Here is a 57671-nt window from a genome sequence, read left to right as displayed (position 1 = left end):
ATTTGGAAATCGGGCTGCTGCTTAGCGAGAAAACCAATTATCAAGTTCAGGTCTTAGGAGGGATGATTCGCAACGGCTATCCCTATGTCTCAGGTAATTCAGTTGCATTGAATTTGAATAATTTTTCTGTGGATAAGGTCATTTTAGGGACCACTTCCTTTGATAAGGACTATGGGTATTCTACGCCCAACTACGAAACTGCTCAAATGAAAAGATGTTTAATGAGTATTGGGCGTGTGGAAATCGTGCTTTGTGAATCTTCTAAAATTGGTCAACGCAGCTTTTGCCAATTTGCGGGTCCTAGTGATTGCGACTATTTGATTACAGATGCAGGTCTTAGAAAAGATCAGGAACAGGAAATCCAGCAGTTGGATGTCATTCACATAAAAGCATAAAAATTGTCGCGCTTTTTGTAAATGTGGTTGCAAAATCCAGCTTTTTCTTAACTGAAGGAAAAATCTTTTTAGAACTTCTTGACCGTAAAATCGGAAAGCTTTACGATGAACGTGGATAGTTATTCGCTCGACTAGGCTAAACCTGTTGAGAAGCAAAACACTGTATAGTGTGCTTCCGGCAGGTTTTTTTATTGGAGATGGAGGATGGAAATGAAGAAACTTATTTTTTTAGATGTTGACGGGACATTGTGCAACGATGCCGGCGTTATACCTGAAAGTGCTAAAAACGCAATCGAAGCTGCGAGTCGTAAAGGACATCAGTTCTTTTTATGTACAGGACGTTCAAAGGCAGAGATTACCGAAGAAGTTCTGTCTTTGCCAATTCGGGGGATCATTGGGGCAGGCGGGGGATACTGCGAGGTAGATGGAAAAGTAATTTTGCATAAGGTGTTTGATCCAGAAGAGTTGAAGCAGCTGATCGCTTTTCTTGAAGAGAATCGGATTGACTATTATTTAGAATCAAATCAGGGCTTGTTTGCCAGCAAAAATTTGAAAAAGTGTCTTCATGAATTGACTCTTAAAGGACTGGAGGCAGATAGTCTAGAAGGACAAGTGCGTTTGGGGAGGATTCAATGGTTTTTGGATCTATTGATTGAAGACCCGAGTCGGATTGATTATAGTGATGTCAATAAGGTGTCGTTTATTAATCAAACCATTCCTTATGATCGAATTCATCAACGATACCATGGCGCGTTTCAAATGATGAGAAGTACGGTCCCGGCGTTTGGTCCCAACAGTGGTGAAATTGGGATGAAAGGTATCCATAAGAAGTCAGCGATCCAATTTTTACTTGATTACTTAGAGTGGGATCAAGCAGACACGATCGCTTTTGGTGATGGTCCCAATGATTTAGAGATGTTTGAAGCTGTTCAGATCGGAATTGCCATGGGAAATGCTTGTGAAGCTCTAAAAGCTGCAGCGAAGGAAGTCACGCTAAAGCATGATGAAGGTGGTATTGCAGCTTCGTTGGAAGAGCATGGATTGGCATAACGTTCAACGGAGGGGTGAGTGCTTTAGCTTTATTAATCAAAGTTGAAACGATTGATTTTCAAGACTTATGACGTTTAAAATAACGTTTTTTTAATCAGTAATTCTGCTTTGTCTTATCGTATGCCAAAGCAGAGTGTTCATTTTGAGATTCAACTAAAAAGGTGAAGAAAAGTAAAATGGTTACACGATCGAATGCTTTTTCAACTAGTGAAATTATGGTTAATCAAAAGAAGAAAGAAAATCACTTTCGATCACAATTATTTTATACAAAAAAATAAAATAATTTTTTTGAGTAATGAATGGTCAATTCCATCTCCTGAAACCTATATTTTAATAAGAATATAGTTATACATGTGTAAAGAAAGTATAATTATAAAGAGACTTTAACGATGAACATCACAATGTTTATCGTTATTTTTATTTCGTAAGAAGAAAAGTTGGGCTGAATCATTCTTTACGTTTCGACCAGATTAAAAATATAATGAGGGTGTAAAGAAGATGTTTTTCTAAATTCGGCGCTGAATCGTGAAAACCTTTACATCTATAGGAGGGATGGTTGTGAGTAATTCCCAGTTGTTGGCATTTGATCGAGAATTAGTCAAGCTTGATGAGTATTATCAAGATCAGGAGGAGTTGTTTAGTAAAATTTCAGCCTGGCTGCAAGAAAAAGAATTGGTCCATGAACATTATTATGAGGCGTTAAAAAAACGTGAAGTCGAATTTCCTACCGGGTTGCATACAAAGCTCTACGACGTAGCAATTCCTCATGCGGATCCGATTCATGTAAAAAAACCCTTCATTGCGTTTGTACGACCAGCAAATGAAATTATCTTCAAAGAAATGGCGACGAAGCAAGCGGAAGTGCGGCCCAAGATCATTTTATTTTTAGGGTTGATGAAAAGCGAGGAACAGTTATCTGTTTTGCAAAAATTAATGAAGCTGTTTTCTTCAGAGGCATTTATGAGCGGGTGTCTTCAATCGGATGAAGATGAAAAAGTATTTGAATTATTGGAAAGTGCATTTTAATCAAAAGGAGGAGTTTCAAAATGAGAACAATCAATGTGCTGTCTGTTTGCGGATCTGGATCAGTAACGAGCTCAATGATCGCAGGAAATGTCCGTGATATGTTGGATGATGAAGGCTATCAAGCACAAACAGTGGAGTGCAATCCAAACGGGGTGGATGAGTTGTTGACCAACCGTGAATTTGACATTATCGTGCATACCAGTCCGCTAAAAAGAGAATATGATTTGCCGACGATCAATGCGATCGGACTTTTGACCGGGACGGATGAAGAGGGCTTTGAAGAGGAACTAATGGAAGCTGTAAAAGGACTGGAGCTTTAAACGCCGTAGGAAGGAGATAACTAAATATGGATAACTTTTTAAATTTATTATCTGATATTATGAACGCTTTTGGGTCAGCTGTCGTGGTTCCGATCGTCCTTTTCGTTATCTGTCTCTTGATGAAGGTAAAGCCAAAGAAAGCTTTTCAATCCGCCTTGAACTGTGGGATTGGGCTGATTGGGTTTAACTTATTAATTGGTGCGTATACTCCGATTTTAGCACCAGTAATTGAACGTATGGTTGAAACGACTGGTATTAACATGAATATCATTGATACGGGCTGGCAGCCGACTGCGGGAATTATTTATTCGGCCAAAATTAGCTTGGTATTCTTGGCACTAGGCTTGGTGATGCAGACATTCCTGTTTGCTATTCGTTTTACCAACATCTTCCAGCCATCTGATCTGTGGAACAACTATTCTTACATGATCTGGGGCGCGATGCTTCAATTGGTCACAGGAAATACTTGGTTGGCCATTCTATTGATGGTGCTAACTAACTTGTATTGCTTAATGCTCTCAGAAATTACCGAAAAACGGTGGTCAAAATACTATGGTATTCCTGGAGCAACCTTGGCTATTGCTCATGATTCGGCACCTGTACCGTTAACCTTAGCGATGAACTGGCTATTGGATAAATTAGGTGCGAACAAGATTAAGTTAAATCCCCAAACTATTGAAAAACGTTTAGGTTTGTTTGGAGAAGCAACCACGCTTGGTTTGCTGTTGGGGCTGATTTTGGGAATCTTAGGTAACTTGACGCGTTTAAATACGTTGGAAGGGTGGGGCGAGGCAGTTCAACTGGCCGTTGCCACAGCAGCTATTATGGCGATCTTTCCTAAAATTGCGGCAATTTTCAGTTCAGCCTTTTCCAGTATTACTTCTGCTTCCAAGAAAAATGCGAAGAAATCAACTAAAGGCGGTCAAAGAGAATGGTACATTGCGATTAACGATGCAGCTGGTTATGGTGAACCGGCAACCTTGCTGTCAGGTATGATTTTGATCCCGATTATTTTGATCTTAGCGGTTGTCTTACCAGGAAATCAAGCCTTGCCAATGATCGATTTGATTGGAATTCCTTATTTGATTCAAGCAATCGTGGCTATGACCAACGGCAATATTTTCAAGACAGTGATTATCGGGGCGGTGTATTTGTGCGGCGGCCTGTATATGGTAACCGCAGTTGCGCCGATTTTTAATGACTTGGCAGTGAGTGTTGGCTATGAGATTCCTTCTGGAGCGATGATGATTTTTAGTATTATTCTCCTGGCGAATTGGGTCAATGGCTTGCTTTTCCTAATTTTCTTAAATGGAAGTCCGTTGCTGATTGGCCTTTCGATTATTGTCTATGTTGGCTGTTACTTATTTGTACGCACGAAGCGTGACAGCATTCATGAATATTTAGAAAAACAAGCATTAGGTGAAGACTATGTTCCAGAACCAGTTGCTGGGGAAGTATCAACGGAATAAATGGGAATGATTGGCTTGATAAATAGAAGAAAACTAAGGGAGTGATAGGAATGGATCGTCGAATTTTTGATCTTTTGAATGAAATTGTTTCTAATCAGGAGATTGATTTGTCGGAGCTGGCTAAAAAATACTCCCTGAACAAGACACAAATTGACTATTCTTTGAAAAAAGCCAATCAATACCTGTTAGAAAACCAAATTGAACCATTAAGAAAAGAAAATCACGTTTTAACTGGTCGGCTGACTATGGAGCAGTTAAATCTGATCATTGAAAAAGAAAATGATACTGGCTGGCTTTCTGATATGGAACGAAAAACCTTGATTGAGTTTATGCTGATGCTGCATGAGGACACTTCTTTAGCTCATTTTTCGATTGATTTGAAGGCCAGTAAAAATACCATTTTAAGTGACTTAAAAGAGGTCAAAAGGAATTTTGAAGAGCAGAGCATTCAACTGCATTATAACCGTAGAAAGGGCTACTATCTCGAAGGCAATGAAATTACGATTCGCCGCATGCTGCTAAAACGGATTCGTGAGACCGACCGTATCAAACAGATGGTGGAAACGAACGGCTTTTTAGAAATGCGGAGTTCTAAATTTTATCAGGATTTTTTCAAACAGATTGAAGAGGGCATGAGTATTCGCCTATCTGATGAAATGATTTACCGGTTGCCGTTTATTATTGAAGCATTACTGAAACGGGCAGAAAACCAGCATCAATTGGAAGAAGCCGATCTGATCGACTTGGCAGTGCTGAAGCAAGAGGACTCTTTTCAGATTTTACGAGAAATATTCGAGAGGAATCTGCCATTGGAAAAAGTCAATGAAGCGGATGTCAGTTTTCTGATCATTCAAATCCTAGGTGCCAGTTTGGTTCTCAGCCAAGTGAAGCCGGAAACCTATGAAAAAGATCCTTACTATCATCTAATCTGCAAGATGGTCTGGCGGTTTGAAAATAGTATGGCGATAAAATTTAACCAAAAAGAAGAAATTTATTTAAAGTTTTACCAGCATATCATCCCGGCGATCTATCGTATCAAATACGATATTCCATTGGCCAACGATCTCTCCACTCGGGTGAGGCAGGAATACAGCTACATTCATTCCATCGTGCGCAAGGTGATCGATCCGATTGAGCAAGAATTGCAAACCAGCTTCCCAGAAAATGAGCTGGCCTATTTAACCATGCTGTTTGTCGGATTGATTTTTTCACAAAACGCGCACATTGAAAACAAACCTAAAGCAGTGGTTTTATGCGAAAACGGGCTAACGGAATCATTACTTCTGACCAATGTGCTACGAGAAATTTTTCCCGAGTTTGTGTTTATCGGATACATGTCTAAACGGGATTTTGTCAAAAATGAAGTACCAGCAGACGTAATTTTTTCTACGGTTTACTTTGACACTGAGCAGTTTCTCTTTGTAGTTGATCCAGTGATTAACGATGAGAAAAAGCTTTGGCTGCGAAAAAATGTGCTGAAGAAAATTCGTTTTTATGGACCGAAACAAGAACTGATGAAAAAGGAACAAATCAATCAATTCATTGAAAGTATTGAACCCTTCGTTACAATCAAAGACAAAAAAGGGCTGGAAGCTTTTCTGGATATTACTTTACAGCCCTTTTCTCTTCAATTATCAACATTATCGTATTACAACAAACCATCCTTGGTACAACTGTTGCCGATTGAGCACATTCAGTTGAGCAATGATTCGCTTTCATTAGAAGAAGCGATTCTGCTGTGCAGTCAGCCGCTAATAAAAAATAAAATAGTGGAGCTTTCTTATGCAGAGCGAATCATTGCCAATTACCCAAAAGGAGAATCGTACTTCTCTATCGCTCCTAAGGTGGCGTTGCCGCACACAACCGGTATAGGAGATGTGCACAGTGTTGGGATGAGCTTGCTGAAGCTGGCTGAGCCGATCTATTTTCCAAATGAAAAACGCTGGGTTTCACTATTGATGGTGGTGGCACCGTTGAATAATGATATGCATATCAATGCAGTTACGCAATTTCATAAAATTGTTTTGGATGATCAGAATGTTGAGAGGCTGTTGAATTGTCGAAAGCCAAAAGAAATAAGTGAACTTATTCATCAAAAAGTAGCAGAACTTGAAAATGCGAGAAAATAATCTCAGAAATGGGGAGAAACAATGAAATTTGAAACATTGAAAATGTCAGAAGGCTTGAATAACGAGTTTGTCATCGCCACCTACTATATGAAATCTGAAAAGGAACCTGATCTTTATGATTGGGTGAAGCTAGTTGCAGCCGACCAAAGTGCTGGGACCTGGACACATGTGGAGGGAGAAACACCAGAGGTAATTGCACTGTATGGGGCAAAAGTAATTGGTGTTTATCCAATGTCTGATGGCATTTCATGTATTGCTCGAGTAGCTTTTCCAATTGCTAATTTCCCAGCTTACATGGCAATGGTGATCAGTACGGTTGCTGGAAATGTCTTGGCACAGGATGGTATTCGCTTAGTGGATATCGAGTTTCCAGAAGCGATGCTGGAACAATTTACCGGCCCATTGTTGGGAGTCAGCGGCATTCGGGAACTGTTGGGAATCCAAGAACGTCCGTTGGTTGGTGCCATTTTGAAGCCATGTATTGGTGTTCCGCCGGAAGCTAGTGCTGCCGGTGCGGCGAAAGCGGCTCTTGGCGGAGCAGATGTAATTAAGGATGACGAACTATTAAGTGATCCAGCCTACTCTCCAATGATTGACCGAGTGAAAACGGTGATGGCGCATTTGAAAGAAGTTGGCAAAGATAAATCTACTTTATACGCAGTCAATATTACTGGACAAAATGTAGTGGATCGTGCGAAAGCAGCCATTGATGCTGGCGCTAATTCCATTATGGTCAACTATAATGCACTAGGTTGGGCAGCAACCGAGGATTTGGTTCGCTTCTTGAAGCAAGAAAACATCAAGATTCCAATTTTTGGCCATTGTGCAGGCGCAGGTGCCTACTATCGTTCGGCTAACAACGGAATGTCGGCAGCCTTAAGCTGTGGGAAATTGCCACGTTTAATTGGAATGGATATGCCATTAGTTTACCCAGATACTGGACGCTTTGGAACCACTACGGATGAGTTAGTTGAAACTCATAGTGCCTTATCCACTCCAATGAAGTCAATTGAACCAGCCTTCACGACTGTAGCAGGCGGCGTTCATCCAGGAAGTATTGAATACTTGATGAATCTCTTAGGCAATGAAACCATTTTAATGGCTGGGGGCGGTATTTACGGGCATCCAGAAGGAGCAGTTTCCGGTGCGAAGGCTTTACTGCAAGCAATTGAAGCAGTAATGAATGAAATTCCGGTTGTTGAAGCGGCGAAAAATCATGAAGAATTGGATCAAGCATTGAAGTTCTGGTCCTAATTACTGGTTCAAAAAATTAGGCAGAACGGTCAACAGAACATCAGATTCATTTTTCATTAAGAAAAATGATTACCTTAACAGGAAGGCGGGAGGGATTTCATTGGAGAAGACTCTTTCAAAAGAAACTTTGTTAAAACTTTATCGAACAATGGTACGCATTCGTGCATTTGAAAATGAAGCGATTGAATTAGCCAAGGCGAATATTACTCGAGCGGCGGTTCATACGTATAACGGAGAAGAAGCGATCGCTGTAGGGGTTTGTGCCCACTTAAGCGACAAAGATTACATTACGTCGACTCACCGTGGACATGGTCACTGTATTGCTAAAGGTGCTGATTTGAGAAGAATGTTTGCTGAACTAATGGGTCGAGAAACTGGCTATTGTAAAGGCAAGGGCGGCTCGATGCACATTGCCGACTTAGCTACGGGTAATTTAGGAGCTAACGGCATTGTCGGTGGTGGCATTCCAATGGCAATGGGAGCAGCTTTAGGCTTGCAGGTGGCTCATGAACCGCATTTGTCTGTTGCCTTCTTTGGTGATGGGGCTTCAAATGAGGGTTCCTTCCATGAATCCTTGAACATGGCTTCAATTTGGAAGCTGCCGGTGGTATTTATCTGCGAAAACAATAAGTATGGGATTTCTACTTCGACAGAAAAATCCATGAATATTAAGCATATCTCGGATCGTGCTAAGGGTTATGGCATCAAAGGGCTTACCATTGATGGAAATGACCTAGTCAAAGTGTACGAAACCTTTGCAGAAGTTAAAGAATATGTTTTAACTGGCAACGGTCCCGTTTTATTGGAGATGGATACTTATCGTATGTCAGGTCACTACTTTGGGGATAATGAAAATTACCGTGAGCGCTCAGAGGTGGAAAAATGGCGGGAAAAGGATCCGATCTTCCGCTGTGAACAGCTGCTGATAAATCACTATGATGTAACGGAAGAAGAATTGAGGACAATTGAAAAAGAGGAAAACCAAAAAGTATTAGCTGCTTCGGAACAGGCCAAGCAAGATCCAGAGCCGTCAGTTGAAGATATGACGGATGATTTGTACGATCCAACCTTTGCAGATATTGAGTGGAACGTATTTTCTAAAGGATAGGAAGGGGAAAATTATGCGGAAACTTTCAATGCGTCAGGCAGTTAACGAAGCGCTGCATATTGCTTTTAACAGTGACGAAAATGTCTTTACCATCGGCGAAGATATCGCTGTCTATGGTGGTCAGCTACGCTGCAGTTATGACTTATTAGAGAATTTTGGCGGAGAACGGGTACGAGATACCCCGATTTCTGAAATTGCGATTGTTGGTGCGGGGATCGGATCAGCGATGATCGGGCGGCGTCCAATTGTTGAATTGTCTTATATGGATTTTATCGGAGTGTGTTTTGATCAAATCCTGAATCAGGCTGCGAAGATGCGCTACATGTATGGCGGTCGGGTGAGTATTCCTTTAGTCATTCGGACACAATGCGGCGCCGGACTAGGAAATGGTGCGCAGCACTCGCAATCTTTGGAAAATATTTTGTCTCATGTACCAGGAATTCGGGTAGTAATGCCCTCCAATGCTTACGATGCTAAAGGCTTGCTGCTGCGGGCGATTCGTGACAACAATCCGGTGGTATTTGTAGAGCATAAAGCTTTATACAAACGAAAATGTGAGGTGCCAGAAGAGCCCTACGAAGTCAGCTATGAGAGCGAAGTGAAGCAAGCCGGAGAAGACATCACGATTATCTCTTATTCAGCCATGGTAGATGTCGCGTTAAAAGCGGCTAAGGAATTAAAAGAAGAGGGGATCAGCGCCGAAGTGATCGATGTGAAGAGTATCGAACCGCTGGATATGGCACCGATTTTAACCTCGATTGAAAAGACCGGGCATGCTTTAATCGTTCACGAAGCCGTCAAAAAATCCGGCTTTGGCGGAGAAATTGCTGCTCAAATTCAAGAGTTTGCTTTCGATCATCTGAAAAAACCGGTTTTACGAGTAACCGCGCCAGATGTGCCAGTGCCGTTTGCTAGAAATTTGGAAATGGCTTATGTACCGGATGAAAATCAAGTCATCGCAGCAGTCAAAAAAACATTGAGCTAGGGAGAGGATTATCATAAAACTACTAATTACGACGTATATAGATGAAAAAAATATTGAACGCTTAAAAACCTTATTTTCAGAAATCAAGTTTGCCGGCATGACGGAATTAGGTCGGATTTTGACAGAAGATGAGTTAGCAAATGCAATAGAGGACTGCGATGCGATTATCATCGAATTTGATCCTTTAACGAAAAAGGTATTGGATCGGGCGAAGAAGTTGAAAGTCATTGCTTCGGTTCGTGGGGGCGCGCATGCCAATGTTGACGTGGATGCAGTAACCAAACGTGGTATTCCAATTTTCAATGTACCTGGGCGAAATCAAGATACGGTCGCTGATTTCACGATTGGGATGATGATTGCTGTCAGCCGTGGCATTGCAAAAGGGAATCTGTTAATCAAAAATCGGGTAATTACCGATGATAAAACGTATGTTGAAAATGGTTTTTGTGTCACTGATGTCAATTGGGTCGGCTCTACACCAGAAAAATTTGCGTACTTGCAATACAAAGGTCCTACTTTAGCGGGAAAAACAATCGGCTTAGTTGGTTTTGGAGCGATCGGTCGAGAAACTGCGAAACGGGCATTGGCCTTTGATATGAAGGTTTTGGCTTATGATCCCTTTGTTAAGCAGGAAGATATTTCAGTGGAGGTTCAATTGGTAGAGCTGGAGGAATTAATGGCTGCCTCCGATTTTGTTTCAATCCATTTGCCAGTGAACGATGGGACTCGTGGGATTGTTTCAGCAGACATGTTGAGCAAAATGAAAGTAACTGCGTATCTAATCAACACGGCACGAGCTGCTGTAATGGATTATGATAAATTGATTGATATGCTGCAAAAAGAGGAGCTTGCTGGAGCGGCGTTGGATGTGTATCCGGTAGAACCATTACCAAATAATCATCCACTATTAGAATTAGACAATGTGGTATTGACCCCCCATATCGGCGGCTGCAGCATGGACCCTTATGACCGCTCGTATGATAAATTATTCACAGAGTTGAAGCTATTTTTAGCTGGTGGTATGCCGGAAAAGGTATATAACCCAGAATTTGCCAATTATTAGTGAGGTGCAGAGGATGAGAAAAGAAGTAATTATGCCGAAAATCGGCTTGGACATGGACGAAGGAACCATTATTACCTGGTATAAAAAAGTAGGGGATGCGGTGAAGAAAGGCGAAGTTTTACTAGAAATCGAAACAGATAAAGCCACGACTGATGTGGAAGCAGCAGTGGATGGGGTATTAGCCGAAATTGTCGAAGAGGAAGATGCCACCGTTGATATCGGCGAAACCATCGCATGGATTGAAGTCGATGAGTAGTGAAGGAAAAAAGCTAGCCGGAATCAAAAAGGCAATGGCTAAACAAATGATCCGCAGCTGGACCGATGTGCCACAGTTTCAGCTAAGCACAACGGTTCGCTGTGACAATTTAATCGCTTATCGCAAAAGTTTGCCGGAAAAGGTTTCGTTCACTGCAATTATAGCCAAAGCAGTTGCGGTGACCTTGCAAGAATTTCCTGAGATGAACCAACGGTTTGTGGATGGTCTAGTAGAGTCGGTGGATGCGGTGAATCTAGGGATCGCCAGTGACACTAAGCGTGGTCTGCTAGTTCCGGTCATCCCTCAGGCAGAGGCGAAGTCCCTAGCCGAGATGCAGCAGGCCTTGAATGAAATCAAAGAAAAAAGTAGGCTAGGGAAGTTCTCAATGGAAGAACTGACGGGTGGAACCTTCACCATCAGTAACCTAGGCATGTTCAACGTTGAAACGTTTTCTTCTATTGTAAATACACCGGAATTAGGAATCCTGGCTGTCGGAAAAATCGTCAAGAAACCCTATGTGGACGAAAATGACCAAATTATCGCAGCTTCAATCCTTCAACCAGTGTTGACTCTGGATCATCGGGTTGCTGACGGTGCTAGCGGGGCAAAATTTTTAACACGTATGGCTGAGGTGTTGGAAAACCCTGAAGAACAGCTGCCTAAAAAATAGAGAAAATCATACGAAGGAGGAGGAATTCACTTGGAAACAACCATCGCAATTATTGGCGGCGGTCCTGGAGGATATGTTGCAGCGATACGTGCAGCGCAATTAGGCGGTAAAGTGGTATTGATTGAGAAAGAAATGTTGGGCGGTACGTGCTTGAATATCGGCTGCATTCCTACTAAAGCTTTACTCCAATCAGCAGAAGCACTAGAACAGGTACAACAAGCCAAAAAATTTGGTATTTCAGCTACTGTTGAAGGATTTGACTGGTCGACAGTAATGAAACGCAAAGATCGAGTCGTCAAGCAGTTAGTCAAAGGGGTCCAAAGTCTGATGAAAACTAATCAGATCGAAGTCTTGCAGGGAACTGCAGCATTTTTGGATGATCAAACGATTGAAGTGACTGGCGCAGACGACGAGAGGATCAATTTACAGCCGGATCGGGTGATTATTGCGACTGGTTCTAAGCCTTTCATTCCGCCAATTAAAGGGTTGAACAATTATACTGACTGGTTGGATTCCAGCAAAGCTCTCAGTTTAGAAAGTTTGCCAGCTTCCATGTTAATTATTGGTGGTGGAGTGATCGGCATTGAGTTTGCTTCGATCTTTAATCACTTTGGTGTCGCTGTGACGATCGTGGAAGAACAGCCGGAAATCTTGCCAGCAATGGATCAAGAACTGGCGGGATTATTACGGAAGAAGCTGACTAAGTCGGGAATTAAGTTCCGATTGGGTGTTCGAGTTGAAGCGGTCGCTTCTCATACAAAGGGAGTTGAACTTTCCTTGGGTAATGAAAAGCTTACCGGTGAAAAGCTGTTGATCGCCGTCGGGCGCAAAAGCTATATTGAAGGGTTAGGTCTAGAAAAAACTTCTATTAAAATGGAAGGACAGCAAGTGTTAATCAATGAACGTACACAAACTACCGTGGATCATATTTATGCAATTGGCGATTGTACCGGACAGGTTATGTTGGCGCATTACGCTTCAGCACAAGGTGAAATTGCTGCAGAGAATGCTTTAGGTGCCAAGGAAATCTTTAAAGGGGATGTTGTTCCTGGGTGTGTCTATTCTGATCCGGAATTTGCTGGTGTCGGTTTAACAGAACAAAAGGCAACAGAAAAAGGGATCGACTTTCGCTTAGGCAAGTTCCCTTTAAAGGCCAGCGGAAAAGCCCTGGCTATGGACAAAGCTTATGGCTTTGCGAAAGTTTTAGTGGAGGAGGAAACGGATAAAATTATCGGGGTCCATCTGCTTTGTGAACGCGCAACGGACTTAATTACAGAAGCGGCAGTAATCATGCAGCTAGGGGGAACTACCCGAGAAATCTTGTCGACCATTCATCCACACCCAACTTTAAGTGAAGTGATCTGCGAGGCTACAATGGCTGCGGATAAACGGGCGATTCATATCCCAAATGAAGGATAAGCTTTAAAAGAAGGAAGTAAATCCGCTGTGCGGATCTGCTTCCTTTTTGTATTCAAAATCTTACTTAGGATCGTCAACTTTTGTTTCATACTAAAGCCTGTCAAGCGTTTTTCACTGGAAATCATCTCGTCTACTTTATAATGAGAGACGAGGTGATTCCATGAAGAAAAAAATACCCTATTTGGTGATCGTATTTGCAGCGCTCCTTTTAGTGTTGCCCAATCTCATCACACGCCAAATGGTAATGGGATCGGATTCTGTCTTTCATTTTAATCGCTTTTATGATACAGCGATGCAGATTAAGACTGGAAATTTTCAATACTTTATCTCACTGTTCGGTTTTCAGCAGTCCGGTCGGATCGTGAATCCATTTTACGGACCATTATGGGCTTACTTGAATGGTGGGCTGGTTTTATTGGCTGGAACATGGTTTCGTTATCAAGTATTGTCGAATTTCCTGTTGTATGTGTTGTCGGGAACTTCTTTGTTTCTACTATTGAAAAAGGCGCACGTCAGTTTACCGATCCGTTTGCCGCTATCGTTGTTTTTTATGACGACGTTTTCGATTCAATATTGGATCGAACGGCAAGGATTTACGAGCTGGGGGACAGCGGTATTGCCATTGTGTTTGATTCCAGTAATCGATATGGTGGAGAAAAAGCAGATTCCAATTCTTAAATTGGCCTTATCCATGGCTTTGATGGCGCAGATTCATTTGTTTACTAGTTTGCTTTTGGCAGTGATCTATGCCGGCTATTTTGTCTACAGTTTTGTGAAATGCCATGAAAAGGGCCGAATGCTGAAGCATTTGTTTGCAGCAATTGGCTTGTTCATACTGTTGACTGCCAATCTGTGGACCGCCTTATTCTATTTGTATCGCGGCAATACTATTTTGAGTCCTTTTATCAATCGAGATATGTCTTCTTTTGCGGTGGATACAGGCAGTGATTATTGGCTATTTTATCCTTATCCTTTGTTGATTTTGATGGGGATCGCAGCAGTGATTTTTATCGTGCGGCGTAAAGAAATGTCGGTCTTGACAGGGATTACAGGCTTATTGGCACTGCTGTTTCTATTTTTATCTAGTGATCTGCTGCCGTGGAATACGATGGTTTCCGATGAACTGCCTTTTGTCAGCTTGATTCAATTTCCTTTTCGTTTTTTTGCCCCGTTTACCGTACTGTTTCTCTTTTTCAGCGGGAAAACGCTGCAGGCAGTTAAATGGGATACACGAAATTTTCTGCTGTTGTTTTCAGCATTTGCACTGCTCGGCATGGGACAGGTTTTGTTCACCACCACCGAGACGCTCGCCCGCTGGCAGACGGAGAATTATGCTGGCAACAGCCAGATCCATACGTATGTTGATTCAAATACAAAGGCGGTCAAAGACTCTTTTTTTAATTCTGACATGCAAAAGAGCTTAACGCTTGTTCAAAAAGGCACACCTGACTATTTGCCGATCTACCAAGCGACCTCCGCAAACAATTATCGGCTTTATCGAGACGAGATCGTTGAAAGGAACCCAAACTTTCAAAAAGAGGTTCGCAATGACCAGCTAACAGTAAAGTGGAAAGCACCTGTCAATGGTCCACTGGCTCTGCCGATCATTTTATATCAAGGATCACGCTTAGAAGCAAAAGGTCGACCGATCAGCTATACGTTGTCTGAAATTGGCACCCCCACGATTCAAGCGACGGAGGATATACAAGAAATTACTTTATCGTTTAAAGCACCTTTTTATGTAGACTTAGGAATCTGGGTAACATTATTGAGCTGGATTGGCAGTTTAAGCGTCTTGGTTTGGATAAGGACACATAAAAACAGTTAAAAAAGAGCTCGTACTTTTTCATGTACGAGCTCTTTTTGACTTTACAATCCTTGCTTTTCCTGCAAAAATCGGTCGACCTTCTCTTTTTCAGGGACCGCAGTTTGCCCACCCAGCTTCTCGACTGAAAGCGCGGCCGCAGCAGAAGCCGACACTATAATTTTTTCGATCGAATCGTCTTGGTGCAGCCCATAAGCGAAGGCCCCATGAAAGATATCTCCTGCTCCCGTTGTATCGACCGGTTTGGTCGGGAAGGCAGGAATGTGGACGATTTTGCCTGCTTGCTTATAGACACTGCCTTGTTCGCCCAACGTAATGACGATTTGCTTGGAATTAAGTTTTTCCAAGGCATCAAAAGTGGCTTCCAAGGTCGAAACCTCTTGCAGGTCAATTACGATCTGGGTGTATTGATAAGCAAAATCTTGCGAACAAACCAAGAAATCCACTTGCTGGAACAACTCAGTCAGCTCAGGTTTGAAGCTGCCGGCATCCATGATTGAGCAAGCTTTCGGAAATCGACGTAAAGCTTCTAACGAAATAGCTTGTTCGTGGCCATCGAGCAGGATCACCTTTGGAGACTCGGGCCAAACAGGATGAAAATCGGTTTCCTTCAAAGGCGCATTCAAAATCGTCCGATTTCCGTTTTTCTTGTTGACCATGATACAGCTGATGCTGGTCTTCTGCTGCTCTTCGTACCGGATTCCTGTTGTATCGACTCCTGCAGACTGCAGAGTTTGGACAATTTCCTTGCCGAATAGATCATCTCCGATTCGAGCAATCAATGAGGTGTGAATCCCCCAAAGACCGCACAGGTACGCGGCATTAGCGGCTGGCGCACCCATGCATTCATGGCGATCAAAAATACGGTATTTTTGATTTTCTACAATGGTGCTGTCTGTGGGAAAAGTCAGGTCGTACACCGCCTGTCCAATACATAAAATACTCATGATTTTCCTCCTAATTTTTATAAGCCGATATACTCGATAATTGTGCGGGTGATGATCAATAAGGGAACTCGTGAATAGACCTGCAGGCCGCTGGCACTCATGACCTTTTCCGTGTGGCCGATAATAGTCACATCTGAATACTTCTCTAAATCAGTTGGGGATTTACAACAGCAGGAAACGACCTTTGCACCAATCCGCTGTGCGCTTTTAGCGGATTCTGCCAGTTCAGGGGTCGAATTTCTTAAAGACAAAATAATGATCATGTCTTCTTTGGTTACAATCTCGTGCGTTTTATCCATCCACTTCACATCTTTCACTATGATCGCATTATAACCTAAGAGCTGCAGGTACATCTGGAACTCTTCGGCAATCAGCCCAGTAAATCCACGAGCATATATAAAAATTCGCTGTGCCCTTTTAATGTATTCGATGGTTTGAAAAATAGCAGTGGAACTAATGGCATCAATGGTTTGAGTGCATTCACGAAAGGATTTTGCCAGGATGTTGTTCACAACATAGGGGGCATCGTAAGTATCTCGCGATTGCTGTTGCTGAGAGATTTTGTAACGCAATTCGCCAATACCGGAGAATCCGCATTTTTGAATGGTACGTGAAATGGTGGCGGAGGAGGTAAAGGTCTTCTCTGCCATTTTTGTGATCGACAATTCGGGAATTTTTGCTTCGTTTTTATTGATGAAATCAATCACTTTGCGTTCAGAATCAGATAGCGCTTCGTAATTTTCTCTTTTCAATTGAATAATCATGGGAGCCCTCCTCATAAAGTATCTTGCAGAACAAATAGAATAGTGAAGTCGAACTCAAGTATATTTTCTCATAGTTTACCATGAATGGATTTTCAAAAAAAACTTGTTTCGGCTTTTTTTTTGGAAAGGTTTTCCTCATCACTATATAGTAATTGCTCTTTTTACAGGCTATCATAAAAGTACATCAAATATACGTATATTATGATATTTATTTTTTTGGCTGGGCCCGTCAAAGAAATTGGCAATCCGAGGAGGAAATTTTGATGTATGTAACTTTGAAAGAAGTACTGACAGAAGCAGACAGATTGAATATGGCGATTGGAGCTTTCAACACCCATAATTTAGAAATGCTGCCAGCAATCATTCAAGCGGCTGAACAGCAACACACGCCGGTAATTGTGCAAACCAGCTGCGGCACCGCAAATTATGTCGGACATAAAAATTTGGTTGCTGTTTGCCAATCGATGGCAAAGGAATATGGGGTAGAAGTGGTCTTGCACTTGGACCATGCCAAAGATTTTGGTGAGATTCGAAAAGCGATTCTGGCGGGCTATAGTTCGGTCATGTTTGATGGTTCTTCGCTGCCTTTTAAAGAAAATATTTTAGGAACCCAACAAGTGGTGAAATTCGCCAAAGAGTATGGTGTCAGTGTTGAAGCAGAGCTGGGAACTGTAGGTGGGACAGAAGATGGGATCGTGGTTTCTCAGGATCAAGTCTTTTATACCGATCCTGAAGATGCGGTACGATTTGTCGCGGAAACAGGAATCGATGCTTTAGCTGTGGCAATTGGAACCAATCACGGGCAGTACAAATCCAAAACGGATATCAGCTTTGATCAATTAGAAAAAATCCGAGCGGCTGTGTCTATTCCCTTGGTGATTCACGGAGGAACAGGTGTCAAAGATGATGATGTAAAACGAGTCATTGATTTAGGGATCCGTAAATTCAATGTTGGAACGGAATTGTTGGTAGGCTGGAATAAAAAAGCGAGAGAATGCTACGAAGCCTCTAAAGAAAATGTTTCGAATCGTGAGAACGTAGTCCCTTGTTTGGAAGTGATCCGGACGACGGTAGAAAGAAAAATTCATTTATTCAAAAATTTGGACGATTGAAGGAATAGACTATGAAAGCAGGATATTATGTTGGGGACTACACCTACGAGGTAAGAGAAGTTCCTGAACGCTCACCGGAAAAAGATGAAGTGAAGATTCGCGTCGCTTGGTGTGGGCTTTGTGGCACTGATGTCCATAAGTTCCAAGGTCAGAATGGCGCCAGTGTGGTAGTTCCGCCAATTATTTTAGGGCATGAGTGCTCAGGGATTGTTACGGAGGTTGGACCGGAATGTGAGTATTTTCGTCCAGGAGATCGTGTTGCTTGCGATCCAAGCTACGGCTGCGGAAAATGCAGCTGGTGTCAACAAGGGCTGCCGAATTTTTGCAAGGTGCGACACGGAGTAGCTAAGGGGTTCTCCGAATATGTCTATCCTCCTGAACAAAATGTTTATCCAATTGCGGATGGCTTGGATTTGAAAACAGCCGCCTTTACAGAGCCGTTGTCATGTGCCATTCATGGGTTGGACTTGATTCAGATCGAAAGCGGAAAAACAGTTGCCATGTATGGTATGGGTGCCATTGGTTCATTGATGCTGCAGCTAATTCGACTTTCCGGTGCAGGAAAAATCATCGTCGTAGAACGAGAAGCGGAAAAACGGCAGTTGGCTTTGGAATTAGGGGCAGATCTCGCAGTGACAGACCAAGAAATCGAAACGATCGGACAGCAGGAAAATCTTGATTATGTGGTGGAGTGTATTGGATTAACCAGTACTATGGAACAAGCAATTGCGATAGCTGGGAAAAATAGCAAAGTGCTGCTTTTCGGTCTAGGGGATCCGCAGCAGCCCATTCAGTTTAATCAGTTCGAAGCTTATACGAAGGAGTTAAGCATTTATACTTCCTATTTAAATCCCCATACTTCCGCTCGAGCAGTCAAACTGTTGGAAAGTGGTCAGATAAATACCGAAAAAATAATCAGTGCGGAATTAAGCTTGGAAGCGATCGGGGAAGAACTGCAACAGTTGACTTTTTCAAAAAAAGGCAAAGTGATGGTGTATCTGTCAGGCGAAAATTGATAAAAAAAGGATTATAAGTCCTAAGCATCAACCTCATTTTTCGAAGGAAAAATGAATACTTTAATACGAATTAGGATGTCAGTTCTGCTTTTCCCAGTGTCAAAAAAAGATTGCAGAAAAAGAAATGCAGAGAATTCAGAAGAGAAGAGTTTAGCAGAATGATATACGTGATGAGCATCAACCTCATTTTTCAAGGAAAAATGAATACTTTAATACGAATTAGGATGTCAGTTCTGCTTTTCCCAGTGTCAAAAAAAGATTGCAGAAAAAGAAATGCAGAGAATTCAGAAGAGAAGAGTTTAGCAGAATGATATACGTGATGAGCATCGACCTCATTTTTCCTTGGAAAAATGAGTACTTTAATACGAATTAGGAGGAAAAAATATGGTAGTCTCGGCAATATTAGTAGCATTATTAGCTACGATGGGGCAATGGTGGTTTTTTGGTCCGGTCACTAAATGTTTGGTCTATCCGTTAACAACCGGTTTTTTAGTCGGTATCTTTATGGGCGATCCCATGACAGGAATGCTGGCAGGAGCGAATATCCAATTGATTTATCTTGGTTGGATTTCGGCAGGAGGAACGATGCCGAGCAATACGATCGTAGCTGGTATTTTCGGGACAGCGATGACGATTTTATCTGATTCTGATCCTACCATGGCGGTGACCTTTGCGATTCCGTTCAGCATGTTGGGGCTGTTGCTGAATCAAGTGTATATGACCGTTAACGCTGCATGGATTCACCAAGCAGACAAGCTTTTAGAGAGCGGGAACATCCGCGGGGTGCGGTTAATGAATTTTGTTCCCTCCTTCTGTATGGCTTTCCTGCTTTATGGAATTCCCGCCTTCTTGCTGGTAAGCTCTGGCAGCAGCTGGGCACAACAATTAATCAATGCAGTTCCTGAAACTGTTATCAGTGCCTTAGAAGTCGTGGGTGGAATCATGCCTGCATTAGGAATTGCCATGCTGCTGAATTATTTGGGCAAACGTCACTTGATTCCTTGGTTTTTCGGCGGTTTCTTCCTGACTGTCTATTCTGGCTTAGGATTGACTGCGGTATCGATTTTCTCGGCAATTATTGCGTTAGTCATGTATTTGAATGATAACAAAAAGGAAAAATCGGAGAAGAAAAAAGTCAAACGTTTATCTGTCAACAAAGAAGTGCAAACAGTCGAAGTCAATAATCAATCTGCTCCTGCAGAACCTGTCGTGGACTATAAGAAAAAACTGTCCAAAAATACTTTGGTTAAAACATGGTTGTGGACCACAAGTACAGAGGCTTGCTACAATTACGAGCGTTTGCAGGCCTTAGGAGCAGCCAACTTGATGATCACGCCAATCCGGGAGCTTTATGATACGAATGAGGAGCGAGTAAGAGAGCTGAAGAAATATATGGTTTTCTACAACTCCGAAGTATTTACGATCGGCCCAATCATCAACGGGATCGCTTGTTCTATGGAAGAAGCGCGGGCGAATGGTGAGGATGTGCAGGACAAAGATATTAATGCTGTACGTACAGGACTAATGGGACCAGTAGCTGGAATTGGCGACACGGTCATGCAAGGGATTTTATTTCCGATCATTTTCGGAATCGGCTGTTCCATGGCGTTAGATGGCAGCTATTTAGGTCCAATATTGTCTTTCATCGTATTTGAAGCATTGATTTTTGGATGCGGTTACTTTATGTTTATGACAGGGTATAAACAAGGGAAAACTTCATTGCTGAAAATCTTGAAGAATGGAACGATTGATCGTATTATCAATTCTTTCAGTATCGTAGGTCTAATGGTTGTCGGGTCAATGGCTGCTAGTCGAGTCGCAGTTAATACGCCTTTGGCTGTGACTGTCGGTGAAGGAGTAACGAAAATCCAAGATGTCCTGGACTCATTGGCACCTGGCTTGATTCCGTTAGGGATTACTCTATTGGTGTGGTGGATGCTGAAGAAAAAAATCAATACCGTTTGGATCATTATTGCTATTTTCGTAGTGGGAATTCTAGGGTATTACTTAGGTATTTTAGGCTACGCAGCATAAGTTGAGGTGGAATAAATGAGCAATATCGTATTAATCAGTCATGGGGATTTTTGTGTTGGTTTATTAAGTAGTTTGAAAATGATCGCTGGAGATACATTTGGCATCAAAGCAGTGCCTCTGGTTCCCGGTGAATCACCAGAAAGTTACCGTGAAAAGCTGGCCGGAGTTTTAGCTGAAATGGATACAGCGCAGGGCTACGTCATTTTATCTGATATATCTGGAGGAACCCCTTTTCAAAGTGCCGCTTATTTGGCAAAAGATTTCCAAATCGGTCTGATCTCAGGGATGAACATGCCGATGCTGTTGACGTTGGCGTTAGGAAATACCGAAGAAAAAACACTAGAAGAACTGATTGAAAAAGCCACTCTGGAGAGTTCGTTAGGTGTAGAAGGCAAAGTAGTCAAACGAGGGGAGCGAAAGAAACGTGCAAAACTTAGTGTTAACAAGGATTGATGATCGCTTGATCCATGGACAGGTGATGACAGCGTGGATCAAAAACAAAGGTGCCGATCAAGTGGTGATCGTAGACGATGGTACTGCAAACGATGAATACATGATTGAGGTTTTAGAAATGGCGATTCCTGAAGAAATTGCAATTGGCATCTTTACGAAAGAAGAAGGGGTACAGTTCTTTAGCCAAGGCCTTGAAGCTCCAACGATCTTATTAGTGAAGGGTCCTGATGTCTTGAATTATTTGGTCGATCATGGGATTGAAATCACGGAAGTAGATGTTGGAGGTATGGGGACACGGAAGGACCGCAGTGTTTTGTATAAAAATATTTCCACCAGTGTCGATGAGAATCAACAGTTTAAGCAGTTGATTGCCAAAAATGTCAATGTCTTTATTCAAGTGATGCCGCAGGATAAACCTGCGGATGTTGCTAAATTTTTGGACTAGGAGCGCGGAAAAATGAAGGGTAAAGTAATCGTGATCACCGGTGGTGCCAGCGGTATGGGCGCGGCCATGGCAAAAGAATTCACTGCACTTGGGGCAAAAGTAGCTGTTTATGATCTTGATGACCAGAAAGGCAATGCGCTAGTCGAGGAAGTCGGATCGTCGAATCTCCGATATTACAAAGTTGATGTGACAAATAAACAGGCGATCGAAGAGGCAACTGAAAAAGTGGAGCAGCAATTTGGTGCGTTGACTTCGTGGGTTAATTCAGCCGGAGTTTCTGAAATGGCCCCCTTCTTGGAAAGCAGCGAAGCATTATGGGATCTAACAATGAATGTTAACTTGAAGGCGACCTTCTTGTGTTGCCAAACAGCAATTACGCGAATGTTGAAACATGGCGGCGGCCAAATCTTGAATATGTCTTCATTGTCAGGCAAAAAGGCTAGTTCATGGCAGACGGTCTATTGTGCTAGCAAATTTGGGGTACAAGGATTGACACAATCGATCGCTAAAGAATTTGCGGATCAACACATCCGAGTCAACTCCATCTGCCCAGGCATCGTCTACACAGAAATGTGGGAGAAGCTGAAGCACCAATATGCTAAAAAGCGTGATCTTGACCCTGAAGAAGTCATGGACTATTTCAAGAGCAATATACCCATGCATCGATTGGTGGATCTGCAAGACGTGATTCATGCGGCGGTCTTTTTACTAACGGACCAGTCTAGTTACTTGACTGGACAATCGATCAATTTAGTTGGTGGAGAATGGATGGACTAAGAGGATAGGAGGAGCAGCATGACAACGTTGGATTTCAACAGCAGGGAGCAATTGTACTACCAGCTATACGATCTGTTGTTTCAAGGAATCAGCAACGGGACCTATAAAGTGGGGGAGTTGATTCCATCAGAAAGTGAATTGATGAAACGCTATCAGGTAAGTCGTGCTACTGCCAGAAAAGCGATGGAAATGCTGGCGAATGACGGCTTTGTTAAAAAGAAACGAGGGTTAGGGACAGTCGTGGTTTCGACTCGTCCCAATCACTCGCCGCAACGGGTCGTCAATTACTCTCGTAAAAATGAACCCACCAGTGTGATTTCTCAAAAGAAGATCATCCACTTTAACACAATAAAAGCGCCAAAAGAAATTGCACAAGTTTTAAATCTTGAGCCTGAGACAGACCTGATTTGTCTCAAACGTGTACGTTATGGTGGAAAAGAACCCTTCTATTTGGAAATTAACTATTTTGAAAAGGACTATGTTCCTAAAATTCTTACACGTGACTTTTCGAAAGAATCTCTGCGCGTCTTTTTGAATAAAACCTATGATATTCAATGGGCTTATGCCAGGCAAGAAATCTATGCCATTACAGCAAATGAGGAGTTTAGCCAATTGCTGCAGGTGGAAACGGGAAGTCCGCTGCTGCATATCAAGCGGGTTTCTTATGATGTGAAGGATTGTCCGCGAGAATATGTTGATACGTATTATCTGGCAGATAAATACCATTTGGAAATCGAATTGACCATTTAAAGGAAGGATCCACATGAACAAGACCTTGATTTTACTAGCCGGGTACCCTGGAACTGGAAAAACCTATCTGGCCAATGGCATTATGGAACGTTTTCCTGAGTTTTGTCTACTTTCTCCAGATGAAATCAAAGAAAAAAATTGGGATTTGTATGGTTTTAACAGCTTGAAAGAAAAAGAACGCTTGATCCAACAAAGCTGGCAGGAATATTACGAGACGTTGGAAGATTGTTTTAAGCGGCAGATAGGAGTTATTTCAGATTATCCTTTCAGCGACAAGCAGAGGGCGACTCTCCATCGATTGTCTAAAATCTATTCTTACCAAGTCATCACTGTTCGACTGATTGCTGATTTGGATGTTTTATTCCAACGACAGCAGCAGCGTGATTTAGACGAGACACGTCATTTAGGACACATTGTGAAGTGTTATCAAAAGAATCAAGTACTTCGGCATGACGAGGCAGACAATTTGTTGACCTATGACGAATTTAAAAAGCGTTGTACAACAAGAGGGTATGAATCCTTTGCTTTAGGTATTCTTTTCGAACTGGATGTAACAGATTTTAATGATGCGAATTATGAAAAGCTGTACGGTGCGTTGGAAAAAATAATGAACGGCTGATAAGCAAAAGCTTCAGATATGTGTGATAACATTATCTGAAGCTTTTTATTTATTCTTCTCTCACCCGAACTGGTCGGGCTTCAATATACCCACGATATCCTTGTGGTTCAAGCTGAACGCGCGGTGCGTCCTCAGGCGCCCACACACAGGAAAACTGGCTTGGATCATAGTGGTCGATTTGTTGAATCAGGTCATTGATAGCTACATCAAATTGTTCTTCTGGATATGGATTGCCTTGAAATATCAGCATCGTGTTCGCTGGGATTGTGAAGCAGTCAAAGCCGTCAGGAAGGATTCCAGTATAATTTTCTGGTACTTCCACACCTTGAGCATAAATAGAAGTCTCTCTTTTTTGAAAGGAGGCCGGCAGCCACATACCCACAGGTTCATAAAGGGCCTCTTTGATACTTGCCAAGATCCCCCAAACATCACAGCCGATTTCTTTTGCATAGTCTAAGTAATTGTCCGCCTTGTTTCCTCGCAGCAACAGCATTTTTCGGGCGGGAAAATGCATCAAATGGACATGGAAGGATTGTGACAAAGGGCTGATCTCCGCTGGTCTATCCATCATTAAATAATAGCTTTCGACAGGATAGGGGTGAAACAAAGGGATCGGCGGTGTTTGCTGCTGATAGGCTTTGGGTCGAATCCCAAACTGCTTTTGAAAAGCTCGGGTGAAGCCTTCATGGGAGTCAAAGACAAATTCTAACGCAACATCCACTACTTTGCGTTTTTCATCTCGGAGCACTAAAGCCGCTTGTGACAAACGCAGCTTGCGAATGTATTCGAAGGGTGAACTACCAGTGTATTCTTTGAATAGTTTGGCGCAGTGCCAGGGAGAGTATCCGGCTTGTTCGGCTAACAGGTGCAGAGTAAGATCGTCCTCTAAATGTGTTTCTATATAGGTTTGCATACGTGTAACAGCTGCAGCATGGTCTAAATGTGCCATCGGGGCCCTCTTTTCTGTCGTGATGAGTTTCGCAAGGAAGGTCAAGTTTTTTTTAATCGATCTTCTATACTTATGGTATCAAGAATAAGGAGTGAAGAAAAGTGGAAAAAATCAAAGAATCGATCGTCCGTCATATGAAGGTATTGTGTGAAGAAATTGGTGCGCGAGCAACTGGATCAAAAGCCAATACACAGGCTGTTCAGTATGCTGCAGAGACGCTCGAACGATTGGGGTACGAGGTGACACTTCAAGAATTTCCTTGTATCGATTGGCAGAATCGAGGAGCACAGCTGAAAATCGATGGGCAAGCTTTAGAGGTGGAGGTCGCAGAGTATGCCGCTCCTTGCGAAGACTCTGGTGAGTTAGTTTTTGCGGAAACGCTTGAACAATTGCGTAACCTTAATGCGACGAACAAGCTTTGCGTCATCTACGGAGAGCTCTGCAAAGAACCACTTATGCCAAAAAGCATGACCTTTTGGAATCCGGAAGAGCACCAAGCAATTATTCGTGAACTGGAAGAACAAAAACCGTCTGCGGTAATCACGGTAAGCTTTCTCTCGGAAGTAGCCGTACCCATTATCCAAGATGGTGACTTTGATATTCCCTGTGCAACTGTAAAAGGAAAATATTTGCCGACACTGCTTCAAGGAAAACAGGCAGAGTTGACGCTGGATACTGAGCGCAGACAGACGACAGCCGCCAACGTCATTGCCACCTTCGGCCAGGGAAAAAAGGTATCGTTTTCAGCTCATATCGATACAAAACCAACGACACCCGGCGCGTTGGATAATGCCAGCGGAACAGCTGCTTTACTGGTATTAGCTGAACGGTTAGCAAAAACAGAGGAGACATTTCAAAAGGAGATCGTTCTCTTTAATGGAGAAGACTACTATTCAATGCCAGGAGAAATGACCTTCATGAATCAGTCTTTGACTGTGCCTGAGGAGTACTTGTGGGCCGTCAATGTAGATGGTATTGGGATGAAGGACAGCAAAACATCTTACTCCTTTTATGCTTGCTCTGAGTTGTTCGAGCAGCGTTTCGAACGATTTGCGGTTGATAATGACGAGTTCGAAAAAACCGAGCCTTGGCCAATGGGGGATCATATGCTTTTTGCCGGAGCTGGCATCCCAGCAATTGCTCTCACCTCTTCGAAAATCACCACGCTAATGGAAATGGTGATGCATACACCAAAGGATAATCTTTCCATTGTCGATTATGAACGTATTGCTGAAACAGTTTGTTTCTTGGACCAGGCTGTCGAAACCTTCACGGAAGAGTAAAAAAGTACAATTATTGAAAAAAAGAAGCAATTTCTAATTTTTAGGGATTGCTTTTCATTTTTTGAAAAAGATGGATACAATCGTTGTGAGACCAACCATGAATGAACAACTCTTACTTCGACTGTTGAAAAAAAGCCCTAAATCTGGATATTTTTTTGCTATACTGTACAAAAAAAGTGGAGGACAAAAAATGGGACTGTTGCGGTTTATCAAAGAGTCGATCAAAGAAGGATACGATGAAGCAAAAGCAGAACATGAACAAGGAGCAGCGACATACCAAGAACTAAAAGCGGCACCGATCACATTGGAGAAAAAGGCCTTAGCCTTGGCCTGTCCTATGAGAGAGGTACTGTTGAGTTCCGATATGGGCGGGTTTTCGCCGCATTTGTACAAATTAGGAATGCTGGATTCGAAGCAAAAAAAGGAAGCTCGGGATTTGCTGGCAAGGGATTTTGATATTTATGGAAAAGAAGAGATTGAACACAACCAGCTGATTCAAGCACGACAAAAGCTGTTTGCCGAATGGGAAAAGGATGATCAGGAGGTCGATACTGCAACGTTGCTGACACTGGCGAACGTCCACCTTTATATCTTGACGACTGCGATTGATGCTGACTACATCACATTTGATCAAGTCCAAACGGACATCTCTACCTTAGTAGATACCCTCACCCAAAAACTTCATGTCGACTCTTGGCAGACCTATGCAGCGCTGTTTAAACAAGGAGAAGAACAACTGGCTATCAACAATCGATTAGGTCGGAAATTGATTCATTCCCGCATTCGCTGGCTGCTGGAGGATGAGGAAAGTCCATGGGTCAATCTAAACTGGGCAGACCAGTAGCAGGAGTAGACGAATCGATTGAATCTATTAAGGAATTTGCTCAAACCTTAATATTTCAACGGCGATTCTGACAGATCGTTCATGTTTAGTTGCTTTTGGAATCTGAACGTGTTATGGTAGTATGGTAATGTTTTGATATGTGAAATTTGTTTATCTATAAAAGTTGATACGCACTTCTCTTTACACGTCATTTTCTATTACAAAATAAACACACACGATGTGTAATTTGGAGGTACGTTATGAATAACGGTACAGTAAAATGGTTTAATGCAGACAAAGGTTTTGGATTTATCACAGGTGAAGATGGAAATGATGTATTCGCACATTTCTCAGCTATCCAAGGTGACGGCTTCAAAACATTAGACGAAGGTCAATCAGTGACTTTTGATGTTGAAGAAGGTCAACGCGGCCCTCAAGCAACAAACATTGTTAAAGCATAATTTTGATTAATCGAGAAGATCTGATGCAGGTCTTCTCTTTTTTTAGATTCGAATCAAAACCGCTGGGAGGAAAAAGAATGAATAGTAAAACGTTTGGCTATAAGTTGACTGTCCCTCTTTTTGCAAGTGAGAAATTTGCCGTAGGTTCCAAAGTGGCCTTTCCTTATGAGAACAGCCATCACGAGGGAACGATCGAAACCATGATGAACAACTCGGCAGTGGTGAAAATCTCACAAAGTCCCTCTAAGGCGTTGATCGACTATAAAACAGTGATCAGCTATAAAAAATTGACATGTGTTGAATAAAACGAGGAGTTTGTATGCTTTTGCATGCAAGCTTTTTTTATTGACCAGCCCCTTTTTTGACATTCACCGGAAAAACATGATATGATGCTTGGCGAAAGAGGGAGACCTAGATGATTTACGATTATTATTTACGATTTACTAGAAAAGCAGCTCTTAACTTATGGATACGATGAAGCATTGTTAAGAGCATACAATCAGAAAATTCTTCATCGAAAAAGCCGACAGGTGGTCGTTTATTTGAGCTGCCCGGCCTTTTTCGATCACGAATGAATTATTGTGTAGCGACAGACGATGCAGATTGTCTGTCGCTTTTTTATAATCAAATGAACCAAGAAAGAAGGAAACAACATGTTAAAACTAGTCGATATTACTCAGCAATTCGGGGATAAAATACTCTATGAAAAGATCAACGCACAGATCAATCTTGGCGAGCACGTTGGATTGATCGGGAGAAACGGTGCTGGAAAAAGTACTTTGATTAAGATTATTACTGGTGAGATTTTGCCGGATGATGGACAGGTCGTTTTGTCGCCTAAAATTCATTTGGGCTATTTAGATCAGTATGTGAACGTCGATGAAACACTGACGATCCAAGAATTTCTGCAATCAGCTTATGCGGAAGAGTTTGAAAAGGAAAAACGGATCGGCAAGCTTTATGAAGAATATGCAGAAAGCTTAGACGATAGACTGCTGGATCGTGCAGGAAAATTGCAAAATGAACTGGACCAAGGTGAATTTTATCAAATGGAGACCTTGATCGATGAATTGGCCAATGGACTGGGCATCTCTGTTCTGGGAATGGCCAATCGACTAAAAAATTTAAGTGGCGGGCAACGATCAAAAGTTCTTTTAGCGAAATTATTGTTGGAAAAACCTGAAATCCTGATTTTAGATGAGCCGACCAATCATTTAGATGACGAGCATGTTCAATGGTTGACTCAATTTTTGAAGGACTTTTCAGGCACCTTTTTAGTTGTTTCTCATGATCGAGCATTCTTGGACCAGGTAACGACCCACATTTTGGATATTGAGTTCGGTCAATTGACCAAATATACCGGAAACCTGCAAAAGGCGCTCAAACAAAAGGAATTGCGTTCACAAACTTACATGCGTCAATATGAGGCGCAGCAGGAGCATATCAAAAAAACCGAGGCCTACATTCGCAAATACAAAGCAGGATCTCGTTCAACGATGGCGAAAAGCCGTGAGAAGCAATTGGCAAAAATCGATCGGCTGACTCCCCCGAGCGACGCACCAAAACCCAACATTGTTTTTCCATATACAGCAATCGTTGCGGCGATTGCCTTAGAAACGGATCAATTGCAGGTAGGGTATCAAAAACCGCTGCTGCAGCCGTTAAATTTGACGATCCGCTACGGGGAAAAGGTGGCTTTGCGCGGCTTCAACGGGATCGGTAAATCGACGTTGATTAAAACCTTGATCGAGGAAATTCCTGCGCTAGCAGGCAGTTTTCACTTTCCAAATTACACGAAAATCAATTACTTTTCTCAGGAACTGGCTTGGGAAAATCCTTTGGAAACGCCTTTTCAATATTTAAGCAATCAGTTTCCCAAAAGCAATAACAAGGAGCTGCGCCGCCAGCTGTCTCGTGCAGGGTTAAGCAGTCAGTTGACGCAGCAAAGCTTGAAAACACTGAGTGGGGGCGAGCAGACAAAAGTAAAAATCGCACAGATGACAATGATCAACAGTAATTTTTTGATTTTGGATGAACCAACTAATCATATCGATCAAGACACGAAGCAAAGCCTGCAGGATGCTTTGAGCAAATTTCTAGGAACGGTCGTAGTCGTTTCCCACGAAAATACGTTCTATGAGGAGTTCATCGATCGGATCATTGACCTGGGGTAATCGGCAATCGAATAATTATGCAAATTCAATCAATAATTATAAAATATTGCTACCCAATCAGACTTCTTCGCGTTATAATGCTAAGCATAAGTAAGGGAGTGACGTGAATGAAAATAGACCCATTTAAAGTCGAATTATGGATGAATGAACACGAGGAAAAAGCCATCTACAACACAGGAGAAACGTGTGTTGATTCGATCAGTATTGATCAATTATTTGAAATCGCCCAAATCAACAAGGCAGAAAAAGTAGCTGAGTTGATGCAAAAGCGCTTGACTTATGGGCATATCTTTGGAAATCCGGCATTCAAAGAAGGAATTTGTTCGTTGTATCAAAAGCTGTCACCGCAGAATGTGCTGACGACGCACGGGGCGATCGGGGCTAATCATTTGGCTCTTTATTCACTAGTAGAATCTGAAGATGAAGTCGTGGCCGTTTTGCCTACGTATCAGCAGCTGTATTCGATACCTAAATCTTTTCGAGCAGCCGTCAAAAGTTTGACTCTGACCCCAGAGAATCAATTTTTACCAGACCTTGATCAATTGAAACAGCTCGTCACAGAGCAAACAAAGTTGATCGTCATCAATAATCCAAACAATCCGGCAGGCTCATTGATGGATCGGGATATGCTTTTAGCGATCATTGAGATTGCTAAATCGGTAGATGCGTACATTTTGTCCGATGAAACTTACCGCGGATTGACTCAAGAGGATGTTGACAGCCCTTCGATTGCAGATCTGTATGAAAAAGGCATCAGTGTCAGCAGTATGTCGAAGGTCTTTTCACTGGCCGGTCTGCGCTTGGGCTGGATTGCCTCTCAAAATGCAGAAATCATGGAACAATGTGCCTTGCATCGTGACCACAACACGATCAGCTGTGGATTGTTGGACGAGGAATTTGCGGCGATCGCATTAGCCAATCAGGAAAAGATTTTGGCTCGGAATAAAAGGATCGTTCGTGAGAATTTGCAGATTTTAGATGCGTGGGTCGAAAAAGAACCGCATATCAGCTATGTTAAACCGCAGGCTGGAACGGTGACGCTGCTTTATTATGATTTTGAGATGTCAAGTCGTGAGCTGTGCATTGAGTTGATCGACAACCATGGCATTCTTTTCACACCAGGCGATTGCTTTGAGTTTGAACACTGCGTTCGAATCGGCTATGCTTGCGATACGGAAGAATTAAAAGCCGGTCTGGCAAAATTTTCTGAGTATTTGGCACAAATCTAAGAAAAAACGTCTTATTCAGACTTCTGAATGGGACTTTTTTTGTTTGCATTCGGTTTTCTACCCCCTCTTTTTTTTCTAGCATTTCCGTTTATCATAGTGACTCAATTAGGAATGCAGAATACGGCTTTAAAATAAGTTGCTTTTCTTTTAAGAAATAGTCGAAATCTCTGATCAGTCCTAGAAAGAAACTTGATTTCCAAGTCATTTTTTGTTCTTGCAGTCTACTCTTCGTAAACTTAAAAGCAGTCAAATCCTAAGAAAGAATGGAAAAGTGAAAGGAACAAAGTCGGCTATCGATCGGCCTCCTTTTAACTAGAAACGAGGTATAATCACTGAGGTGCTGGACGTGAATGATCCGTAAGAGATTATCACAAAGCCAATCTCTTACAAAGAATGGCAGAAGCTCAACTGGCTGGGCAAAACCGTATGAAAAAATCGAGGAATGCATTTGGGTCGGCTTTGAGGCAATCGACAAAACAAGTCTTATCCGGTTGGATTTGAAAAATGGAAGGGTCGCGGCGATTGGATATGAATAGTGCGTTTGCCATGAATTCTGTCAATGATATCCAGTACACTGAACTTGGAAAAGAGAGAGTGACAATCTGTGAGATTTTTCACTTTAATATAGAAATAAGCTTGGGAACGAGATTGTCAAGCTTATTTATGGATTCGGTTTGTTAGAAAGCCGGGTCAAAACGATGACCGAGGCAATCACAGCAACGAAACCCATTAATTGAATCTTTCCGAAGGTATGATGGAAAAGCAAAATACTTAAAATGGTTGCCAATATCGGCTCAAAGGCAGTTAAGACACTGGCCAGTGAGGCTTCGATAAAGCGTAGGCTCGAAAGGTAAAATAGAAATGCCAAGGCCGTTCCAAAAAAGACGATGGCAGCAACCAGACAGGCAGAGAAAAAGTCGCCATCAAAGTTTGGCCGCCACACAGGGTGGATCAGTTGAAACACCAGGCCAGCAATCAGCATGCCTAAACCGACGATCGGAACTTCTCCATAGCTCACCAAAAGTTTTCGAGGCTGCAGCGTGTAAAAGGCAAGAGTGATTGCAGAGGCGATCCCCATCAGAAAACCTAGTCCAGAGATTTCCAGCTTTTGCAGATTACCTTGTGTAACGATAAAAAAAATTCCGCTAAAGGTTAAAATTAATAAAAAAAATTCTGCCAAATTGGCGCTCTTTTCCTTTTGACTCACCAAATAAAGAAAGATAAAAATGGGTCCGGTAAATTGTAGGATCGTTGCGATGGCTGCTCCACTGTATTGAATGGCTTTAAAATAGGTATATTGCACACCTAGCATCCCAACGATCGAAAATAAAAGCAGTGAGACAACATCACTTGAACGAACTAAGCGGGAAAGCTTCTCCTTTTCGGAAACTACTGTCAATAAGGTCAGTAAAATGCCTGAGATCAGTAACCGCGTACTCACCAGCCACTCAGGCGATACTAAATAACGAGTGAACAGCATCTCGCTCATGATCCCTGAGATCGCCCACATACTAGCAGCAAATATCGCAAAAAAAACACCTTTGATTTTCATAAGATTCCTGCACTTTCTTTTTCTTCATTTTATCATTATACTGTAAAGAAACTAGCAGATTCTATCACAATGAGCCATCATTTTATTAAATTTGCTTTTTTTGGAGGGGAGACCATGATCAACATCGGAGCGGATCAGCAAGAGTCGATTCAGTATAGCATCGAACATTTGCCAGTTGCCTTGCATTTTCAACGATTTGAAAAGACTCGTGGCGATGAATTGCCTCTGCACTGGCACCCCGAGTGGCAGGTCACTTGGATCAGTGACGGCGAACTGTGTTTTTTGATCAATGAGGAGGAGCTTATTCTGGACACCAATCATCTGTTGATCCTTCCTGCCAAGGTGTTCCACCAAGCCAAACCGATCACAAACCGGGTAAGGGCGATTTGTTTTAACTTCTTGTTGGATTTTTTAACAGAAGAGATCGTATCGGCGTACTTGCTTTCAGTGGAGTTTGCATCTCTAACACTCAAGGTCAGTGAAGAGCAGCGCCATCTTTTGCAACAATTTCAACGAACGGAAACCATCAACCCTCTCTTTGTTTTGTCCTTTATTACTCAGGTGTTGGGAAGGGTTTCGGTGAGCGACCAGCAATCGCCAAGTCATCGAGAAGATCAAGATCTGTCTCTGTTTTCAGAAATGCTGCAGTTTTTACAAGCAAACTATGCACATACAATGACTGTAGCGGATCTTGCGGCTTCTGGGCACATCAGCAAAAGCAAATGCACAACTCTATTTAAGCGCTACACGACACTTTCTCCCATCGCTTACCTCAATGAGTACCGATTACAGGAGGCCAGACGCATGCTTCAGGAACGAAATCTGTCCATTACTGAAGTTAGTCATCGTGTCGGCTTCAACCAGCTCAGCTATTTCGTCAGCTGTTTCAAACGGAAATACGAGAAAACACCGCTGCAGTATCAAAAAAGTTATTTGCATTAAATGATGTAAGAACTTTCCATCATTGCAGCGCTCCTGTTTTTTTAAAGCGTCACTTTTTTCAATCGCGCAACCAAAACGAACAGAAATAGTTAACAACAGTTGGTTTTTATGCACGAAAAGAGTGTATATAATGGAGGAAAGGGTGGGAAGAATATGAATAATCTGAAAAGCAACATTTCGGCAAATCTATGTTATTTACGGACGGCTAATCGTCTGACACAAGAAGAATTAGCAGAAAAAATCCAAGTCACGCGCCAAGCGGTGGCCAAGTGGGAAAATGGCGATTCATTGCCGGATATTATCAAATGCGCGGCCTTAGCAGAACTGTTTGAGGTTTCGTTGAACGATCTCGTCTCCTACGATCCGATTGCGAATGGGGTGCCGATCGCTCCAAAGGGCAAGCATTTCTTTGGGACAGTTACCATCAATGATCGTGGTCAGATCGTCTTGCCCAAAAAAGCGCGGGACACGATGAATTTTAAAGCTGGTGATACATTAGTGATCTTAGGCGACAGCAATCCTATGACAGGTGGAATTGCGCTGCTCAGCAGTGAGATGTTCTTTCGTATAACAGGCAGAGACGGCAGCTATTTTTTTAAAGGAGATCAAAAATGAATCTATTAGAGGTCGAAGGCGTTAGCAAGCATTATCCGAACTTTACATTAAAGCATCTGTCCTTTTCGCTGCCGCAAGGCCAAATCATGGGGTTGATTGGAAAAAATGGAGCAGGGAAAAGCACTACCTTAAAATCCTTGGTCAATCTGATCCATGCCGATGAAGGAAGAATCGAGATGTTTGGACAGGATTTTTTAACTAACGAGGAAAGCTGCAAACAAAAATTGGGAATTGTGTTAGGCGGGATCGATTTTTATCAGCAAAAAAAATTGTCAGTCATTACGGCGGTCACGAAATGTTTTTATCCTGAGTGGGATGACGCAGCTTACGAAAAGTATATGAAGACCTTCTCGATTGACCCGCAAAAAAAGGTAAAGGATTTATCAACAGGGATGAAGGTGAAATATATGCTGGCTTTAGCCCTGTCTCATCGTGCAAAACTGCTGATTTTGGATGAGCCCACCAGCGGTCTGGACCCGGTATCAAGAGAGGATCTGTTAGTGCTGTTTCGTCAATTGGTGGACAGCGGGGAACGCAGCATTTTGTTTTCAACGCATATCACGACGGATTTGGAAAAATGTGCAGACAGTATCACCTATATAAAGGATGGGAAAATGGTCAAGAGTGCGGCTAAGACAGAATTTATTCAGTCTTTCAAGCATTTAAGAAAGCCTGGAGAAGGTGCATTGTCACTAGAGGAAATCATGGTTAGGATGGAGAGGACGCAGTATGATCTTTAATTTGTTGTATAAAGAATTGCGGTTGGCTGCGCACCCCAATCTATTTATTTTTGCATTAATGGGCGTATTGGTGCTGGTTCCGGGTTATCCGTATGGGATCGTTTTCCTGTTCAGCGGACTGGGTATTTATATTAGTTTCATGTATGGGCGAGAAACCCAGGATATTTATTACACGACACTGCTTCCAGTTCGAAAACGCGAGACTGTCAAAGCCAAATGCTGGTTGATTGTTTTGGCTCAAATGGGACAGATCGGAATCTCCCTTCCCTTTGCGGTACTCCGAAACACGCTGATAAGTCAAAGGAATCCTGTGGGGATCGAGCCCAATGTTGCGTTTTATGGCATGGGTCTGTTGATTTTCGGGGTGTTCAATTTGATTTTCTTGCCTACTTTTTTTAAAACGGCCTACAAGGCGGGGAAAGCCTTCGTGTTGGCTATGATTCCAACAACCCTGATCGTGATCACTGTAGAGATTTTGGTTCATTTTCCGGCATTTCATTGGGTGGATTCAATTGCCGCTGCTGATTTGATCCGACAACTGCCGATTTTGGCGATTGGAGGAATATTTTATAGCTTTGCGACCGTCGCGGCTTATCGTATATCGGTCAAACGCTTTGAAAAAGTTGATTTGTAAGAATTAGATCAGAAGGAAACTTCTGGTCTTATTTAGTATAACAAGCTTTTCTCAATGGAATCGGTCATTGAGAGAAGCTTTTTTGTTGTTTCAAAAGTGTTTCTTTTTTAGAAACACTTGCCTTTCAACGTTTCATTGATACATTTGCGGCATCAGTTATAGACGAGCAAGGAGAAGAGCGGTATGTTTAAATCAGCCAAAGGAAACGCTTACAAAAGAAAGAAGGGATAATACAAATGAAGAAAAAATTGCGCTTTTTTGATATTTTGGCTTTGGCCTTTTCTTCCGTATTTTCACTGGAGCTGATCTCGTCACAGGCCAAGCTGGGACCATCGCTGATTTTTAATTTTGTGTTCATTGGTCTGACCTATTTTCTCTGCCATGGATTGATCTGTGCAGAGCTGGGGGCTGCTTATCCGGATCAGGGGGGCATTTATGTTTGGGTAAAAAAAGCTTATGGCGATCGTTGGGCAGCGCGAACCACCTGGTGGTATTGGCTGAATGTCGCGGGGTTTATTCCAGCCACAGCAGTCGTGATGGTCTCGATTTTGAAGGAAATGTTTTTGCCTGATCTGTCAGTGTGGGGTATCGTGATCATCTGTATCTTGTGCGTCTGGTTTATTGTTTTATTCAACTGCATTGATCTGCAGAAGGCAAAGTGGCTCCCGATCATCAGCTCCATCAGTAAAATCACAGTCACATTGGTATTATTCATTGGCAGCTTGTACTTTATTTTTAAAAATGGGGCAGTCAACAATTTTAGCGGGCGGGATTTGATCCCTGAATTGAACATGAGCTTTGTTGTTTTGATTCCTGTTTATGTTTACAGTGTTACAGGCTTTGATTTAATTAGCTGTTCGGCGGGTGAGATGGAAAATCCCAGTAAAAATGTTCCAAAAACGGTTTTCCTAAGCGGCTTTTTCACGATCTTTTTCTATATTTTATCAGCCACAGCCATATTAATCGTTTTGCCAGCCGGTAGTATCAGTGAAACATCAGGGTTGTTTGATACGATTGTTGCGATGTTCGGCAGCAAGTTTTTAGTGAATCTGATCGGCATGGTGACCTTTGTTGGCTTTCTCGGCTATGTTTTTGGGTGGGCGCTGGGAGGCAATAAGGTTGCTTTAGAAGCAGGAGAAAGTGGCGAGTTGCCAAAGATTTTTGCGAAGACCAATCAGGTTTATGCCCCTGTTGGATCAGCGGTTTTATTAGGGATCGTATCAACAGGATTACTGATCTTCTACGGCATTACCGCCAGTACAAGCGAGAATTTGTTTTGGACACTATTGGCTTTTACCTCGATCATTTTCTTTTTACCGTATCTTGTGATGAGCTTCACCTTCTTGAAGCTGCGGAAGATCGATCCAGAAACGGAGCGGCCGTTCAAAGTACCTTTTGGAAAACCGGCAGCGTATCTGGTAACGATTGTTCATTTTGCCTTTTTATTGTTCGGCAGTATTTCATTTTTACTGCCGCCTGAAGGGGAAAATCCGACACTGTATGTCGGCAGTTTAGTGATCGGGCTATTATTGTCGATCGGATGCGGAGAAGTGCTGATCCACCAAGCGATCAAACAGCAAAAAGTATCGGCTATCGATGCATAAAAATAAAGGAGTGTAAGTAAAATGGCAAGAAGACTTGATTCAACACCAAAAAAAGATGGCTTTCGGATGCCGGGAGAGTTTGAACCGCAAAAGCAAATATGGATGATCTGGCCCGAAAGACCAGATAATTGGCAGCATGGAGGCAAAGATGCCCAAAAAGCCTTTGTAGAGGTTGCTCAGGCAATTCGCAAATTTGTACCTGTGACAATGTGCGTATCTGCTGGACAATTCGAACATTGCCGCAACAGTCTATCCGACGATATTCGTGTGGTTGAGGTCACAACAGATGATGCCTGGATGCGGGACTGTGGACCAACTTTTGTCGTCAATGACCAAGGAGATGTTCGGGCAGTAGATTGGGATTTCAATGCGTGGGGCGGGCTGGTCGACGGCTTGTATTTCCCTTGGCATTATGACCAAAAAGTAGCGCAAAAGGTTTGTGAGATCGAGTATGTGGATACCTACCATACCCCAGAATTTGTCCTAGAGGGCGGATCGATTCATGTAGATGGCGAAGGGACTGTTATGGTGACCGAAATGTGTTTGCTCTCTGAAGGACGCAACCCGCATCTGAATCGTGAAGAAATCGAAGATATGCTGAAGGAATATTTAAATGTCGAAAAAGTGATTTGGGTGAAGGATGGAATTGACCCAGATGAAACCAATGGACATATTGACGATGTTGCTTGCTTCGTTCGACCTGGAGAAGTGGCGTGTATCTACACGGAAGACCAAGACCATCCATTCTACGATGTTGCCAAAGAAACGTATGACTTCTTGAGCAGCCAAACAGACGCAAAGGGCCGAAAACTAATTGTTCACAAATTATGTACGACGATTGATCCGGTCACATATGGCGCAGAATACGAAGTGGACAGTATCGCAGGCAGTATTCCAAGACACGCAGATGATATCTGCATTACTTCCTATATGAACTTCCTGATTACCAACGGTGCGATCATTGCTCCACAATATGGTGATAAAAATGATGCATTGGCTTTAGAGCAGCTGCAAGAAATGTTCCCTGATCGAGAAATCGTAGGTGTACAAACAAGACAAATCGTTTACGGTGGCGGAAACATCCACTGCATTACCCAACAACAGCCAAAAGGATAGGAGAAAACAGCATGAAGCATTTTATCGATACCAATGATTTTTCAAAAAAGGAATTGCTTGACATCATCAACCTGTCTTTATTGATTAAGGACTGCGTCAAAAAAGGGTATTATCCGCCACTTATGCGGCGCAAAACTTTAGGCATGATTTTTCAGCAAAGCTCAACTCGCACTCGGGTCTCCTTTGAAACCGCCATGGAACAGCTGGGCGGCCATGCTCAGTATCTCGGTCCGGGAATGATCCAACTTGGAGGACACGAGACCATCGAAGACACTGGAAAGGTGATCTCACGGTTGGTGGATGTTGTGATGGCACGCGTGATCGAACATCAAACAGTGGTAGATCTAGCCAACAGCTCGACGGTGCCAGTTATCAATGCTATGAGCGATTATAACCATCCGACCCAAGAAATCGGGGACCTTTGTACAATCGTAGAAAACATGCCAGCGGGCAAACAGTTGGAGGACATCAAAGTAACGTTCGTCGGTGATGCCACACAGGTGTGTGCGTCATTAGGATATATCACGACCAAATTGGGCATGCACTTTGTTCATTTTGGTCCAGAAGGGTACCAGTTAAGGGAAAAACACAAGCAAATCATGGAGAAAAATGTGCAGGAAAACGGCGGCAGCTGGTTAGTGACCGATGATCCGGAAAAAGCCTTGCCAGTCACAGATTTTGTTTACACCGATGTTTGGTATGGATTGTACGAAAGTGAATTATCTCCAGAAGAAAGACATCAAGTTTTCATGCCAAAATATCAAGTGAATCGAGAGTTGTTAGAGCAATGCAGCCTTGGTGTGAAGTTTTTACACTGTTTACCGGCGACCAGAGGAGAAGAAGTGACGGATGAAGTGTTGGATTCAGCAATCTCGCTGGCCTTTGATGAGGCAGAAAATCGATTGACTGCCATGAGAGGTCTCTTGGTCTATTTAACGAAGTATCAGCAGGACGGCAGCGAGTACGAACAATTAGCAGCCAAAGAGAAATTGGAGACCTTTTTGGAAACTTTAGAGTAGGTGGGAAGACATATGGCAAAAATCGTTGTAGCACTAGGCGGCAATGCATTGGGAAATTCGGCGAACGAACAGCTTTCCCGCGCGCAGCTAGCCGCTAAATCGATCGCTGATTTGATCGAACAGGGGCATAAAGTCGTGATTGCTCACGGCAATGGTCCACAAGTGGGACAAATTCGTTTAGCTTTTGAAAAAGCAGCCGAAGCTGGGAAAGAAATCATGCCTTTCGCTGAATGCATCGCAATGAGCCAAGGGTACATCGGCTATCATTTGCAGCAGGCGATCGATGAAGAGCTGGTCAGCCGCAACATCAATGAAACACCCGTTATTACGATGCTGACGCAGGTCGTGGTCGATGGTGATGACCCGGCATTTAAACACCCGACCAAACCAATCGGCGGTTACTATACCGAAGAAGCAGCTAAAAAATTGATGGATCAAACAGGCGAAATCTACCACGAGGATTCTGGCAGAGGCTGGCGGCGAGTGGTTCCTTCTCCTAGACCGATCGATATTTACGAAAAAATCAGTTTGCAGACCTTGGTAGATGCTGGGCAAGTTGTAATCGCCTGCGGTGGCGGAGGCATCCCGGTCGTTTATCACGGGACACGCTATGAGGGAGTGGATGCCGTGATCGACAAAGATTTTGCAGCCTCCAAAATGGCCAGCCTAATTGATGCAGATATGTTCATTATTCTGACTGCGGTGGATCATGTATATATCAATTTCGGCAAAGAAAGCCAAACGGCCCTGAAAAAAGTTTCTTTAGACGAAATGGAGCAGCACATGGCGGATAATCAATTTCCGGCAGGCAGTATGCTGCCGAAGGTTCAGGCAGCATGTGAATTCGTTAGCAGCGGCAAACAAAAAACTGCCATCATTGCCGATCTAGAGCAGGTGGCTCAGGCAATCACAGCAGAAGCTGGAACGATTATTCATTCGTGATCGAACGTTTGATGCGCTGATAAAGCAGCAGCTCAATGATGGCGATCATCGAGATCCGTGACGTCATATCGAGACTATCGTATACGATCTCATCGGTAAAAATGTAAAAATCGATGTCGCACAAATTTTGAACAACATTAGTCACTGCGCGGGTAAAGGTGACGACCGTTGCCTGCGAGTGTTGTTTGACCCCTTCGATCATTTCGATGATTTTTGGACTGTCGCCTGTATAAGCAAAGGCAAACAGAATATCGTTGTCGCTGATAGTATTGAGAGTATTGCGAATCGCAGCTTGATCAGACACTAAAATGGATCGAAAGCCTTGGGCAGTAAAAAGCCAATGCACATAATGCAAGGCCTGCAGATCTAATTCTTCGCCGATCAAATAAATGACTGGATCATTTTCCAGCAGTTGATCAAATTGCTCCATACGTTCCAAATTGGCTACCCGGACAGATTCGCTGATATTTTTTAAGTACTCTTCCTTGTAGTCTTTCTGCTTGATCGAATGGGGGATCGTTTGCAGCGTCTCAGGAGTTGCAGATAAGCTGTCGATAAAATCGCTGTACCCGTTGAAACCGAGTTTTTTGGTAAAGCGAAAGATCGTGGCCGAAGAGACATAACATTTTTTCGCCAATTGACGAATACTGTATTCTTTCACAGCGTCATAATGATTCAAGACATATTGAAAAATGCGTTTCTCAGATTCATTCAATTTCGGCAAATGCTGATTAGCAGAAGTATAAAAATTCTTTGTCAAAGGGTCACCCGCTTTCTTCCCTTTTATTATAGCGTAGATGTTTTGGCGAAGAAACAGAGGATTCAATAAACTGGAGGATTGTAGACATGAAATTATCTCACAACAAAAATTACCCAACGAAGCATTTTTTAGACAATTATGATTTGTCCCAAAGTGAAATTCGCGACATTTTGTCCACCATCGTTCAATTGAAAGAAGCAGCGTATCAAAATGCTGTTCCGCAATTGTTGAAAGGTGCCACTTTGGCGATGATTTTCGAAGAACCATCAACTCGGACGAGGGTATCCTTTGAGACAGCGATGGCGGAATTAGGCGGCCATGCGTTATATTTGAAGCCGGGTGAGATCCACTTTGGTTCTCATGAAGCCATCAAAGACACTGCTCAAGTGCTTTCGAGTATGTGTGATGGTATCATGTTGAGGACCGAAGACCATGAGCTGGTATTAAAACTAGCTGAAAATGCATCTGTCCCTGTTTTCAATGCCATGACGTATTACATCCATCCAACACAAGGCTTGGCAGATGTCTTAACTATGATGGAACATCTGCCACCAGGAAAAGCACTGGAGGACATCAATATTGTTTTTGTTGGAGATTCTGGCGAAAATGGCATCATGGCAATGGAACATGCGCATTTATCAGCTTCTTTAGGACTGAACTACACGATCGCTTCACCGAAAAAATATTCGATCAGTCAAGCAGAAATCGATAAGGTAGAAGCCAAAATGGCACAGACCGGTGGCACTTTGACCGTTACTGAAAATGTGGAAGAAGCTGTCAAAAATGCAGATTTCATTATTCCTGATGTTTGGTATTATTATGGATACGAGGATGAAAAAGAAGAACGAACAGCGGCCTTCTATCCACGGTATCAATTGAACATGGAAATGCTGGAAATGGCGCCGGATCATTGCAAGGCAATGCACTGTTTGCCTGCCAACCGTGAAGTAGAAATCACCAGCGAGGTACTTGATCATCCGACACGGTCGGTGGTTTTCCAAGAGGCAGAGAATCGGCTTCATGTGCAGCGCGGCCTCCTAGCTTGGTATTTATATCCACGATTAAAACGTGCGGATGATCAAACGAAAGCCTACTATGAAGGTAAAATGCGGGCATTCCTTGATCAAAAGCTGAACTAGAAAGGACGTTGAAAGACGATGGAAAATGTGAAAAAGTTAGGTTTTATCGACATCGTTTCCTTATCCTTTGCGGCGGTATTCTCATTGGAGCTGATTGCCTCACAAGCTTCAATGGGGCCCTCGCTGATCTTTTGTTTTATTGTTTTAGGCTTGACCTTTTTCCTCTCGCATGGCTTGATTTGTGCGGAGCTGGGGTCGACTTATCCTGATCAAGGCGGGATCTATGTTTGGATCAAACGAGCGTACGGCGATCGATGGGCGGCTCGAACAACGTGGTGGTATTGGGTGAATGTTGCTGGATTTATTCCTTCCACGCTAGTGGTAATGGGTTCGGTGCTGCAAATGCTGTTCTTTCCTGATTTATCGGTTTGGGGCATGGTGATTTTCTGTATTATTTGTACATGGTTCGTAGTGGCATTTAACTGTATTGATCTACAAGACGCCAAATGGCTGACAATGCTGAGTACTATTTGCAAGCTATTGGCTTGTCTAGCTTTGATCATAGGCGCAGTTATTGTCTTGACCACTACTGGCTCGCAAACCAGCTTTACGATGGACACGATCATCCCTACCTTTGACTTGAGCTTCTTTTCGTTGGTCCCGGTTTACGTGTATGCCTTGACCGGCTATGACTTGATCAGCTGTTCGGCAGGGGAGATGGAAAATCCAAGTAAAAATGTACCAAAAGCAGTATTCTCCAGCGGGATTTGTACGATCGTTCTTTATATTATTGCTGCAATGGCTATTCTGGTAATTTTGCCAGTCGACCAGATCGATCCAGATTCGGGCCTGTTTACTGCATTCGGCACTGTTTTTGGACGAGGCGTAGTGACTATTGTAGGAGTGATTTCATTTATTGCCTTTTTAGGGTACATTTTCAGCTGGGCTTTAGGGGGAAACAAAGCGGCTTTGGAGGCAGGCTTGGAAGGGGAGCTGCCTAAAATTTTTGCGAAAACTAACAAGGTCCATGCACCGATTGGATCGGCTATCCTTTTAGGCTTGTCCTCTACTGCGCTATTGATCTTTTATGGGTTCATCTCATCAAGTAATGCCAATCTGTTTTGGACGCTGCTTTCATTTACGTCAATTATTTTCTTTTTGCCGTACCTCATCTTGTCCTTCGCATTTATTACTTTGCGAAAGAAAGATCCAGAGATCGAACGGCCGTTTCGAATTCCTGGCGGTGACGGGATCGGAAAATTGGTATCCGGTGTACAATTTATCTTCTTTGCTTTCAGTACAATTTTCTTCTTTTTACCGCCAGAAGGGGAAGACCCCGTTTCCTACGTGCTCTTCTTGGTTGTGGGTGTTGGATTGGCTGTCGGGGTCGGCGAGTGGCTGATCGACAAGTCAATTAAAGAGCGAACCCTGCGAGAAGCAGAAGCAGAATAAATCGAAATGAAGCGAACTCGTTCGGGTAACGAGTTCGCTTTTTAATCTTTGGGAGCTTTTTTGTTGCATAAACGGCATTGCGCCTTTTTATTTCTCGTGTATACCAGATGAAGATCAGTAGAAAAAGCCAGTGATCAGCACAAAGTCAATGTGATGATGAAAGAATTTTCTGATCCGCGTTATGGTGTAAATGTGATGAAAGTCGAAGTACCGGTCAATAGGACTTATGTGGAAGGTTATGCAGCGGGTGATGTCATATTCACTAAAGAGCAAGCTGCCTCGTATTTCAAAGAACAGGCTGAAGACACCGAGTTGCCTTTTCCTTTTTTGAGTGCAGGAGTCATGGCAGAATTGTCCCAAGAAACCTTGCGTTTTGCCAACGGAGCTGGGTCAACATTTAACGGCGTACTATACGAAAGAGCAGCTTGGGCGGAGGGCGTAGAAAGCTGCGTCAAAAAAGGCAAAGAGGCAGCTGTGGAATGTATACACAGGGGTAAAAAATATCGAGGAACGAAATGCTGTTTTAAAGGAGGATGCATCATCGGTAAAGATGCAATTTAAAAAGGCGAGAAAAATTTCAAAAAAATCTTACATGCTTTTCTTTTTTCAGGTATACTAAACTTCGAATAAAAAATAGACATAAAACGCAGTGAGGATGTACACCAGAGAGTGCAGGTGGAGGTTGTAACGAGTTTTTTACGACCTCTGCTTTTTTTGTGTCTGCGTAATAGGAGGAAAAGAAATGCCAACGAATAAAAGAGAAAGCTTAATCTACACAATTATGATGTGTTTTTTAATGGTGCTATGGATGAGTATGTACAATGTTGCTTTGCTGCAGGGCGGTTTTTCCATTGAAGTAGTGAGACAAAGCTGGCTGGGCCTGCCTTTAGTATACGTGGTTGCGATGTGTTTAGATTGGTTCATCGTATCAAAATATGCCAAGGGAGTTGCCTTCCGTTACTTGATCAAGCCTGCCAGCAGTCCAACGATGAAGCGAGTGATGGTCTCCTCATGTATGGTACTGCCAATGGTCTTTTTCATGTCTTTGTACGGCGGGCTGGAGGCCTGTTTTCATAGTGGAGAATGGACCCGTCTGCCAATAATTTGGGCTTTGAATGTTCCAAAGAATTTGATCATGGCACTGCCTTTTCAATTATTGATCGCTGGTCCGATCGTTCAAAAACTATTTCGCAAAGGATTCCCAGAAGGAAAGGTGTTGGCTTAGCGGAATTGAAATTCTGAGCCACCTACGATGAAAGAACCCAGAAGAAAAAGCAGTCTTAACGCTAGAATCAGTGGTTGTTGGTGCTTACGCTTTAGACTGTTGCATTCAGGAAATACATTCAATCTACTGCTGGGACAAATCGTGTTTCAGAAAAAAAACGTTTTGGCTGGGGTATAATAGAGTACGTTTTGGAGCAATTGAAAACAGTAGAATGGACTAGGATTCAAGCGCGTAGTTTGAACTAGATCACACACTATCCAGGTGCGATCCCAAAAGACTGGCGGATTATCTTGGCAAACAAAACGCCACAGTCAGTAGTCAAACTATTGAATAAAATTGACAAAGCTTTTTGATTATAAAAAAATAAAAACTCTCATTTACATTTCATTTTTATTGAGGTATACTAAGTGCAACTTATCAGTTGGAGGGTTTTACCATGACTCATTTAAATAAACAACAACTGAATAATCGTTATTACGTTAGCTATTATTAGATACGTTTGTATTCATCAGGATACAAACGACCAGGTTTGTATCTATGATGGCTAGCAGGTTTTGATGCGTCACCAGCCACGTAGAGAATTCGAGTGGCTGACTGACTAGAAATCGTATCCTTTTCGACTTTCCTTCACCCACTTGGATTATCTGAGTGGGTGATTTTTAATTTGAAGGGAAGAAAAACAGATGAAAAAGAAAATGGTATTGGGAATTGGCTTACTTAGTTTGTTGGTGTTTGGAGCGTGCGGAAAGGATGGTTCCGCCGAAGAAGACGAGGTCAAAACAGTTGGAGCGTTGCAATTTGTCCAGCATGAATCCTTGGACGACTCTTACTCTGGATTTGTCAAAGGTTTGGAAGAGGAAGGATTTGTAGACGGGGAAAATCTGAAGATCGATTACCAAAACGCCCAAGGCAGTCAAGATAATTTAAAGAGCATCAGTGAAAAATTAGTCAAGGAAAAGCCGGACCTTTTATTAGGAGTAACTACCGTCGCTGGACAATCGCTGTTGACAGCGACGCAGGATATTCCTATTGTGGTGACTTGCGTGACTGATCTAAAGGACGCAAAATTGGTTGATAGCTACGAAAAACCTGGTGGAAATGTGACTGGAACGACTAACATGTCGCCAGTTGCCAAGCAAATCAAATTGCTTTTATCGATCGTGCCAAATGCAAAAAAAGTTGGGATCATGTACAATTCCGGAGAAATCAATTCCAAGATCCAGGCAGATATTGCAGAGAAAGAATTAAAAAAAGCAGGGATCGAACCCGTGATCCGAACGGTGACCAGCACTAACGACGTTCAGCAGGTTTCACAAACAGTAGCGGAAGAAGTCGATGGCATTTACCTGCCAACGGACAATACTTTTGCCAGTGCCAAAACGATCGTGGGCGATGTGATGAAAGAAAAAAAGGTGCCATTGGTTGCTGGAGCAATCAATGATGTGAAAGAAGCCGGGGTAGCAACCATCGGGATCAATTACGAAGAATTAGGCGTTCAAACTGGTAAAATGGCCGCTAAAATTTTACGCGGAGAGGCAACCCCAGCAGAAATGCCTGTTGAAGATTCAAAAAATCTTGAGTTTTACGTTAACGAGGACATGTGCGAAGCCCTTGGAATTGATCCTAGCAGCATCAAAAATCCAGAAGAATAGCTAGGTAAACTGCCTTCGATAGAGGGCAGTCTTTTTGTGTATGCTCAATAATCGCAACGGTACTGTTTAAAGAAGAGATTGGAATCCGTCAGATGGTAAAATCTGTGATTTTATAAGCAGAAGCACCTTTAATTTTTCTAAGTTTTTACCAACATTCTGCAAAACATCCTGAATAAAAGCGTATTTTTTGAGCTTTGATTTTATCCATGTTAGGGTAAAAATGTACCAAAAATAAGGAGGAACTGGACCAATGGCAAAACATGAATTTCCTAAAGTCGAAACTCGCCTCTATATTAATGGCAAATGGGTAGACGGCTCAGAAGGCAAAGCACCCGTTACAAATCCTGCAACAGGGGAAACCTTGGCGGAGATCCACTTAGGTGGAGAAAAAGAAACGCAGGAAGCGATTGATGCTGCAAAAGCAGCCTTTCCGAAATGGTCGACTATGGCCCCTTCCGAACGCGCAAAAGTAATGAATAAAATGGCTGATTTAGTCGAAGAGGACGCGGAACGTTTGGCGACCATCATGACGATGGAACAAGGCAAACCCTTAAGCCAGGCAAAAGGCGAAATTCAAACCAACGTAGAAAACCTGCGCTGGAATGCTGCTGAAGGACAACGCATCATCGGTGACATTATTCCTTCACCAGATACGAATCAATGGCAAGTCCGCAAACAGCCAGTCGGAGTTGTTGGAGCGATCACACCATGGAACTTCCCATCGAACATGATTGTTCGAAAAATTTCTCCTGCAATTGCAGCTGGTTGTACAGTCATTTTGAAGCCAGCAGAGGAAACACCATTCTCGGCGTTGGCTTTGATGGAGCTATTTGATAAAGCAGGATTGCCGGAGGGTGTTGTAAACATCGTTTTAGGTGAAGCTTCAACCATCGGAAAAATGCTTTCAGAATCAGATGATGTGCGTAAAATTACCTTTACTGGGTCAACTGAAGTTGGTCAAACGTTAAATGAACAAGCGGCACCAACCTTGAAAAAGGTCTCGATGGAACTTGGCGGACACGCACCGTTTATTATTTTTCCAGACGCAGATTTAGAAGCAGCAGTCGACACCTTGATTGAAACCAAATTTGCGAACAATGGGCAGGTTTGCACTTCGCCTAACCGGATCTTTATCCACAAAGATATCAAGGAGAAAGCGACAGATATGATCGTTCAGCGCATGGAGGAAGTCACAGTCGGTGATGGCCTCGATGATCCAACAACAGGTCCTTTGATCAACCAAGAGGGCGTGGAAAAGGTCGAAGAGCAAATGAAGGATGCAACTGAAAAGGGAGCAAAAATTCTTTTCGGCGGCAGCAAAATGACTGATGGCGATTTTGCGAACGGCAATTTCTTTGAACCAACTGTTCTGGATGGTGTCACAAAAGACATGGACATTTTCTATGAAGAAACATTTGGGCCGGTCATTCCACTGATCACTTTTGAAGATGAAGAACAAGTGATCAAGGATGCCAACGATACAGTCTTTGGATTGGCGTCGTACTTTTTTGCGACGAATATCCACACGATCGACAATGTTAGCAACAAACTAGAATACGGCATGGTCGGAGTCAACGACACAGGGATCTCAAATTCGGCGACCCCATTTGGCGGCGTGAAGCATTCTGGTTTTGGTCGTGAGAACGGAACCTATGGTGTAGAAGAATATATCGAAGTCAAATTCGTGACGATCCGCACAGCAAAATAAAGTATCGGCCAGGTCTTACTCTTGTAATAAGGGTGAGGCCTTTTTTTGTTTGCGGATAAAATCTCTAGAGAAGAGTGAACGTGTTTCAACTTTTCCCTGGAGAGGATACTCGAATAATGGCTTTAAAGACAGAGTATGAGAGGTATTTTAAGTGTATAAAAAATCTACCATATTTGTAACAAAATTTCTTAAATTAGAAAAATGTAATAAATAGTTGAAATTTTATTTCGAAAAAGTTATAATGTGTTTGTAATTGAAAGGGGTTGCAATTCAATGGATGGGATTTCCGTGTTTTTGAATCAGGATATGAGCCCAGAACAAGAAGAGTACATTCGCCAGGCACATCGATCTGGATTTACAGGAATTTTTTCTTCCTTACACATTCCAGAAGACGATGCGTCAAAGTACAAAGAGCGTTTACGTACACTTGGAACGCTAGCGAAAGAACGATCGATGAAGCTGATGATCGATATTTCGACAAACGCCTTGGAAAAGGCTGGATTTTCACTGGAAGAAGTGGAAGAATTGAACACTCTGGGAGTTACTGGTCTGCGAATGGATGACGGTATTTCGAATCAGACGATTGCAGAACTGACACATCAAATTGAAATCGGTTTAAATGCCAGTACTATCACTGCCGATGATTTACAGGAGTTGCAGGAGCTGGGGGCTGATTTTTCTAAAATTGAAGCGTGGCACAATTATTATCCGCGACCAGAAACCGGCTTGGATGCTGAATGGTTCGCTGCAAAAAATCAATGGCTGAAGCAGTATTTTCGTGTGACGGCTTTTATTTCAGGAGACGGGGAACGAAGAGGCCCCTTAAAGCGAGGGCTGCCGACCTTGGAGCAGCATCGAGATGTACATCCTTTGTTTGCCAGCTGGGAATTAAAAAATCAGGGCTATTGTGACGATTGTTATATTGGTGATCCGCGAATCCGTGCTTGCACAATGCAGCAATGGCAGCAGTTTTCTTTGGAAAAGAAAGTAATTTTGGCGGTTCACAAAGTGAGCGACCGCTGTCGTTCGATGATTCTGCGACCGCATCAAAATCGGCAAGATGAAGCCCGTGATGTCATCCGCAGTGCAGATGCTCGATTCCGAGCCATCGAGGCAATCCTTCCTGAAAATACAGTCACACGTCAGGTTGGTGCTGTCACAGTAGACAATCAAAAATATCAGCGTTACATGGGAGAGATCCAAATCGCTAAAAGGACTCTGCCAGCAGACGAAAAGGTCAATGTCGCAGCAGAGGTTTGTCAAGAGGATCTGCCGTTGTTGAACTTGATCACTGCCGGTGTTTCATTTGAATTAGTAGAAAAGAAAGAAACGAATAGTTTAGGAGTAAACAAATGATCAATTTAGGAAATTTAATTACAGAAAAACGCAATCAAGCAACAATGAATTTAGATGAATTATCAATTTCTGAAGCACTTCAGCTGATGAATCAGGAAGATCAAAAGGTCGCTAAGATCGTTGAGCAAAAACTATCCACGATTGAACCAGTTGTCAAAGCCACGATTGAAGCGTTTAACCAAGGCGGACGATTGATTTATCTTGGTGCAGGAACCAGCGGACGTTTAGGTGTGCTGGACGCAGCCGAATGTGTACCGACCTTTGGTGTATCTAGTGACATGGTGATCGGATTGATCGCTGGCGGTGAGCAAGCCATGACAGTCGCTGTTGAAGGGGCTGAGGATTCTCAAGAATTGGGTAGACAAGATTTGATTGATTTACAGTTATCAAATAAAGATATGGTGATCGGGATCGCAGCCAGCGGTCGAACGCCTTATGTGATCGGTGCTCTAACGTATGCACAAGAAGTGGGCGCTTCTACAGCGTCATTGTCCTGCAATGGCAATGCCGCGATCAGCAAGCATGCGAAATACCCGATCGAAATCGAAGTAGGACCGGAGTTCCTGACTGGTTCCACTCGTCTGAAATCAGGAACAGCACAAAAACTAGTATTAAACATGATCTCGACACTTTCGATGATCGGGATTGGAAAAGTGTACAAAAATTTGATGGTGGATGTCAAAGCCACGAATGAAAAATTGGTGGAGCGCAGCAAGCGAATCATTATGGAAGCCACAGAGTGCACCTACGAAGCAGCCACTCAGGCGTTTGAAGCTTCTGGGAAAAATGTCAAACTGTCGATCGTGATGATATTGACGGGATGCAGCAAAGAAGAAGCACAGGAAAAACTGGTACAGGGCAAAGGATTTATCAAGAATACATTATAGGAGATGGAAAAGATGGCAGAAGACAGAATTAAACGAATCGCTAGGGAAATCTACGAAAATGTTGGCGGAATGGGCAATGTCAACAAGATCGTTCACTGTATGACGAGAGTCAGAATGGAGATCAAGGACTACGACCAGGTTGATCTGGAGAAGCTAAAGGCTGTTGAAGGTGTAATGGGTGTGGTGGAAGATGATACTTTACAAGTGGTCGTTGGCCCTGGAACAGTCAATAAGGTTGCCAATGAGATGGTTGAAACTGCTGGCGTCAAACTAGGTGAAGAGTTTCCAGCTGTTGCTGCAGCAGAATTAAGCGGCAAAGCCAAAGTAGAGCAGCGAGCGGCAGAGGTCAAAGCGCAGCAAAAGGCCAAAACCAATAACAATACTCCGTTTAAGCGGGCATTAAAATCGATTTCTAATATTTTTGTTCCATTGATTCCAGCCTTTGTCGGCGCGGGGATCATCGGCGGGATCGCCTCAGTATTAGGAAACATGATCATTGGTGGTCAGCTTTCTGGCGATTGGATGCAGTATGTGACGGTCATGAACATCATCAAAAATGGTGTGTTCAGCTATTTGGTGATTTATGTTGGGATCAATGCAGCTACTGAGTTCGGTGCATCACCTGCTCTGGGTGGGGTTATCGGCGGTGTTACGACGCTGAGCGGGATGAACGTTGAGGAACCATTAAAAAACTTGTTCACCGGCGGAGATCTGGCTGCAGGGCAAGGGGGAATCATCGGCGTTATCATTGCTGTTTGGCTGCTGGCTTTATTGGAAAAACGTCTCCACAAAATTATTCCTGAAGCAGTTGATATCATTGTGACCCCAACAATCGCATTGCTGGTGATTGGATTAGTCACTATCTTCATTCTAATGCCTTTTGCGGGAGCAGTTTCCAATGGGTTGGTCGGAGCTATCAATACGATTTTAAACGTGGGCGGTGCCTTTGCTGGTTTTGCTTTAGGTGCATTGTTCTTACCAATGGTAATGTTCGGCTTGCATCAAATTTTGACGCCTATCCATTTAGAAATGATCGATCAGTCTGGGATGACGTTGCTGTTGCCGATCTTGGCTATGGCAGGTGCTGGACAGGTTGGCGCTGCGTTGGCACTTTGGATTAAGTGCCGTAAAAATCATCAATTGACAGAAATGATCAAGGGTGCATTGCCGGTAGGAATCTTAGGAATTGGCGAGCCTCTGATCTATGGGGTGACATTGCCATTAGGACGTCCTTTCGTGACAGCATGTATCGGCGGTGGTGTCGGTGGTGCTGTGATTGGCTTGATCGGCGGCGTTGGTGCAACGACGATCGGACCAAGTGGGGTTGCCTTGATCCCATTGATCGCTGACGGCAGATGGTGGGGGTACCTGGCAGGGTTGCTCGCTGGCTATGCAGGCGGCTTTATTGCAACTTACCTGTTTGGTGTTCCGCAACGAGCAATCGATGGCGAAATTGCGTAATCCTTTTTAAAAACTCCGATTCGAAGCAATCGGAGTTTTTCTTTTTTCTCTATCTAAATCTCATTGCTTCCTGTAAACTATGTACGAAGAGCAATGGACAAAGGAGTTGACTTGGGTGAACGATGATATTTTATTTTTGATTCGAGACAAACTGCCTGTCTTGAGTAAATCCGAACGAAAGCTGGCAGAATATATTTTGGCCAAGCCAGAAAAAGTGATTCGCTTTACGGCGAGTCAATTGGCCCATGAAGCGGCCTCTAGTCCTGCGACGATTATCCGCTTCACTCGATCGATCGGGTTGAATGGCTTCACCGAATTGAAGCTGCAATTGTCTTCGGATATGGGGCAGCGCCAAGCAGAAGTATACACTGACATTGACAAAGGAGACAATCCCAGCACAATTAAGACCAAACTCAAAGCTCGAATCGACTACGTGCTAAACAAAAATGTAGCCTGCTTGTCAGAAGAAAATGTAGAAAAATGCGTGGAACTCGTCGAGGATGCTCGCACAATCTATATGTATGGTGTTGGAGCCTCTAGTTTAGTAGCACAAGATATGTACCAGAAATTTTCTCGATTGGGGAAGGTCGTGGTGTTTGATCAAGACTACCATCACATGGCTGGAATGATGTCCTCTGTTGGTCAAGGGTCCCTGTTTGTCGGAGTCTCAAATTCCGGCGAAACGCGGGAAACGATACGCTTGGCGCAATTGGCAACGGAGCGGGGAATGAAGGTGATTGGGCTGACCTCGTTTGAGGATTCCAAACTGGCGAAGATTGCTACCTATAGTCTTATCAGCGACCATGAAGGCGAAAATCCATTGCGAGCGGCAGCCACTGTTTCGTTGATGGCCCAATTATTTGTGGTGGATGTGTTTTTCCTATCGTATGCGGCCAAGCATTACGATCAGACGATCGAGCTGTTAAAGAATACGAAGGAAGCTGTAAAAAAAGTGAAAATCGATCATTAAAGGAGAGAACAGTTGGATCAGCTGTTCTTTTTTTGTTGATGAATCAGAGAAACAACTGACGTTTCAACCTCTGGACCTTAGTCCAATCACCATGAAAAGCATTGAAATTGGCTGCTTTTCACCGTAAATTAGGGTCATAGATACGTATCGAAAAAAATTAGGAGGTACCAAATGAAAGAAAAAGTGACAGAATCCATGCAGAAGTTTTCGCGTGCGGTGATCACACCAGTGAAATTTATGGCCGTTATGGGATTGTTTTTAGCTGTGGCAGTGATTTTGCAATTGAATTTTATGCCTTCATTTTTACAAACACTGGGCACATTGATCAAAACGATGATGGACAGTATGTTGAATAACTTATCCTTGATTTTTTGTGTCGGGATCGCTTCTTCACTGGCAGATAAGAAAAAGGTTGAAGCTGGGTTGCTCGCTTTGATCGCTTTCTTGATCTTTTTAGCAGCAAACAATGCCTGGTTGACAATGAATGAAATGATTGCTGAAGCAGGGGAAATGGGCCTATTCGGCACAGGACAAGGAGTTGTCTTGGGTTTTCAGGTTGTTGATATGAACGTCTTCTTAGGAATGATCATCGGCTGCTTGATTGGTTATCTGCATAACCGATTCTCAAATGTTGAACTTCACGATATTTTGAGTATTTATGGCGGTTCTAGGCTGACCTTTATGATTTCAATTCCGATTATTTTGATTTTAGCAGTTGTGTTGTGTTATATCTGGCCAGTGATTAACGGTGGGATTACATCTTTATCCAATGTAATTCTGACAACAGGGCTGTTGGGAGTATTTATTTATGCTTTTGGAAATCGTTTTTTGATTCCGACAGGCCTGCATCATCTGTTGTGGATGCCCTTTTGTTTCACTGCGTTAGGTGGTACTGCAGAGATCAACGGAACTGTTTACAGCGGGGCGGCAAATATTTTTTATGCGGAAATGGCAAATGCAGGTTCGATTGCGCAATTGGATCCCTCCTTGCGTTTTGCGACATTTGGCTTTGCGAAAATCTTTGGTTCAGTCGCTATTGCGTTGGCAATGATTTATTGTGCAGATAAAACGCGTAAGGAAGAAGTGAAGGGGATGCTTTTGCCGTCCATGTTTGTCGGGACAATTGCTGGAATTACTGAGCCTTTGGATTTTACTTTTTTATTTGTATCCCCTCTTCTTTGGCTAGTGCACAGTTTGATCACCGCGATTTCTGAAACGTTATTATGGGCATTAGGAGCCCGAACATACATGCTTTATGGATTGATTGATACGGTGGTGTCTAATTCAGTCTTTTCTCCATCGGTAACCCGATTTTATCTTGTGATCATTGTAGGCATAGTGATGGGGGTTCTCTGGTTTTTCACATTCGTCTTTTTGATCAAGAAGTTTAATATCAAAACGCCAGGGCGAGAAACCATTCAAACAGCTGCAGCAGATGTTCAAATTTTAGGAACAGGAACGGATGAACAACGAGTGATCGAAGGACTGGGAGGGCCGGAAAATATTGAATTGGTAACAAACTGTTTTACTCGGTTGCGGGTGACGGTAAAAAATCCGGAACAGGTCGATAAACGGGTATTGGAAAGCCTTCAGCAATCTAAAGGTGTTGTAACGAATGGAAACAACATTCAAGTTATTATCGGTATGGGAGTTCAGCCCTTTAAGGAAAGGGTTTGTGAAATATTAGGGATACAAGAATAGGAGAGCGAAAAAATGAGTTTACAAGCACAGTCCGTTGTGATTGCCGGTGGCGGCAGCACATATACAGCCGGCATCGTGATGATGCTGATTAAAAATCAGGAAAAATTTCCTTTGCGAAGGTTGACCTTCTATGATACGAATCAAGCACGTCAAGACTTGGTAGCAAAAGCTTGCGAAGTGATCATTAAGGAGCGAGCACCGCATATTGCATTTTCTGCGACAACGGATCCTAAACAGGCATTCAGTGATGTTGATTTTGTGATGGCCCATATTCGAGTGGGTGGAATGAAAATGCGAGAGCAGGATGAAAAGATTCCTTTGAAGTATGGCGTTGTGGGACAGGAAACCTGCGGGCCTGGGGGAATGGCCTATGGGATGCGCTCCATTCCTGCGGTCATTCAATTGATTGATTACATGGAGCAATATTCTCCTGAAGCTTGGATGTTGAACTATTCCAATCCTGCTGCCATTGTTGCAGAAGCAACGCGACGATTGCGTCCTGATGCGAAAATCATTAACATTTGCGATATGCCGGTAGCAATCAAGAAGTCGATGGCCGATATTTTAGGCTTGGAAAGTGAAAACGAAATTGTGGACCGTTACTACGGGTTGAATCATTTTGGCTGGTGGACAGAAATGACAGACCGAAAAGGCAATGATTTAATGCCGAAATTAAAAGAACATGTTAAAAACTACGGCTATGCAGCTGTGGAGGAAGAAGGCAATCCGTTGTTGGGGGAAGCCAGTTGGCTAGATACTTTTCAAAAGGCGAAAGATGTTTACGCCGTGGATCCGGAAACCCTCCCGAATACTTATTTGAAATATTACCTTTATCCTGATTATGTGGTTGCTCATGCTGATCAGACTCGAACAAGAGCCAATGAGGTCATGGAAAATCGTGAGAAGCATATATTTGAGGAATGTCAACGAGTGTTTGAAAAGCAAACTGCTGTTGACACATCGATTGAGGCAGGAGAGCATGCAGAATTCATTGTTCAGTTGGCAGGTGCATTGGCCTACAACACCTATGAACGGATGCTGCTGATTGTTGAGAATAAAGGAGCCATTTTGAATGTTGATTCAGAAGCGATGGTTGAAGTGCCCTGTATCGTCAGCAAACGCGGCTATGAACCGCTGTGTATGGGAGCCATTCCTGAATTTCAAAAAGGGATGATCGAACAACAGGTTTCAGTTGAAAAACTGGTGGTACAAGCCTATATGGAACAGTCCTATCAAAAATTATGGCAAGCGCTCACCTTATCAAAAACCGTACCGAGTGCTGCGGTCGCAAAACAGATCTTAGATGAAATGATCGAAGTCAATCAGGAGTGGTGGCCTCGTTTGCATTAATCGATTGAAGCAAGATGACTGTTCATCTTGCTTCAATTTGCTTTTTTCTTATACAATAGAGAAAATGATCTGAAGGAGAAAAAAGCATGCATTTTGCAGATATCGTTAATCAAAACTATTCTGAATTGAATGAAACCGATTTATCCATGAGCAGTTACATTATAGACCATACCAAAGAGCTTGTTTCTATGAGTACACAAGATTTTGCGAAGGAATGCTTGTCATCAAAATCCTCAGTCATTCGGTTTGCACAAAAATTGGGTTTTACTGGCTTCGGAGAGCTGCGCAATTTTATCAAATGGCAGGATGACGAAGAAACGCTAGATCAAAACATGGACTTTCAACGACAAATTTATTTGGATGTCCAAAAAACCCTTTCATACATGGAAGAGGCCAACTGGCAGGATATCTATCAAAAAATTGAAACATGCAACAATATTTATGTTCTTTCAACAGGTGTCACTCAGCAAAGTCAGGCAGCCGAATTCCAACGCTTGTTTTTATTGATCGGCAAACAGGCACAGATGATTCCAGCCTCGGCACAGTCCAACGAATTTCGACGGATCGTGGAGCGATTATCTGACAAGGATATAATCTTTGTCCTGTCCTTATCAGGAGAAAATACTCATTTGGAAAATGTGCTGAATGTCCTTTCTGTTCGACGTTCAGTGATTGTATCAGTGACCAGCTTGCAAAACAACTGGTTGTCCGGCAGAGCGGATTATAACCTGTATGCTTCGAGCAGCCGGAGCCCATTGCCCAAGGATTGGTGGCTGCAAACGGCTTCGTCCTTTTTCATCCTGATTGAAACATTTGCTTTCGGATATGTGGATTATTTGAGGAAAAAGTAACAGATAGTATGGTATAATATAACGCGATAGCTGTTAATGGTAAACAATGGTAAACAGCTGGTATTGATTATTCATAAGGAGTGTACAGCATGTTCAAAAATTTATTTAACAAGAAAAAATCAACAGATATTTATCAGGCTGTCAAAGGAGAAGTCATTCCATTGAGCGAAGTGGCGGATCAGGTATTTTCTCAGGAGATGATGGGGCGTGGTTTTGCGATTCGACCTGCTGAGGGCGTGATTGAAACACCGATTGAAGGCGTGATTGACAGCGTTTTTCCGACCAAGCATGCCGTTACGATCAAAAATGCAAATGATGTAGCAATCCTCGTGCATATTGGGATCGACACGGTGGAACTAAACGGAGAAGGTCTGGATATTTTAGTCAAGGAAGGAGAAAAAGTAACGAAGGGAACACAGATCGCACAAGTCGACTTTGAGGCCATCAAAACAAATGGAAAAGGCACAGACGTTATTTTTGTTTTCCCGGAATTGGCTGCAGAAAAAACCATTACCATCATCACAGATGAACCTGGGATCGTTGCCAGAATTGATTGATTTTTTTAAAAACCCTGACAGAGGTAGTCAGGGTTTTTATGTTACACTGAACAAGAAAACGAGGTGGATCAGATGGAAAACTCAAAACGACTTCTAGATAAAAAGCAAGAGCCCAGCCTAGAACAAATTCAGGACTTTCTTGGCACAGCGGGCTGGCAGCTGCTGTTACAGTTGGAGCAACTGCTGAAGGAACGTTACGACCTGACTCGAACATTGCGTTTTCCTTTTGGCAATCAATATGGCTGGTCCTTTCGCTATGCGCATAAAAAAACACTTTTATTTTATGTTTTCTTTGAAAGGGATGGATTTTGCTGTACAGTTTCGATCAACGACAAAGGAGCGGATGCAGTAGAGGCGCTGCTTGGAACGTGTCACCCGAAGTTTCAAAAATTATGGGCGGACCGTTATCCGTGCGGGGAGCGAGGAGGATGGCTGGATATTTCTCCTGAAACGGAGCAAGAACTGCAGGAAATCATCCAGATCATTCAGATCAAGGTTAAACCAAAGAAAATCTATAAAAATAACGCTATGTAATATAATAGAAAAACGGCTAAAGACGATCGTTGGTGCGCACCCCGTCAATAGGACAATGAAATAATATAAAAATTTTGTGGACTACTCATCCGATTAGATGGGTAGTTTTTTTGATGTGTCTGGTGATTTACGCAGCTTTGTAGTAGTGATTGTGAAATT

56 protein-coding genes and 1 pseudogene (1 of these 57 running past the window's edge) are annotated in these 57671 nt (G+C 42.9%); 52 read left to right on the top strand and 5 right to left on the bottom strand.

Going from position 1 to position 57671, the window contains the following annotated elements; all coding sequences use genetic code 11:
• The 14 genes from NRIC_RS14290 to NRIC_RS14225 form a co-directional block, all read left to right on the top strand.
• A protein-coding gene (locus NRIC_RS14290; RefSeq protein ID WP_146623387.1) for a DeoR/GlpR family DNA-binding transcription regulator crosses the window boundary here: on the top strand, nt 1–395 show its 3' portion. It extends 382 nt beyond the left edge of the window; only the last 395 of its 777 coding nucleotides appear in the window; its start codon lies off the left edge, out of view; the stop codon is at nt 393–395.
• 210 nt (nt 396–605) lie between these two features.
• Entirely contained in the window at nt 606–1445 is an 840-nt protein-coding gene (locus NRIC_RS14285) for a Cof-type HAD-IIB family hydrolase (RefSeq protein ID WP_146623386.1), read from the top strand.
• A gap of 558 nt (nt 1446–2003) precedes the next feature.
• Nucleotides 2004–2471: a PTS sugar transporter subunit IIA gene (locus NRIC_RS14280; RefSeq protein WP_175580114.1), complete on the top strand. Its 468-nt coding sequence runs from the start codon at nt 2004–2006 to the stop codon at nt 2469–2471.
• Nucleotides 2472–2491: 20 nt separating this feature from the next.
• On the top strand, nt 2492–2791 hold the full coding sequence (locus NRIC_RS14275) for a PTS sugar transporter subunit IIB (protein ID WP_146623384.1): 300 nt from the start codon (nt 2492–2494) through the stop codon (nt 2789–2791).
• A gap of 26 nt (nt 2792–2817) precedes the next feature.
• Nucleotides 2818–4260, top strand: a complete 1443-nt coding sequence (locus NRIC_RS14270; RefSeq protein WP_146623383.1) for a PTS galactitol transporter subunit IIC — start codon at nt 2818–2820, stop codon at nt 4258–4260.
• 50 nt (nt 4261–4310) lie between these two features.
• On the top strand, nt 4311–6389 hold the full coding sequence (locus NRIC_RS14265; protein WP_146623382.1) for a BglG family transcription antiterminator: 2079 nt from the start codon (nt 4311–4313) through the stop codon (nt 6387–6389).
• A gap of 21 nt (nt 6390–6410) precedes the next feature.
• Nucleotides 6411–7643: a RuBisCO large subunit C-terminal-like domain-containing protein gene (locus NRIC_RS14260; protein WP_146623381.1), complete on the top strand. Its 1233-nt coding sequence runs from the start codon at nt 6411–6413 to the stop codon at nt 7641–7643.
• 100 nt (nt 7644–7743) lie between these two features.
• Nucleotides 7744–8751, top strand: coding sequence for a thiamine pyrophosphate-dependent dehydrogenase E1 component subunit alpha (locus NRIC_RS14255; RefSeq protein WP_146623380.1), 1008 nt, complete (start codon nt 7744–7746; stop codon nt 8749–8751).
• A 13-nt stretch (nt 8752–8764) separates the two neighbouring features.
• Nucleotides 8765–9736: an alpha-ketoacid dehydrogenase subunit beta gene (locus tag NRIC_RS14250; protein ID WP_146623379.1), complete on the top strand. Its 972-nt coding sequence runs from the start codon at nt 8765–8767 to the stop codon at nt 9734–9736.
• 7 nt (nt 9737–9743) lie between these two features.
• On the top strand, nt 9744–10799 hold the full coding sequence (locus tag NRIC_RS14245; protein ID WP_146623378.1) for a 2-hydroxyacid dehydrogenase: 1056 nt from the start codon (nt 9744–9746) through the stop codon (nt 10797–10799).
• A 13-nt stretch (nt 10800–10812) separates the two neighbouring features.
• Entirely contained in the window at nt 10813–11055 is a 243-nt protein-coding gene (locus tag NRIC_RS14240; RefSeq protein ID WP_146623377.1) for a biotin/lipoyl-containing protein, read from the top strand.
• The gene (locus NRIC_RS14235) at nt 11048–11725 is read left to right on the top strand and encodes a 2-oxo acid dehydrogenase subunit E2 (protein ID WP_146623376.1); all 678 of its coding nucleotides are present in this window, start codon (nt 11048–11050) and stop codon (nt 11723–11725) included. The genes NRIC_RS14240 and NRIC_RS14235 overlap by 8 nt, the downstream gene beginning before the upstream one ends.
• A gap of 30 nt (nt 11726–11755) precedes the next feature.
• The gene (gene lpdA / locus NRIC_RS14230) at nt 11756–13144 is read left to right on the top strand and encodes a dihydrolipoyl dehydrogenase (protein WP_146623375.1); all 1389 of its coding nucleotides are present in this window, start codon (nt 11756–11758) and stop codon (nt 13142–13144) included.
• A 160-nt stretch (nt 13145–13304) separates the two neighbouring features.
• Complete coding sequence (locus NRIC_RS14225) at nt 13305–14972, top strand: putative glycosyltransferase family protein (protein ID WP_146623374.1); 1668 nt, start codon at nt 13305–13307, stop codon at nt 14970–14972.
• A 41-nt stretch (nt 14973–15013) separates the two neighbouring features.
• Here the strand turns inward: NRIC_RS14225 and NRIC_RS14220 are convergent, their stop codons facing one another.
• Both NRIC_RS14220 and NRIC_RS14215 read right to left on the bottom strand, forming a co-directional pair.
• The gene (locus tag NRIC_RS14220; protein WP_146623373.1) at nt 15014–15916 is read right to left on the bottom strand and encodes a carbohydrate kinase family protein; all 903 of its coding nucleotides are present in this window, start codon (nt 15914–15916) and stop codon (nt 15014–15016) included.
• A gap of 17 nt (nt 15917–15933) precedes the next feature.
• Nucleotides 15934–16680, bottom strand: a complete 747-nt coding sequence (locus NRIC_RS14215; RefSeq protein WP_146623372.1) for a MurR/RpiR family transcriptional regulator — start codon at nt 16678–16680, stop codon at nt 15934–15936.
• A gap of 263 nt (nt 16681–16943) precedes the next feature.
• On the opposite strand from NRIC_RS14215, the gene NRIC_RS14210 reads away from it, so the two are divergent.
• The 8 genes from NRIC_RS14210 (at nt 16944) to NRIC_RS14175 (ending at nt 23886) form a co-directional block, all read left to right on the top strand.
• Nucleotides 16944–17792 (top strand): class II fructose-bisphosphate aldolase, encoded by an 849-nt coding sequence (locus NRIC_RS14210; RefSeq protein WP_146623371.1) that lies wholly within the window; start codon nt 16944–16946, stop codon nt 17790–17792.
• Nucleotides 17793–17803: 11 nt separating this feature from the next.
• Nucleotides 17804–18808: a zinc-dependent alcohol dehydrogenase family protein gene (locus NRIC_RS14205; RefSeq protein WP_146623370.1), complete on the top strand. Its 1005-nt coding sequence runs from the start codon at nt 17804–17806 to the stop codon at nt 18806–18808.
• Between the two features lie 384 nt (nt 18809–19192).
• Nucleotides 19193–20842: a PTS system mannose/fructose/sorbose family transporter subunit IID gene (locus NRIC_RS14200; RefSeq protein WP_146623369.1), complete on the top strand. Its 1650-nt coding sequence runs from the start codon at nt 19193–19195 to the stop codon at nt 20840–20842.
• Nucleotides 20843–20857: 15 nt separating this feature from the next.
• Nucleotides 20858–21295: a PTS sugar transporter subunit IIA gene (locus NRIC_RS14195; protein WP_146623368.1), complete on the top strand. Its 438-nt coding sequence runs from the start codon at nt 20858–20860 to the stop codon at nt 21293–21295.
• Nucleotides 21267–21740 carry a PTS sugar transporter subunit IIB gene (locus NRIC_RS14190; protein WP_146623367.1) on the top strand — a complete coding sequence of 158 codons (474 nt, stop codon included), beginning with the start codon at nt 21267–21269 and terminating at the stop codon, nt 21738–21740. The genes NRIC_RS14195 and NRIC_RS14190 overlap by 29 nt, the downstream gene beginning before the upstream one ends.
• Nucleotides 21741–21752: 12 nt before the next feature.
• On the top strand, nt 21753–22517 hold the full coding sequence (locus NRIC_RS14185) for an SDR family NAD(P)-dependent oxidoreductase (RefSeq protein ID WP_146623366.1): 765 nt from the start codon (nt 21753–21755) through the stop codon (nt 22515–22517).
• A gap of 18 nt (nt 22518–22535) precedes the next feature.
• Complete coding sequence (locus NRIC_RS14180) at nt 22536–23267, top strand: GntR family transcriptional regulator (protein WP_146623365.1); 732 nt, start codon at nt 22536–22538, stop codon at nt 23265–23267.
• A gap of 13 nt (nt 23268–23280) precedes the next feature.
• Entirely contained in the window at nt 23281–23886 is a 606-nt protein-coding gene (locus NRIC_RS14175) for a P-loop nucleotide/nucleoside kinase family protein (protein WP_146623364.1), read from the top strand.
• A gap of 49 nt (nt 23887–23935) precedes the next feature.
• Here NRIC_RS14175 and NRIC_RS14170 read toward each other — a convergent pair whose 3' ends face one another.
• Nucleotides 23936–24835 (bottom strand): helix-turn-helix domain-containing protein, encoded by a 900-nt coding sequence (locus NRIC_RS14170; RefSeq protein WP_146623363.1) that lies wholly within the window; start codon nt 24833–24835, stop codon nt 23936–23938.
• Between the two features lie 101 nt (nt 24836–24936).
• Between NRIC_RS14170 and NRIC_RS14165 the strand changes: the two genes are divergently transcribed.
• The 7 genes from NRIC_RS14165 (at nt 24937) to NRIC_RS14135 (ending at nt 31341) form a co-directional block, all read left to right on the top strand.
• Nucleotides 24937–26118: a M28 family metallopeptidase gene (locus NRIC_RS14165; protein WP_146623362.1), complete on the top strand. Its 1182-nt coding sequence runs from the start codon at nt 24937–24939 to the stop codon at nt 26116–26118.
• A 190-nt stretch (nt 26119–26308) separates the two neighbouring features.
• Nucleotides 26309–26962: a DUF1266 domain-containing protein gene (locus tag NRIC_RS14160; protein ID WP_175580113.1), complete on the top strand. Its 654-nt coding sequence runs from the start codon at nt 26309–26311 to the stop codon at nt 26960–26962.
• A 239-nt stretch (nt 26963–27201) separates the two neighbouring features.
• Nucleotides 27202–27402, top strand: coding sequence for a cold-shock protein (locus tag NRIC_RS14155; protein WP_146623360.1), 201 nt, complete (start codon nt 27202–27204; stop codon nt 27400–27402).
• Nucleotides 27403–27479: 77 nt separating this feature from the next.
• On the top strand, nt 27480–27707 hold the full coding sequence (locus NRIC_RS14150) for a hypothetical protein (RefSeq protein ID WP_146623359.1): 228 nt from the start codon (nt 27480–27482) through the stop codon (nt 27705–27707).
• 348 nt (nt 27708–28055) lie between these two features.
• Entirely contained in the window at nt 28056–29576 is a 1521-nt protein-coding gene (locus tag NRIC_RS14145; protein ID WP_146623358.1) for an ABC-F family ATP-binding cassette domain-containing protein, read from the top strand.
• Between the two features lie 107 nt (nt 29577–29683).
• A complete protein-coding gene (locus NRIC_RS14140; RefSeq protein ID WP_146623357.1) occupies nt 29684–30805 on the top strand; it encodes an aminotransferase in 1122 nt (373 codons plus the stop codon).
• A 350-nt stretch (nt 30806–31155) separates the two neighbouring features.
• Entirely contained in the window at nt 31156–31341 is a 186-nt protein-coding gene (locus NRIC_RS14135) for a hypothetical protein (RefSeq protein WP_146623356.1), read from the top strand.
• Between the two features lie 125 nt (nt 31342–31466).
• Here the strand turns inward: NRIC_RS14135 and NRIC_RS14130 are convergent, their stop codons facing one another.
• Nucleotides 31467–32357 carry a DMT family transporter gene (locus NRIC_RS14130; protein WP_146623355.1) on the bottom strand — a complete coding sequence of 297 codons (891 nt, stop codon included), beginning with the start codon at nt 32355–32357 and terminating at the stop codon, nt 31467–31469.
• A 114-nt stretch (nt 32358–32471) separates the two neighbouring features.
• Between NRIC_RS14130 and NRIC_RS14125 the strand changes: the two genes are divergently transcribed.
• The 8 genes from NRIC_RS14125 (at nt 32472) to arcC (ending at nt 39969) form a co-directional block, all read left to right on the top strand.
• Nucleotides 32472–33299: a helix-turn-helix transcriptional regulator gene (locus NRIC_RS14125; protein WP_175580112.1), complete on the top strand. Its 828-nt coding sequence runs from the start codon at nt 32472–32474 to the stop codon at nt 33297–33299.
• A 153-nt stretch (nt 33300–33452) separates the two neighbouring features.
• Nucleotides 33453–33914, top strand: a complete 462-nt coding sequence (locus NRIC_RS14120; protein ID WP_146623353.1) for a helix-turn-helix domain-containing protein — start codon at nt 33453–33455, stop codon at nt 33912–33914.
• The gene (locus tag NRIC_RS14115) at nt 33911–34654 is read left to right on the top strand and encodes an ABC transporter ATP-binding protein (protein WP_146623352.1); all 744 of its coding nucleotides are present in this window, start codon (nt 33911–33913) and stop codon (nt 34652–34654) included. Before NRIC_RS14120 ends, NRIC_RS14115 begins: the two co-directional genes overlap by 4 nt.
• Nucleotides 34644–35288 (top strand): ABC-2 transporter permease, encoded by a 645-nt coding sequence (locus NRIC_RS14110; protein ID WP_146623351.1) that lies wholly within the window; start codon nt 34644–34646, stop codon nt 35286–35288. Before NRIC_RS14115 ends, NRIC_RS14110 begins: the two co-directional genes overlap by 11 nt.
• 236 nt (nt 35289–35524) lie before the next feature.
• Entirely contained in the window at nt 35525–36892 is a 1368-nt protein-coding gene (locus tag NRIC_RS14105; RefSeq protein WP_227873813.1) for an APC family permease, read from the top strand.
• Between the two features lie 21 nt (nt 36893–36913).
• Nucleotides 36914–38008 (top strand): agmatine deiminase, encoded by a 1095-nt coding sequence (aguA, locus tag NRIC_RS14100; protein WP_146623349.1) that lies wholly within the window; start codon nt 36914–36916, stop codon nt 38006–38008.
• 11 nt (nt 38009–38019) lie between these two features.
• Nucleotides 38020–39027: a putrescine carbamoyltransferase gene (gene ptcA / locus NRIC_RS14095; RefSeq protein ID WP_146623348.1), complete on the top strand. Its 1008-nt coding sequence runs from the start codon at nt 38020–38022 to the stop codon at nt 39025–39027.
• Nucleotides 39028–39039: 12 nt separating this feature from the next.
• Nucleotides 39040–39969, top strand: a complete 930-nt coding sequence (gene arcC, locus NRIC_RS14090; protein WP_146623347.1) for a carbamate kinase — start codon at nt 39040–39042, stop codon at nt 39967–39969.
• Here arcC and NRIC_RS14085 read toward each other — a convergent pair.
• A complete protein-coding gene (locus tag NRIC_RS14085; protein ID WP_146623346.1) occupies nt 39956–40729 on the bottom strand; it encodes a MurR/RpiR family transcriptional regulator in 774 nt (257 codons plus the stop codon). The genes arcC and NRIC_RS14085 overlap by 14 nt on opposite strands.
• 86 nt (nt 40730–40815) lie before the next feature.
• Here NRIC_RS14085 and argF point away from each other — a divergent pair, with 86 nt between their 5' ends.
• From argF to NRIC_RS14010, 15 genes and pseudogenes are all read left to right on the top strand, one after another.
• Nucleotides 40816–41868, top strand: coding sequence for an ornithine carbamoyltransferase (gene argF, locus NRIC_RS14080; RefSeq protein ID WP_146623345.1), 1053 nt, complete (start codon nt 40816–40818; stop codon nt 41866–41868).
• 18 nt (nt 41869–41886) lie between these two features.
• Entirely contained in the window at nt 41887–43260 is a 1374-nt protein-coding gene (locus NRIC_RS14075; RefSeq protein WP_146623344.1) for an APC family permease, read from the top strand.
• A 138-nt stretch (nt 43261–43398) separates the two neighbouring features.
• A pseudogene (locus tag NRIC_RS14070) lies at nt 43399–43879 on the top strand (beta/alpha barrel domain-containing protein); the annotation flags it as partial.
• A 123-nt stretch (nt 43880–44002) separates the two neighbouring features.
• The gene (locus tag NRIC_RS14065; RefSeq protein WP_146623343.1) at nt 44003–44485 is read left to right on the top strand and encodes a DUF2798 domain-containing protein; all 483 of its coding nucleotides are present in this window, start codon (nt 44003–44005) and stop codon (nt 44483–44485) included.
• A gap of 683 nt (nt 44486–45168) precedes the next feature.
• Nucleotides 45169–46137 (top strand): ABC transporter substrate-binding protein, encoded by a 969-nt coding sequence (locus tag NRIC_RS14060; RefSeq protein ID WP_146623342.1) that lies wholly within the window; start codon nt 45169–45171, stop codon nt 46135–46137.
• 250 nt (nt 46138–46387) lie between these two features.
• Nucleotides 46388–47845 carry an NAD-dependent succinate-semialdehyde dehydrogenase gene (locus tag NRIC_RS14055; RefSeq protein ID WP_146623341.1) on the top strand — a complete coding sequence of 486 codons (1458 nt, stop codon included), beginning with the start codon at nt 46388–46390 and terminating at the stop codon, nt 47843–47845.
• Nucleotides 47846–48118: 273 nt separating this feature from the next.
• Nucleotides 48119–49201, top strand: coding sequence for a DUF871 domain-containing protein (locus NRIC_RS14050; RefSeq protein ID WP_146623340.1), 1083 nt, complete (start codon nt 48119–48121; stop codon nt 49199–49201).
• On the top strand, nt 49201–50088 hold the full coding sequence (murQ, locus tag NRIC_RS14045) for an N-acetylmuramic acid 6-phosphate etherase (RefSeq protein ID WP_175580116.1): 888 nt from the start codon (nt 49201–49203) through the stop codon (nt 50086–50088). The genes NRIC_RS14050 and murQ overlap by 1 nt, the downstream gene beginning before the upstream one ends.
• 12 nt (nt 50089–50100) lie before the next feature.
• Entirely contained in the window at nt 50101–51549 is a 1449-nt protein-coding gene (locus NRIC_RS14040) for a PTS transporter subunit EIIC (protein WP_146623338.1), read from the top strand.
• A 115-nt stretch (nt 51550–51664) separates the two neighbouring features.
• On the top strand, nt 51665–52519 hold the full coding sequence (locus tag NRIC_RS14035) for a MurR/RpiR family transcriptional regulator (RefSeq protein ID WP_175580111.1): 855 nt from the start codon (nt 51665–51667) through the stop codon (nt 52517–52519).
• A 171-nt stretch (nt 52520–52690) separates the two neighbouring features.
• Nucleotides 52691–54220 (top strand): PTS transporter subunit EIIC, encoded by a 1530-nt coding sequence (locus tag NRIC_RS14030; RefSeq protein ID WP_146623336.1) that lies wholly within the window; start codon nt 52691–52693, stop codon nt 54218–54220.
• A gap of 12 nt (nt 54221–54232) precedes the next feature.
• Nucleotides 54233–55570: a 6-phospho-alpha-glucosidase gene (locus NRIC_RS14025; RefSeq protein WP_146623335.1), complete on the top strand. Its 1338-nt coding sequence runs from the start codon at nt 54233–54235 to the stop codon at nt 55568–55570.
• Between the two features lie 86 nt (nt 55571–55656).
• Nucleotides 55657–56421: a MurR/RpiR family transcriptional regulator gene (locus tag NRIC_RS14020; RefSeq protein ID WP_146623334.1), complete on the top strand. Its 765-nt coding sequence runs from the start codon at nt 55657–55659 to the stop codon at nt 56419–56421.
• An 89-nt stretch (nt 56422–56510) separates the two neighbouring features.
• On the top strand, nt 56511–56978 hold the full coding sequence (locus NRIC_RS14015; RefSeq protein WP_146623333.1) for a PTS sugar transporter subunit IIA: 468 nt from the start codon (nt 56511–56513) through the stop codon (nt 56976–56978).
• Between the two features lie 72 nt (nt 56979–57050).
• Nucleotides 57051–57512, top strand: coding sequence for a DUF3788 family protein (locus NRIC_RS14010; RefSeq protein WP_146623332.1), 462 nt, complete (start codon nt 57051–57053; stop codon nt 57510–57512).
• Nucleotides 57513–57671: the final 159 nt, after the last annotated feature.

This window comes from Enterococcus florum, from assembly GCF_004309355.1.
GTDB classification, from domain to species: domain Bacteria; phylum Bacillota; class Bacilli; order Lactobacillales; family Enterococcaceae; genus Enterococcus_A; species Enterococcus_A florum.
Note: the sequence above shows the minus strand (reverse complement) of the source record. Positions and strands in the feature narration are given on the sequence as shown.

Excerpts from the sequence above, each read along its gene's own strand:
- NRIC_RS14180 (WP_146623365.1), top strand. The coding sequence starts at position 22,536 with ATGACAACGTTGGATTTCAACAGCAGGGAGCAATTGTACTACCAGCTA.
- NRIC_RS14125 (WP_175580112.1), top strand. The coding sequence starts at position 32,472 with ATGATCAACATCGGAGCGGATCAGCAAGAGTCGATTCAGTATAGCATC.
- NRIC_RS14020 (WP_146623334.1), top strand. The coding sequence starts at position 55,657 with ATGCATTTTGCAGATATCGTTAATCAAAACTATTCTGAATTGAATGAA.
- NRIC_RS14185 (WP_146623366.1), top strand. The coding sequence starts at position 21,753 with ATGAAGGGTAAAGTAATCGTGATCACCGGTGGTGCCAGCGGTATGGGC.
- NRIC_RS14270 (WP_146623383.1), top strand. The coding sequence starts at position 2,818 with ATGGATAACTTTTTAAATTTATTATCTGATATTATGAACGCTTTTGGG.
- NRIC_RS14150 (WP_146623359.1), top strand. The coding sequence starts at position 27,480 with ATGAATAGTAAAACGTTTGGCTATAAGTTGACTGTCCCTCTTTTTGCA.
- NRIC_RS14075 (WP_146623344.1), top strand. The coding sequence starts at position 41,887 with ATGGAAAATGTGAAAAAGTTAGGTTTTATCGACATCGTTTCCTTATCC.
- NRIC_RS14115 (WP_146623352.1), top strand. The coding sequence starts at position 33,911 with ATGAATCTATTAGAGGTCGAAGGCGTTAGCAAGCATTATCCGAACTTT.
- NRIC_RS14275 (WP_146623384.1), top strand. The coding sequence starts at position 2,492 with ATGAGAACAATCAATGTGCTGTCTGTTTGCGGATCTGGATCAGTAACG.
- NRIC_RS14175 (WP_146623364.1), top strand. The coding sequence starts at position 23,281 with ATGAACAAGACCTTGATTTTACTAGCCGGGTACCCTGGAACTGGAAAA.
- NRIC_RS14195 (WP_146623368.1), top strand. The coding sequence starts at position 20,858 with ATGAGCAATATCGTATTAATCAGTCATGGGGATTTTTGTGTTGGTTTA.
- NRIC_RS14170 (WP_146623363.1), bottom strand. The coding sequence starts at position 24,835 with ATGGCACATTTAGACCATGCTGCAGCTGTTACACGTATGCAAACCTAT.
- NRIC_RS14240 (WP_146623377.1), top strand. The coding sequence starts at position 10,813 with ATGAGAAAAGAAGTAATTATGCCGAAAATCGGCTTGGACATGGACGAA.
- ptcA (WP_146623348.1), top strand. The coding sequence starts at position 38,020 with ATGAAGCATTTTATCGATACCAATGATTTTTCAAAAAAGGAATTGCTT.
- NRIC_RS14110 (WP_146623351.1), top strand. The coding sequence starts at position 34,644 with ATGATCTTTAATTTGTTGTATAAAGAATTGCGGTTGGCTGCGCACCCC.
- NRIC_RS14030 (WP_146623336.1), top strand. The coding sequence starts at position 52,691 with ATGAAAGAAAAAGTGACAGAATCCATGCAGAAGTTTTCGCGTGCGGTG.
- NRIC_RS14235 (WP_146623376.1), top strand. The coding sequence starts at position 11,048 with ATGAGTAGTGAAGGAAAAAAGCTAGCCGGAATCAAAAAGGCAATGGCT.
- NRIC_RS14215 (WP_146623372.1), bottom strand. The coding sequence starts at position 16,680 with ATGATTATTCAATTGAAAAGAGAAAATTACGAAGCGCTATCTGATTCT.
- NRIC_RS14130 (WP_146623355.1), bottom strand. The coding sequence starts at position 32,357 with ATGAAAATCAAAGGTGTTTTTTTTGCGATATTTGCTGCTAGTATGTGG.
- NRIC_RS14155 (WP_146623360.1), top strand. The coding sequence starts at position 27,202 with ATGAATAACGGTACAGTAAAATGGTTTAATGCAGACAAAGGTTTTGGA.
- argF (WP_146623345.1), top strand. The coding sequence starts at position 40,816 with ATGAAATTATCTCACAACAAAAATTACCCAACGAAGCATTTTTTAGAC.
- NRIC_RS14105 (WP_227873813.1), top strand. The coding sequence starts at position 35,525 with ATGAAGAAAAAATTGCGCTTTTTTGATATTTTGGCTTTGGCCTTTTCT.
- NRIC_RS14210 (WP_146623371.1), top strand. The coding sequence starts at position 16,944 with ATGTATGTAACTTTGAAAGAAGTACTGACAGAAGCAGACAGATTGAAT.
- NRIC_RS14120 (WP_146623353.1), top strand. The coding sequence starts at position 33,453 with ATGAATAATCTGAAAAGCAACATTTCGGCAAATCTATGTTATTTACGG.
- NRIC_RS14060 (WP_146623342.1), top strand. The coding sequence starts at position 45,169 with ATGAAAAAGAAAATGGTATTGGGAATTGGCTTACTTAGTTTGTTGGTG.
- NRIC_RS14145 (WP_146623358.1), top strand. The coding sequence starts at position 28,056 with ATGTTAAAACTAGTCGATATTACTCAGCAATTCGGGGATAAAATACTC.
- NRIC_RS14160 (WP_175580113.1), top strand. The coding sequence starts at position 26,309 with ATGGGACTGTTGCGGTTTATCAAAGAGTCGATCAAAGAAGGATACGAT.
- arcC (WP_146623347.1), top strand. The coding sequence starts at position 39,040 with ATGGCAAAAATCGTTGTAGCACTAGGCGGCAATGCATTGGGAAATTCG.
- NRIC_RS14200 (WP_146623369.1), top strand. The coding sequence starts at position 19,193 with ATGGTAGTCTCGGCAATATTAGTAGCATTATTAGCTACGATGGGGCAA.
- NRIC_RS14260 (WP_146623381.1), top strand. The coding sequence starts at position 6,411 with ATGAAATTTGAAACATTGAAAATGTCAGAAGGCTTGAATAACGAGTTT.
- NRIC_RS14040 (WP_146623338.1), top strand. The coding sequence starts at position 50,101 with ATGGCAGAAGACAGAATTAAACGAATCGCTAGGGAAATCTACGAAAAT.
- NRIC_RS14025 (WP_146623335.1), top strand. The coding sequence starts at position 54,233 with ATGAGTTTACAAGCACAGTCCGTTGTGATTGCCGGTGGCGGCAGCACA.
- NRIC_RS14205 (WP_146623370.1), top strand. The coding sequence starts at position 17,804 with ATGAAAGCAGGATATTATGTTGGGGACTACACCTACGAGGTAAGAGAA.
- NRIC_RS14015 (WP_146623333.1), top strand. The coding sequence starts at position 56,511 with ATGTTCAAAAATTTATTTAACAAGAAAAAATCAACAGATATTTATCAG.
- NRIC_RS14225 (WP_146623374.1), top strand. The coding sequence starts at position 13,305 with ATGAAGAAAAAAATACCCTATTTGGTGATCGTATTTGCAGCGCTCCTT.
- NRIC_RS14010 (WP_146623332.1), top strand. The coding sequence starts at position 57,051 with ATGGAAAACTCAAAACGACTTCTAGATAAAAAGCAAGAGCCCAGCCTA.
- NRIC_RS14140 (WP_146623357.1), top strand. The coding sequence starts at position 29,684 with ATGAAAATAGACCCATTTAAAGTCGAATTATGGATGAATGAACACGAG.
- NRIC_RS14250 (WP_146623379.1), top strand. The coding sequence starts at position 8,765 with ATGCGGAAACTTTCAATGCGTCAGGCAGTTAACGAAGCGCTGCATATT.
- NRIC_RS14065 (WP_146623343.1), top strand. The coding sequence starts at position 44,003 with ATGCCAACGAATAAAAGAGAAAGCTTAATCTACACAATTATGATGTGT.
- NRIC_RS14265 (WP_146623382.1), top strand. The coding sequence starts at position 4,311 with ATGGATCGTCGAATTTTTGATCTTTTGAATGAAATTGTTTCTAATCAG.
- NRIC_RS14050 (WP_146623340.1), top strand. The coding sequence starts at position 48,119 with ATGGATGGGATTTCCGTGTTTTTGAATCAGGATATGAGCCCAGAACAA.
- NRIC_RS14285 (WP_146623386.1), top strand. The coding sequence starts at position 606 with ATGAAGAAACTTATTTTTTTAGATGTTGACGGGACATTGTGCAACGAT.
- aguA (WP_146623349.1), top strand. The coding sequence starts at position 36,914 with ATGGCAAGAAGACTTGATTCAACACCAAAAAAAGATGGCTTTCGGATG.
- NRIC_RS14135 (WP_146623356.1), top strand. The coding sequence starts at position 31,156 with ATGATCCGTAAGAGATTATCACAAAGCCAATCTCTTACAAAGAATGGC.
- NRIC_RS14220 (WP_146623373.1), bottom strand. The coding sequence starts at position 15,916 with ATGAGTATTTTATGTATTGGACAGGCGGTGTACGACCTGACTTTTCCC.
- NRIC_RS14055 (WP_146623341.1), top strand. The coding sequence starts at position 46,388 with ATGGCAAAACATGAATTTCCTAAAGTCGAAACTCGCCTCTATATTAAT.